At 68.8% G+C, this 55,263-nt stretch carries 51 protein-coding genes and 2 pseudogenes (1 of these 53 only partly in view); 34 read left to right on the top strand and 19 right to left on the bottom strand.

Translation table 11 applies throughout. From position 1 onward, the window contains the following. On the top strand, positions 1–425 hold the 3' portion of the coding sequence (locus AC16DP_RS11340) for a DUF3332 domain-containing protein (protein ID WP_329730021.1). 220 nt of this gene lie to the left of the window's left edge; only the last 425 of its 645 coding nucleotides appear in the window; its start codon lies beyond the left edge, outside the window; the stop codon is at positions 423–425. 65 nt (positions 426–490) lie between these two features. Beyond that, the gene (locus AC16DP_RS11335; RefSeq protein WP_329730020.1) at positions 491–1,636 is read left to right on the top strand and encodes an aminotransferase class V-fold PLP-dependent enzyme; all 1,146 of its coding nucleotides are present in this window, start codon (positions 491–493) and stop codon (positions 1,634–1,636) included. Between the two features lie 17 nt (positions 1,637–1,653). Here the strand turns inward: AC16DP_RS11335 and AC16DP_RS11330 are convergent, their stop codons facing one another. Together AC16DP_RS11330 and AC16DP_RS11325 are read right to left on the bottom strand one after the other, a co-directional pair. Then, positions 1,654–2,292: an LURP-one-related family protein gene (locus tag AC16DP_RS11330; protein ID WP_329730019.1), complete on the bottom strand. Its 639-nt coding sequence runs from the start codon at positions 2,290–2,292 to the stop codon at positions 1,654–1,656. Positions 2,293–2,336: 44 nt separating this feature from the next. After that, positions 2,337–3,029, bottom strand: a complete 693-nt coding sequence (locus tag AC16DP_RS11325) for a Crp/Fnr family transcriptional regulator (protein ID WP_329730018.1) — start codon at positions 3,027–3,029, stop codon at positions 2,337–2,339. Between the two features lie 172 nt (positions 3,030–3,201). Here AC16DP_RS11325 and AC16DP_RS11320 point away from each other — a divergent pair, with 172 nt between their 5' ends. Further along, on the top strand, positions 3,202–3,723 hold the full coding sequence (locus tag AC16DP_RS11320; protein ID WP_329730017.1) for a hypothetical protein: 522 nt from the start codon (positions 3,202–3,204) through the stop codon (positions 3,721–3,723). An 82-nt stretch (positions 3,724–3,805) separates the two neighbouring features. Here the strand turns inward: AC16DP_RS11320 and AC16DP_RS11315 are convergent, their stop codons facing one another. After that, a complete protein-coding gene (locus tag AC16DP_RS11315; RefSeq protein WP_329730016.1) occupies positions 3,806–4,246 on the bottom strand; it encodes a DUF1801 domain-containing protein in 441 nt (146 codons plus the stop codon). Between the two features lie 17 nt (positions 4,247–4,263). Further along, complete coding sequence (locus AC16DP_RS11310; protein ID WP_329730015.1) at positions 4,264–6,039, bottom strand: serine/threonine-protein kinase; 1,776 nt, start codon at positions 6,037–6,039, stop codon at positions 4,264–4,266. Positions 6,040–6,092: 53 nt separating this feature from the next. Between AC16DP_RS11310 and AC16DP_RS11305 the strand changes: the two genes are divergently transcribed. Next, complete coding sequence (locus AC16DP_RS11305; RefSeq protein WP_329730014.1) at positions 6,093–6,398, top strand: YciI family protein; 306 nt, start codon at positions 6,093–6,095, stop codon at positions 6,396–6,398. Between the two features lie 6 nt (positions 6,399–6,404). Here AC16DP_RS11305 and AC16DP_RS11300 read toward each other — a convergent pair whose 3' ends face one another. Genes AC16DP_RS11300 through AC16DP_RS11290 form a run of 3 tightly spaced genes read right to left on the bottom strand, consistent with a single transcriptional unit; the run spans position 6,405 to position 9,535 of the window. Then, positions 6,405–7,442: a hypothetical protein gene (locus AC16DP_RS11300; protein WP_329730013.1), complete on the bottom strand. Its 1,038-nt coding sequence runs from the start codon at positions 7,440–7,442 to the stop codon at positions 6,405–6,407. Further along, on the bottom strand, positions 7,439–8,848 hold the full coding sequence (locus AC16DP_RS11295; RefSeq protein ID WP_329730012.1) for an NADase-type glycan-binding domain-containing protein: 1,410 nt from the start codon (positions 8,846–8,848) through the stop codon (positions 7,439–7,441). The genes AC16DP_RS11300 and AC16DP_RS11295 overlap by 4 nt, the downstream gene beginning before the upstream one ends. Before the next feature lie 18 nt (positions 8,849–8,866). Next, a complete protein-coding gene (locus AC16DP_RS11290; RefSeq protein WP_483956700.1) occupies positions 8,867–9,535 on the bottom strand; it encodes a TFIIB-type zinc ribbon-containing protein in 669 nt (222 codons plus the stop codon). Between the two features lie 239 nt (positions 9,536–9,774). Here AC16DP_RS11290 and AC16DP_RS11285 point away from each other — a divergent pair, with 239 nt between their 5' ends. The 9 genes from AC16DP_RS11285 to AC16DP_RS11245 all read left to right on the top strand — a co-directional run bounded on the left by AC16DP_RS11285 (position 9,775) and on the right by AC16DP_RS11245 (position 20,073). Beyond that, positions 9,775–10,548, top strand: a complete 774-nt coding sequence (locus tag AC16DP_RS11285) for a TadE/TadG family type IV pilus assembly protein (RefSeq protein WP_329730010.1) — start codon at positions 9,775–9,777, stop codon at positions 10,546–10,548. Further along, positions 10,530–12,077 (top strand): hypothetical protein, encoded by a 1,548-nt coding sequence (locus tag AC16DP_RS11280; RefSeq protein WP_329730009.1) that lies wholly within the window; start codon positions 10,530–10,532, stop codon positions 12,075–12,077. The genes AC16DP_RS11285 and AC16DP_RS11280 overlap by 19 nt, the downstream gene beginning before the upstream one ends. Positions 12,078–12,136: 59 nt before the next feature. Further along, the gene (locus tag AC16DP_RS11275; protein WP_329730008.1) at positions 12,137–13,201 is read left to right on the top strand and encodes a hypothetical protein; all 1,065 of its coding nucleotides are present in this window, start codon (positions 12,137–12,139) and stop codon (positions 13,199–13,201) included. After that, entirely contained in the window at positions 13,198–14,070 is an 873-nt protein-coding gene (locus tag AC16DP_RS11270; RefSeq protein ID WP_329730007.1) for a hypothetical protein, read from the top strand. Before AC16DP_RS11275 ends, AC16DP_RS11270 begins: the two co-directional genes overlap by 4 nt. Next, positions 14,067–14,291, top strand: a complete 225-nt coding sequence (locus AC16DP_RS11265; protein WP_329730006.1) for a hypothetical protein — start codon at positions 14,067–14,069, stop codon at positions 14,289–14,291. Before AC16DP_RS11270 ends, AC16DP_RS11265 begins: the two co-directional genes overlap by 4 nt. Then, positions 14,281–14,460, top strand: a complete 180-nt coding sequence (locus tag AC16DP_RS11260; RefSeq protein WP_329730005.1) for a hypothetical protein — start codon at positions 14,281–14,283, stop codon at positions 14,458–14,460. Before AC16DP_RS11265 ends, AC16DP_RS11260 begins: the two co-directional genes overlap by 11 nt. A 314-nt stretch (positions 14,461–14,774) precedes the next feature. Further along, positions 14,775–17,669, top strand: a complete 2,895-nt coding sequence (locus tag AC16DP_RS11255; protein WP_329730004.1) for a serine/threonine-protein kinase — start codon at positions 14,775–14,777, stop codon at positions 17,667–17,669. 8 nt (positions 17,670–17,677) lie between these two features. Continuing rightward, on the top strand, positions 17,678–18,676 hold the full coding sequence (locus AC16DP_RS11250) for a carboxypeptidase-like regulatory domain-containing protein (RefSeq protein WP_329730028.1): 999 nt from the start codon (positions 17,678–17,680) through the stop codon (positions 18,674–18,676). 29 nt (positions 18,677–18,705) lie between these two features. Next, positions 18,706–20,073 carry a DUF4215 domain-containing protein gene (locus AC16DP_RS11245; protein WP_329730003.1) on the top strand — a complete coding sequence of 456 codons (1,368 nt, stop codon included), beginning with the start codon at positions 18,706–18,708 and terminating at the stop codon, positions 20,071–20,073. Positions 20,074–20,135: 62 nt separating this feature from the next. Here the strand turns inward: AC16DP_RS11245 and cysK are convergent, their stop codons facing one another. After that, positions 20,136–21,056 (bottom strand): cysteine synthase A, encoded by a 921-nt coding sequence (cysK, locus tag AC16DP_RS11240; protein WP_329730002.1) that lies wholly within the window; start codon positions 21,054–21,056, stop codon positions 20,136–20,138. 53 nt (positions 21,057–21,109) lie between these two features. Next, the gene (gene epsC / locus AC16DP_RS11235; protein ID WP_329730001.1) at positions 21,110–21,955 is read right to left on the bottom strand and encodes a serine O-acetyltransferase EpsC; all 846 of its coding nucleotides are present in this window, start codon (positions 21,953–21,955) and stop codon (positions 21,110–21,112) included. Between the two features lie 200 nt (positions 21,956–22,155). On the opposite strand from epsC, the gene AC16DP_RS11230 reads away from it, so the two are divergent. From AC16DP_RS11230 to AC16DP_RS11215, 4 genes and pseudogenes are all read left to right on the top strand, one after another. Next, positions 22,156–23,505 carry a DUF6986 family protein gene (locus AC16DP_RS11230; protein ID WP_329730000.1) on the top strand — a complete coding sequence of 450 codons (1,350 nt, stop codon included), beginning with the start codon at positions 22,156–22,158 and terminating at the stop codon, positions 23,503–23,505. A gap of 235 nt (positions 23,506–23,740) precedes the next feature. Continuing rightward, positions 23,741–24,904: pseudogene (locus AC16DP_RS11225) on the top strand (DNA methyltransferase); the annotation flags it as partial. A 12-nt stretch (positions 24,905–24,916) separates the two neighbouring features. After that, entirely contained in the window at positions 24,917–26,218 is a 1,302-nt protein-coding gene (locus AC16DP_RS11220; protein WP_329729999.1) for a DUF262 domain-containing protein, read from the top strand. Between the two features lie 30 nt (positions 26,219–26,248). Then, positions 26,249–27,340, top strand: coding sequence for a HEPN domain-containing protein (locus tag AC16DP_RS11215; protein WP_329729998.1), 1,092 nt, complete (start codon positions 26,249–26,251; stop codon positions 27,338–27,340). A 13-nt stretch (positions 27,341–27,353) separates the two neighbouring features. Here AC16DP_RS11215 and AC16DP_RS11210 read toward each other — a convergent pair whose 3' ends face one another. Continuing rightward, positions 27,354–27,512: a hypothetical protein gene (locus AC16DP_RS11210; protein ID WP_329729997.1), complete on the bottom strand. Its 159-nt coding sequence runs from the start codon at positions 27,510–27,512 to the stop codon at positions 27,354–27,356. 2 nt (positions 27,513–27,514) lie between these two features. Between AC16DP_RS11210 and AC16DP_RS11205 the strand changes: the two are divergent. The 3 genes and pseudogenes from AC16DP_RS11205 to AC16DP_RS11195 all read left to right on the top strand — a co-directional run. Then, positions 27,515–27,965 (top strand): annotated as a pseudogene (locus AC16DP_RS11205) (transposase); the annotation flags it as partial. Next, positions 27,946–28,140 (top strand): Imm52 family immunity protein, encoded by a 195-nt coding sequence (locus AC16DP_RS11200; protein ID WP_329730027.1) that lies wholly within the window; start codon positions 27,946–27,948, stop codon positions 28,138–28,140. The pseudogene AC16DP_RS11205 and the gene AC16DP_RS11200, both read left to right, overlap by 20 nt. After that, on the top strand, positions 28,137–28,853 hold the full coding sequence (locus AC16DP_RS11195) for a hypothetical protein (RefSeq protein ID WP_329730029.1): 717 nt from the start codon (positions 28,137–28,139) through the stop codon (positions 28,851–28,853). Before AC16DP_RS11200 ends, AC16DP_RS11195 begins: the two co-directional genes overlap by 4 nt. 16 nt (positions 28,854–28,869) lie before the next feature. Here AC16DP_RS11195 and AC16DP_RS11190 read toward each other — a convergent pair whose 3' ends face one another. Both AC16DP_RS11190 and AC16DP_RS11185 read right to left on the bottom strand, forming a co-directional pair. Next, positions 28,870–29,451 carry a hypothetical protein gene (locus AC16DP_RS11190; protein WP_329729996.1) on the bottom strand — a complete coding sequence of 194 codons (582 nt, stop codon included), beginning with the start codon at positions 29,449–29,451 and terminating at the stop codon, positions 28,870–28,872. Positions 29,452–29,482: 31 nt separating this feature from the next. Then, entirely contained in the window at positions 29,483–30,739 is a 1,257-nt protein-coding gene (locus AC16DP_RS11185; RefSeq protein WP_329729995.1) for a monooxygenase, read from the bottom strand. A 111-nt stretch (positions 30,740–30,850) separates the two neighbouring features. On the opposite strand from AC16DP_RS11185, the gene AC16DP_RS11180 reads away from it, so the two are divergent. Genes AC16DP_RS11180 through AC16DP_RS11170 form a run of 3 tightly spaced genes read left to right on the top strand, consistent with a single transcriptional unit; the run spans position 30,851 to position 32,406 of the window. After that, positions 30,851–31,558 carry a DUF6249 domain-containing protein gene (locus AC16DP_RS11180; protein WP_329729994.1) on the top strand — a complete coding sequence of 236 codons (708 nt, stop codon included), beginning with the start codon at positions 30,851–30,853 and terminating at the stop codon, positions 31,556–31,558. Positions 31,559–31,570: 12 nt separating this feature from the next. Beyond that, on the top strand, positions 31,571–32,119 hold the full coding sequence (locus tag AC16DP_RS11175) for an RNA polymerase sigma factor (protein WP_329729993.1): 549 nt from the start codon (positions 31,571–31,573) through the stop codon (positions 32,117–32,119). Further along, complete coding sequence (locus tag AC16DP_RS11170) at positions 32,116–32,406, top strand: hypothetical protein (RefSeq protein WP_329729992.1); 291 nt, start codon at positions 32,116–32,118, stop codon at positions 32,404–32,406. Before AC16DP_RS11175 ends, AC16DP_RS11170 begins: the two co-directional genes overlap by 4 nt. Before the next feature lie 16 nt (positions 32,407–32,422). Here the strand turns inward: AC16DP_RS11170 and AC16DP_RS11165 are convergent, their stop codons facing one another. Together AC16DP_RS11165 and AC16DP_RS11160 are read right to left on the bottom strand one after the other, a co-directional pair. Beyond that, on the bottom strand, positions 32,423–32,962 hold the full coding sequence (locus AC16DP_RS11165) for a peroxiredoxin family protein (RefSeq protein WP_329729991.1): 540 nt from the start codon (positions 32,960–32,962) through the stop codon (positions 32,423–32,425). Between the two features lie 90 nt (positions 32,963–33,052). After that, entirely contained in the window at positions 33,053–34,051 is a 999-nt protein-coding gene (locus AC16DP_RS11160) for a LysR family transcriptional regulator (RefSeq protein WP_329729990.1), read from the bottom strand. Between the two features lie 214 nt (positions 34,052–34,265). Between AC16DP_RS11160 and AC16DP_RS11155 the strand changes: the two genes are divergently transcribed. Then, positions 34,266–34,961, top strand: coding sequence for an isochorismatase family protein (locus AC16DP_RS11155; protein ID WP_329729989.1), 696 nt, complete (start codon positions 34,266–34,268; stop codon positions 34,959–34,961). A gap of 44 nt (positions 34,962–35,005) precedes the next feature. Further along, positions 35,006–36,007 carry a hypothetical protein gene (locus AC16DP_RS11150; RefSeq protein ID WP_329729988.1) on the top strand — a complete coding sequence of 334 codons (1,002 nt, stop codon included), beginning with the start codon at positions 35,006–35,008 and terminating at the stop codon, positions 36,005–36,007. A gap of 23 nt (positions 36,008–36,030) precedes the next feature. On the opposite strand, the gene AC16DP_RS11145 is transcribed toward AC16DP_RS11150, so the two are convergent. Beyond that, the gene (locus AC16DP_RS11145) at positions 36,031–37,569 is read right to left on the bottom strand and encodes a Ca2+-dependent phosphoinositide-specific phospholipase C (protein ID WP_329729987.1); all 1,539 of its coding nucleotides are present in this window, start codon (positions 37,567–37,569) and stop codon (positions 36,031–36,033) included. A 150-nt stretch (positions 37,570–37,719) separates the two neighbouring features. After that, on the bottom strand, positions 37,720–38,517 hold the full coding sequence (locus tag AC16DP_RS11140; protein ID WP_329729986.1) for a carbonic anhydrase: 798 nt from the start codon (positions 38,515–38,517) through the stop codon (positions 37,720–37,722). 138 nt (positions 38,518–38,655) lie between these two features. Between AC16DP_RS11140 and nhaR the strand changes: the two genes are divergently transcribed. Together nhaR and AC16DP_RS11130 are read left to right on the top strand one after the other, a co-directional pair. Then, positions 38,656–39,570, top strand: a complete 915-nt coding sequence (nhaR, locus tag AC16DP_RS11135) for a transcriptional activator NhaR (protein ID WP_329729985.1) — start codon at positions 38,656–38,658, stop codon at positions 39,568–39,570. Between the two features lie 560 nt (positions 39,571–40,130). Next, positions 40,131–40,589: an Imm26 family immunity protein gene (locus AC16DP_RS11130; RefSeq protein ID WP_329729984.1), complete on the top strand. Its 459-nt coding sequence runs from the start codon at positions 40,131–40,133 to the stop codon at positions 40,587–40,589. A gap of 30 nt (positions 40,590–40,619) precedes the next feature. Here the strand turns inward: AC16DP_RS11130 and AC16DP_RS11125 are convergent, their stop codons facing one another. Both AC16DP_RS11125 and AC16DP_RS11120 read right to left on the bottom strand, forming a co-directional pair. Next, positions 40,620–41,798: a heparin lyase I family protein gene (locus AC16DP_RS11125; protein ID WP_329729983.1), complete on the bottom strand. Its 1,179-nt coding sequence runs from the start codon at positions 41,796–41,798 to the stop codon at positions 40,620–40,622. Between the two features lie 432 nt (positions 41,799–42,230). Further along, positions 42,231–43,268, bottom strand: a complete 1,038-nt coding sequence (locus tag AC16DP_RS11120) for an acyl-CoA desaturase (RefSeq protein ID WP_329729982.1) — start codon at positions 43,266–43,268, stop codon at positions 42,231–42,233. A 313-nt stretch (positions 43,269–43,581) separates the two neighbouring features. Here AC16DP_RS11120 and AC16DP_RS11115 point away from each other — a divergent pair, with 313 nt between their 5' ends. The 3 genes from AC16DP_RS11115 (at position 43,582) to AC16DP_RS11105 (ending at position 48,649) form a co-directional block, all read left to right on the top strand. Beyond that, positions 43,582–45,642 (top strand): S46 family peptidase, encoded by a 2,061-nt coding sequence (locus AC16DP_RS11115; RefSeq protein WP_329729981.1) that lies wholly within the window; start codon positions 43,582–43,584, stop codon positions 45,640–45,642. Between the two features lie 212 nt (positions 45,643–45,854). Next, the gene (locus AC16DP_RS11110) at positions 45,855–47,270 is read left to right on the top strand and encodes a hypothetical protein (RefSeq protein WP_329729980.1); all 1,416 of its coding nucleotides are present in this window, start codon (positions 45,855–45,857) and stop codon (positions 47,268–47,270) included. Positions 47,271–47,335: 65 nt separating this feature from the next. Further along, on the top strand, positions 47,336–48,649 hold the full coding sequence (locus AC16DP_RS11105) for a M18 family aminopeptidase (RefSeq protein WP_329729979.1): 1,314 nt from the start codon (positions 47,336–47,338) through the stop codon (positions 48,647–48,649). A gap of 1 nt (position 48,650) precedes the next feature. Here the strand turns inward: AC16DP_RS11105 and AC16DP_RS11100 are convergent, their stop codons facing one another. After that, positions 48,651–49,331: a Crp/Fnr family transcriptional regulator gene (locus AC16DP_RS11100; RefSeq protein WP_329729978.1), complete on the bottom strand. Its 681-nt coding sequence runs from the start codon at positions 49,329–49,331 to the stop codon at positions 48,651–48,653. Between the two features lie 306 nt (positions 49,332–49,637). Between AC16DP_RS11100 and AC16DP_RS11095 the strand changes: the two genes are divergently transcribed. The 4 genes from AC16DP_RS11095 to AC16DP_RS11080 all read left to right on the top strand — a co-directional run. Beyond that, entirely contained in the window at positions 49,638–51,518 is a 1,881-nt protein-coding gene (locus tag AC16DP_RS11095) for a protein kinase domain-containing protein (RefSeq protein ID WP_329729977.1), read from the top strand. Positions 51,519–51,549: 31 nt separating this feature from the next. Then, positions 51,550–53,160: an adenylate/guanylate cyclase domain-containing protein gene (locus AC16DP_RS11090; RefSeq protein ID WP_329729976.1), complete on the top strand. Its 1,611-nt coding sequence runs from the start codon at positions 51,550–51,552 to the stop codon at positions 53,158–53,160. Positions 53,161–53,275: 115 nt separating this feature from the next. Continuing rightward, on the top strand, positions 53,276–54,517 hold the full coding sequence (locus tag AC16DP_RS11085; RefSeq protein ID WP_329729975.1) for a cyclic nucleotide-binding domain-containing protein: 1,242 nt from the start codon (positions 53,276–53,278) through the stop codon (positions 54,515–54,517). A 162-nt stretch (positions 54,518–54,679) separates the two neighbouring features. Continuing rightward, positions 54,680–55,263: protein kinase domain-containing protein (locus tag AC16DP_RS11080; protein WP_483956699.1), on the top strand; the 584-nt coding region annotated here is incomplete at its 3' end.

Here is a 55,263-nt window from a genome sequence, read left to right as displayed (position 1 = left end):
CGCTGGAGTTCTGGACGGGGAGCAACCCGCTGGCGAGCGCGGGGACGCAGGAGGACGGGACGCGGGTGGTGAAGCTGAGCCCCACGGACACGCTGAAGCTGTCGCGTGACGAGCAGGCCGGGGTGATGCGGGTGGAGCTGGAGCGCGCGGGGGAGAAGCCGGTGGTGCGCTACTTCGAGCCGCTCGAGGACGGCATGGCGGTGCGGGACGAGGCGGGCGTGCTGCTGGTGCATGCGCGCGAGCGCGTGGACGGAGGGGTGGAGGTGCTGGATGCCTCGGGTGCGGCGGTGACGGTGCACTCGCGCGAGGCGGTGGCCGAGGCCAACGCGGCCTTCGAGCAGGAAGGCGTGGCGGGGCTGGCGCGGCAGGTGACGCCCCAGATGTCCCTGCAGCAGGGGCTCGCGCTGGCCTGCCCGGGCCGCTGAGCCGGTGACGAGGGGGGCGCGTCCGTGGCCGCACGGGCGCGCCGTCCTGGCATGATGCGCGCGCCATGACCTCGTCCCCCGACTTCGACGCCTACCGCTCCGAGTTCCCCGTCGTGAAGGAGCAGCTGTACTTCAACCACGCGGGAGTCGCTCCCACGAGCCAGCGGGTGGCCACGGCCATGCGCGAGTGGGTGGAGGACGTGCTCCAGCACGGCGTGCGCTACGAGCGGGGCTGGGAGGCGCGGACGGAGGACACGCGCCGGCTGGCGGCGAGGATGGTGGGCGCGGCGCCGGAGGAGATCGCCTTCGTGCGCAACACGGGCCATGGCCTGGGCCTGGTCGCCGAGGGGCTCGACTGGAGGCCCGGGGACGAGGTGGCCGTGGCCTCGTCCATCGAGTACCCGTCCAACGTCTATCCCTGGCTGCATCTGCGCGACCGGGGCGTCTCCGTCCGGGAGATCGAGATGCGCGACGGGGGCGTGACTCCCGAGGCGGTGGCCGCGGCGATCACTCCGCGCACGCGGCTGGTGGCCGTCAGCTCCGTCCAGTTCGCCTCGGGCTACCGCACGGACCTGGAGGCGATTGGCGCGCTCTGCGAGCGCTCGGGCGTGCTCTTCTGCGTGGATGGCATCCAGAGCGTGGGCTGCCTGCCGGTGGACGTGAAGAAGAGCCGCATCCACTTCCTCAGCGCGGACAGCCACAAGTGGATGATCGGCGTGTCCGGCATCGGCTTCCTCTACGTGGACAAGGACGTGCTGCCGCGCGTGCGGCCGGTGCTCGTCGGCTGGCGCTCCACCACGGACGCGTGGAACTTCAACCGTGCCCACTTCGAGCTGCGTCCGGATGCGTTGAAGTTCGAGGAGGGGAGCCAGAACTACGCCGGCACCTATGCGCTGGGCGCCGCGCTGGGGCTGTTGTTGGAGGTGGGCCTGGAGAACGTCGAGGCCCGCATCCGGGAGCTGCTCACCCACCTGGACCGGGAGTTGCGCGCCATCGGGTGCGAGACGGGGCCCGTTCCCGCCCACCGCGCGGGAATCCTCACCTTCCTGCCGCCGCGTGGGGATGTGAAGGCGCTGGCCTCGTACCTCTCCGAGCGCCAGGTGAGCTTCTCGCTGCGGCGCGGGCGCATCCGCATCTCGCCGCACTTCTACAACCAGCCCGGGGAGCTGGATCGGCTGGTGGAGATGGTCCAGGCGTTCTCGGGGAAGTGAATGGACGGGGCGGCCGCTCAGCTGCTGCTCTCGCGCCGGTTCTCGAAGTGGACGAAGTCGATGAGGAACGTGGCCGCCATCACCAGGGTGCGCAGGCGCGCGTCACGGAGGCCCTCGAACTGGACGCCGAAGTTGTCCGCGTCCGTGAACAGCTCCTTGCCGAAGCCGCTCCACTTCTTGGCGATGGTGCCCACCTCGCGGCCTCCCTCCTCGATGACGAAGGTCCACGGGCGGAAGAAGGGCCCATTCAGGTGGGCCAGCTCCTCGCCATTGGGGCCGAGCACGTCATAGGCGCGGGTGAAGAAGCGGAAGCGCTGCTGGATGTGGCCCAGGAGCCGGCCGTCCCCATCCTCCACCTCCAGGGTGGAGAGCCAGAACCGCCACGGCCGCCGCAGCCGCAGCACCGGGGCGCCCGAGCGTGTCCTCAGCTCCATCGTGAAGGGCCGCTTCGCCTTGAGGAAGATGCGCAGCAGCCAGGTGCCCAGCCCGCCGCCCACCTCACCCGCATAGAAGAGCGTCTGCCCGTCGTCGCCCACCACCTCGTACGTGTTGCGCCCCTCGAAGCCGGTGAGGATCTCCCCCCACTCCTTCTTCTGGCGCACGCGCAGCGCGTTCTGGTGGAGCAGCGGGGCCAGGGCAGTGGAGTCAGCGGGCATGGGCACCTTCCGGGGCTTCGGTCCGGCCGGACTCTACCCGACGCTCAGCCCGGGGCGATCAACAAGGCGCGGAGCGCGTCGGGCGCGTGGAGCACCTGCCAGCCCTTGGGGGAGAGCGAGAGCAGCTTCCGGGAGGCCAGTGCCGCCAGGGCCCGGTCCACGCTGCGCCTCGCCGCTCCGATCTCCAGGGCCAGCCGCTGCCGGGAGAGCGGGTAGCGGATGACGAGCCCTTCCTCCCCCGGGCGCCCGAAGTGCTCCGCGTACTCCAGCAACACGCGGATGAGCCGCTGCTCGCACCCGTCGAAGCCCATGGCGCGGCTGATCCGGATGGTGCCCTCGAAGCTGGCCGCCAGGTCCGTCAGCACCGCCGTGGTGAAGCCATGGTCCCTCGCGAGCGCCTCGCGGAACACGGGCGCTGGAAGGACGTACCCCTCCAGCGGCGTGAGCGCCTCCGCCGAGGCCACCCACCGGCTGGCCTGCATCACCTCGAGCACGCCGAGGATGTGCGGCGCCCGGAGCAGCTTCACGGTGAACTGACAGTCCGGCGACAGGGCATGGAAGATCCGCACCACACCCTGTGACAGGAGCGTGAGTCCCTCGACGGATTCCCCGGCGGTGTGGAAGGTCGCTCCAGCGGGAAGCTCGAGCGGAAGGGCCGCGGCCTCCAATTGGATCCGTGTCGTCCGGGCGCATGAGCCCAGCGGGCTCCAGGCTGGCAGCGAGCGACACACGTCCATACCCGAGAGAGGGCCCGGGCCCGCCCGCATCCCAGAAATCGAATTTCCGCGGGATTTTCCCGCGCTCGCGCCGCGCCAGATGGCGTGGCCTGTTTTGGGGGGCTATTGGACCTGAAGGGCTAATCCAGTATTGCTGGTTCATCGCAACCGCAACCGACGGAGGCAATTCCCCATGTTTCGACTCCAGACGAAGATCGTGGCGCTGTCCCTTCTCTCCCTTTCTCTCGCAGTGACCGGCTGTGGTGGTGTCGAGGCGGAGGATCTGTCTCCCGAGGAGCAGGCGTCCTACGGCGCGAACCACGAGGCCCACGCCGACCACGCGGATGAGCACGACGTCGGCACCACGGAGTCGGCGGTGTGTGGCTACTGCGACAACTGTGTGTTGCACGCCCGGTGCTTGCAGCCCAACCTCCCGTACGGCCTGACCTACTGGAGCGACAAGGTGGCGATCATCAACAGCAACCACGCCCACAGGGGTTGCGTGGCGATGATCCCGACGTCGAGTGTGTACGGCCACGTCGCGTACGTCGCGGACGTGGACACGGCGCCGAGCCCGAACCGGATCACCCTGAAGGAGGCCAACTGGGTGGGTAACACCTGCAGCTCGCGCACGGGCACGAAGGATGGGTTGAACATCCGCAACTACTGGTGCCCCGCCGGCGCGCACACGGCGAACTGCGCGGGCCCGATGTAGAACCAGCCCCCGCTGGTGCTCCTTCGCCGTCCGCGTGGTCTCGCGGGCGGCGGTTTCGTTTCGGGTGGGTCAAGCCTCCGCGTTACACGTGCTGGATCCACTCGCGGAGGATGTTCGCGAAGGCGGCTTGCTTCGCGCGGATGTCCTTCGCGTCGCGGAATTTCACCGACGCCCGATCCCTGGCGAGCCACTCGAGCAAGGACTCGGGGTCGGCCACCTGGATGCCCGTGACCGCGGTGTCCCGCGTCTTCGCACCCAGGTGCAGGATGACCTGCACGCCGTCCTTCGCTCGGAGCTGGAAGGTCGCGAAGTACTCCGAGGTCCGGAAGCTCGGCGCGTTCCACTTGATGCCTTCGGCGATCTTCGGATCCGCACCGAGGATGATCCGCCGGAGGGCGGCGATCTCCTGCTTGAACGGGTGCTCGAGCGACGCGAGGAAGGCCTCGACGCTCTCGGGCTCGGACGCGCTGCGCTTCGCGGGTTTCTTGCTCGCGGGCTTCTTGCTGGCGGCTTTCGTGGCCACGTCGCACTCCCTGGGGTTCAGCGGGGACGCTGGATGAGTCGCGTTGTCTGTTCCTCGATGGGCGTCTCGGCCTTCGCACCGATGATCCGCGTGGTCCCCGAGTCCACTCCGGGGGCCGCGGCGATCTCACGCGTGAGCAACGCTTCCACCTCGGCGGGCGTGGGATCTCCCAGCTCGGAGAGATTCCGCTCGCGTGCCCACCGCTCCGCGAAGTTCTCTCGCAGCCAGCTCGTGAGCTCGACCGCCGGGAGCGCCTGCCGGACCGGTTCGAGCCCGCGCTGGAAGGCCCTCGCGTCGGCGTAACGCCGTGCCACGGCCGGGTGAAGCGCGGTCGCGAGGACGTTCCGGAGCAGCGCATACGCGGCGGGGGCGTCGGGCCGCTCCGCGTTCGGAAGTTGGAGGCGGCCCGAGGAGAGGTCGGGAAGCCTGCCGAAGAGCAGCTCATGGAGCACGCAGCCGAGCGCGAAGAGATCTCCGGAGATCGTCGCCTCGGCCCCTTCCATGCGCTCGGGGGGCATGTACGGGACCTTCCCGATGATGCCGCCCACCTGCGTGAGCCGTGTCGCGGGCAGCGAGGCGACGCTCGGGGTGACCTGCTCCTGCGCTTCGCCGGACCCATGCGCGATGCCGAAGTCGACGACCTTCACCACGCCATCGAAGGACACGACGAGGTTGTCCGCGCTGATGTCGCGATGAATCACGCCGCGCTCGTGCGCATAGGCGAGCCCCCGCAGGGCCTGCTGGCAGATCTCGACGATCACCTCGAGCGGCAACGGCTCTCCCTTGTGGACGCGCCGGACGAGCTCGAGCACGTTCACGCCGCTCAGGTACTCCATGACGATGAACCACCCGCCATCGACCTGGCCGAGATCGTAGACGGACACGATGTTGGGGTGGTGGAGGCGCGCGGCGGTGCGCGCCTCGCCGATGAAGCGGTGGAGCCGGACCTCGGGCTCCTCGTGCTCCTCATCCAGCATGCGCTTGAGGACGACAAGCCGGTGGAAGCCCGCGCGGCCGGTGCGCACCGCGAGCCACACCTCGCCCATGCCGCCGCGTCCGAGCCGGGTGAGCCGGCGGTAGCGGTGGATGCCGGTGCCCAGGTCCGCGCCGCGCAGCGAGCGGGCGGTGAGGATGGCGAGCGCGGAGGAGGCGAACAGCAGGAAGGGGAGTCCCACGAGCGCGAAGAGCGAAGGGCCCGGGAGCCAGCCCGCGTCGATGGCGAGCTCGCGGCCCAGGAGCACGAGCGCGCACAGGGCGGCGGCGAGCACGGCGATCGCCATCGCGCCCCGGCGTTTCAGGAGCCGCGCCGCTTCCACGGCCCAGGTCCCGGCCACGCTCGTCGCCAGCAGCCAGAAGAGGGGGAGGCTCAGGCCCGCGGTCGCATGCGTGAGCTGCTCCGAGGTCAACCCGGCCGTGGGCAGCGTGAGGACGGACCAGGTCACGTCGACCACGCGCACCGTCCCGAACGCGAGGGCCACGCCCAGCATCACCCGCCGCCAGAGGGTGAGCGGCTGATCCAACAGCGACCACAGGACGCGCAGGAGGGTGTAGGGGAGGGGAATCGACGGGAGGACGCCGAGGATGAGCCATGGCCGCGTGTCGGCGATCATCGCGCTGGCCTCGCGGCTGGTGAGACCGATGGTGAAGGTGAGCACCGCGAAGCCGAGGAAGCTCGAGGCGAGCCAGAGCTGGACCCGCTGGGTGCGCACGGCGGCCCAGGTCACGAAATGCACCAGCGCGAGGACGAGGAACGCGCCCGCGAGCGCGAGGTGCAGCATGGTATATGGCGTCACGCGCGGGAGCGTAGTGGATGGAGCCCGCGCCCTCCAAACCAAGGACCCGCCTCATGCCCTCCAGCTTCTTCTTCGCCCGGCTCGTGCCGAATCGTCCCGACTTCCCCATGTCCATGACCGCCGAGGAGCAGGCCACGATGGGCGCACATAGCGCGTTCCTCCAGAGCCAGCTCTCGGCCGGCTCCCTGGTGGTGGCGGGCCCGGTGATGGATCCCAAGGGCGTCTTCGGCCTGGCCGTGTTCGAGGCGGAGTCCATGGCCGCGCTCAGTGCCCTGCTCGAGAAGGATCCCGCCCGGGCCATCGGGCGCTATGAGATCTTCCCCATGGCCTCGGCCTTCGCCCGTCCGGCCGCGAAGTAGGGCCCGTCACCGGCGGACGGGAACGTCCTGGGCGGCCAGCTCGATGACGAGCTGGTCCCGGGGCACCGTGCCTCGCCGCTCGTGACGCTCCTCGGCGTAGTGGTACGTGACGCGCACGCGCCGGGTGTCAGTGGGTAGCACCACGCGCGTGGGCTCGAAGGGCTGGAGCGCCGTGTTGCCGGTGCGGCGCACGTGCAGGCCTCCCCCTTCCGAGGCGGTGAGCTCGAAGGTCTGCCCGAGCCGCGCCACGGGCCTGTCATCGGCCCACAGCGTCAGGTGGCGGAACACGTCCCCCGTGGGAAAGGCGTGCCCCACGCCGCGAGATTCGAGCACCGCGACGAGCTGCCCCCGTGTCCGTTCCACCCGGAGCGACAGCGCGCCCCGGAGGAAGTCCCGGTCATACGCTCCCCGGAACGCGTGCGAGCCGCCGGGCATGTGGCAGCTCTGGCACGTGCCCTGGCCGCCGCGGTCCCGCCAGTCGCGCCACTCGCTCCAGGTCGTCTGCATCTTCTCGTCCGTGAGCACGGATTTCCCGTCCACCACTTCGTGGCCGAGGAACTCGTGACAGCTCGCGCAGAAGGAGGGCTCGGCCAGTTTCGGCTCGGAGCGCAGGGGGTGATCGGCCTCCGGAGGTCGGGGATTCGCCGTCATCACCACGCCCTCGCGGACGTGGCACGTCACACAGGTGATGCCCTCGTGGGCCAGCGACTCCCGGGGGACCGAGGCGAGGGAGCGCTCGCGGACCAGGGCCGGACGCCGCCGCAGCGCCGCCTTCGCCTGCGCCTCGAGCGGGGCATGGCAGTACACGCAGCGGGGATGCGGTTCCGCCGCGAAGCCATCGAGGAACACGGCGTTGTCGAGGCTCCGCCGGTGGCGGGACCGCGTCCACGCTTCGTACACCTCCGGGTGGCACGACTCGCACGTCTCCGCCGAGGCGCCCGAGACGCGCACGGGCTCCAGGAAGCTCCCGAAGTCCCAGGGCGAGGGGGATTCGGCCCCCGCCGCCGTGGCCAGGAGCAGGGCGAGGAGTGCCACCTGCTTCATGTGCTCGACACGGCCTCGCTCGTCGCCTTCCGCACGGAGATTCCCGACTCGGGGTCCACTCCCTCGTACTCGGAATTGCTGTCCACCAGCTCGGTCCGCTCGAGCCGGGACACCTTTCCATTCGTGTACGTGGCGGTCGTCACGCCCACGGTCACGATGGGGCTCCCGAGGTCATCCTCGCTGGTCTCCAACGTCACCAGGCGCGTGAGCCTTCCGCCCTCCAGCAGCGCGATGGCATGCGTGGTGGTCGTGGAGGAGGTGCGCTCGACGACGACGTGCGTCTGGGTGAAGTACACCTTCTTCACGTCGGTGGCCGAGCCCTCGAGCACCAGCAGATTCGAGAGCACCGTGCCGTGCCGGTATCCCTCGTCGTCGCTCAGCCTCGGGGTGAGGGAGCCCCGCCCCTTGGCCTCGAAGAGGGTGGCCTCGGACAGGTTGAACAGGGGCACCATGAGTGGGGAGAGGGAGAAGTCCTCCGGGTAGGAGAAGTTCTCCGGCAGCACCACGCGGCCCCGCTGGGTGAGCGAGTACCACTTCCCCTCCTGGGGCGGAGCGGCGGCGAGCTTGCCGAGCTCCTGGATCAGCGCCTTGTCCGGCTCGGCCAGGGGGCCGGCGAGCTGTCCCTTCTCGACCTGGGTGAGCAGCGGAACGAAGTCCCTGGCGGGCACGCCCTTCTCGGCATGGCCGTCCTTGTCCTCGTCGAGCACCCGGGCGTAGCGCTTGGAGAGCAGCTTCTGCTCCACCTTCTGCTCGAAGCGCGAGGACGCGAACGGGTAGCTCTTGGGCAGACGGGCGAAGTACTTCGCGGCCTCCAGGCGCTCCTTCTTCCACTGGAGCAGGGCCTCGTGCTTTCCCTTCTCGACGGCGGCGTTGTACGGCACGTCGCTGTCCACGAAGACCTGGACGTCCGACACGCAGGTGTCCTTGTACTTGGAGCCCGGGTGCACGCTGTCGACGGTGAGCACCACGTCCGCCACGGCGCCCGTCACGGGGATGTCGAAGGACTGGGGCCCCATCTTCCGCTCGAGCGTGAGCTGCGTCTTCGCGGACTCCTGGCCTCCCGGGCCGCGCACGGTGACGGTGAGCTGCCGGGGCGCGGAATTGGCGCTCAGCAGCGCCTTGGATTTTTGATAGCCATTGAAGACGACGAGGCGGATGGCCCGCGCCGACTTGAGAGCCGAGACGGGAATCGTCAGCGACTCGCCGATTCCATCTCCCTCGGCGCCCTCCACCCAGGCTGTCTTCACATCGTCATCGAGCACGTAGCTGGGGTGGTAGTTCTCCTCGTACTTGTTCCAGTTGCTCTTGAGGAAGCTGGTGGCCGTGGCCTGCTCGGCGTGCAGGCGCTGGAAGCCGCCAGCGGCGGTGAGTGAGGGAAGCAGGACGGTCAGCAGGAGGGGTCGCATGATCTCCTTCTATACCGATCACCCCAGCAGCTTCGAGAAGAACCACACCAGCGCGGATTCCACCTCGGCGCGTGTTGGACCAGCGGGTTTGTCATTTCGCTCCCTCAGGGTGAGGACCTGAGGCGGGAGGAAGGAGTCATCCGTCTGAGGGTCGTACGGGGTGAGCGCCACCTCCACCGGGCTCGCCCCCTTTGGTGCGCAACTCCCGCACCAGTGCTTGTCCTCCCAGGCGAAGGCATGCGCTCGTTTCAGCTCGCGGTGGCAGCCGGCGCAGGAGTCCTCTGGAGGCGCTGGCTCCGGGGGGCCCTTGCCGCGCGCTGGCGGCCACGGGTCCGGTGCCGCCTTCGGCATGCGCAGCAGGAGCTCCAGCTCGCCCGCATCCAGGCCCACGCCCCGGCAGCTCGTGCAGACATCCACGGGCACTTCGGCCACCTTGGCCACCGCCAGTGGACCGCTGCCGCACTGGGGGCAGCGCGAGGCCTCCTCCCCGCAGGAGGGGCAGCTCGGGGCCTCCCGCAGCGTGGCCTGGCAGTGCTTGCATTCTCCGAGGCTTTTCAACGCCTTTCGCACCAGGACGACGAGCGCCGGAGCCCCCACCACCCTGGCGAGCGAGCCCTCCTCGAACCACACCGCGCGGCAGGTTCCGCACTCCTCCCGCAGGAAGCCCCCGAGGAGGGTGGGGCGCATGGTGCCGTGATGACAGAAGGGACAGGGGGTCACGGAGGTTCCGAGGGTGGGGAGATTCGCCGAGTATAGCCGCGTCCCCGGTGCCTGCTGAACGGCAGCGGATGTCCGCTCGCCCGGGCTGGGGGGAGTCGAGAGGGAGCATGGTCGAGGACGTCTGCTTTCACCCCGCGGGTGTGTCTGTGTAGCGTGTTGGATCAGGGCGTGGGTGAGGCGTGAGCCAGGGCCGGCCCTCCCGTCACATGAAAGCAAGAGCAGCCATTCAGCGTCCAGGCGGCGGACGCGAGTCAGGGCAGGCCGCGGTGGAGTCGGCCATCGTGCTGCCCATGTTCGTGTTCCTCCTGTTGGGCCTCCTGCAACTGTCCCTGATGCACCAGGCGCGGCTGATGACGAAGTACGCGGCCTACAAGGCCGCGCGGGCGGGCTCCCTGCACCACGCGGATGTGGACATGATGGAGCGTGCCGCCCTCGCCGTCCTGCTGCCGCTGGTGAGCCGGGATCTGGGGGGCGGTGAGTACATCAAGTCCGTCACCACGGCGGACGACTTCAACGCCAAGTGGAAGTGGAACAGCGTCCAGGTCAACGAGATGCCGGACGCCGATGGGCTCCCCCATGCCGCGGTGACCATCTGCGGGCCGGTGAGTGAAGATTTCCCCGGCAACCCGGCCGAGGTGGACTTCGATGACCCGGAGTGGTCCACCGGCAACGGCGGCGATTGGAAGGAGAGTGAGCGTACCAAGCTGCGCGTCCAGGTGACGTTCAACTACCGGATGCCCATTCCCTTCGCCAACCAGGTCATCCACGCGGCCAGCCGCCACCGGGACATCACCCCCGTGCTCCGGCTCAAGCGCCGCTCCGACCGGACCCCGGTGAAGGTCGACCTGTACAACGATCTCGCCAGCCGGGGCCTCTACATCCTTCCCATCCGCGCCACCTACACCATGCGGATGCAGTCCAACCTCTACCCGCAGAAGTACCCTCTGCCCGGGAAGAACGAATGCCGCTTCATGTTCTGAGGCCCTCGCGCCGCCGTGAGCGGGGCCAGACGATGGTGCTCGGTGCGCTCACCTTCCTGGTGCTGGCGCTGCTGGTGGCGCTCAGCTTCAACCTCGGCCATGCGCTGCGCAAGAAGGTCAGCCTCCAGCAGCACAGCGACGTGCTCGCCTACTCGATGGCGGTGCTGGAGGCGCGCGCGCTCAACTACTACGCGGTGAGCAACCGCTCCATTGCCGCTTCGTACGTGGCGATGAACAGCATCCACGCGTACATGGCCGCCTCCAGTGTCACCGGAGAGATGATGCGGGCCTCGCGTGGCAACTTCCAGCTCATCGCGGCGCAGGAGTTCGCGCAGTGCGGCTGCAAGAAGTGCTTCAAGCACTGCGTGCATGCCTTCAAGGCGTTGAGAATCGCCAGCAAGTACGGGAGCGCGGGCCGCAAGTACGACCGGAAGGTGCGGGGATTGGAAGGGAACTTCAACACCATCATGACGGGGCTGGATCGGATGGTGGACGACATCCACGCCTCGCAGAGCCAGGTGCACACGCGGACGCTGGAGGCGGTGCGCGACGGCCGGGCCCACGGGCTGGGCAGATTGGCGGACGCCAACGCCCCTGGTGTGGGGGAGCTTCCCGGGCAGGTGGGGCGCCTCAACGCGGACGAGCTCGAGTGCGCGGTGGACGGCAGGCCCTGCGAGAGCAGCGTGGCCAGCTCCCCTCTGAAGGCGCGCGCCCGGGTGATGACCGAGGTGGCCAATGCCTCCCGCCCCGGCTGGCCCGCCAACCGCGGTGTCTTCTTCAGCTATCCCTCCTATCTCCATGGAGACTTCCTCAAAGAGCTCCGCGACATCCCCGGCGAGGGGTCTCATTGGGTGCTTCCCAAACACAAGGGGACGGCGAAGACGGTGCAGTCGCCCGGTGCGCTGCATGGGCCCGGGCAGTCGGCGGGCAACGAAGGCCTCGCCGTCTCCGCGGACGAGTCGGGTGCCATGTTCAACCAGTGGAAACATGGCATCGCCCCCTCCGGCTCCTATTCCGTGCGCGTGTGGAGCGACAAGAACGGTGGCGGCCATCGTCCGGGGGGCGCCCACCAGGGCCGTCACCGCTTCGAGGGCGTCAATACCAAGGGGCTCACCGCCTGCGCGCGAGGCGGCAACTGCTTCATGAAGTTCCGCGCCAACGACGACGCGAGGCGGGACTGGGGCCAGCCTCGCGTCTACAGCTATCTGTCCCGGAAGCTGCGCTGGGGAGACAGTGGCAAGCCGCTTCCCTGGGAACTCAATGACTCGGCCACGGTGACGTTCCGGCAGGGGGCCTCCACCGGCAAGCTCACCCTGGCGGCGGACGAGGGCGCGGCCCTGTCCCAGGCGCTCGTCTACTACCACCGCTTCGGGGAGAACGGCTGGCGCGAGGCGCCCAACCTCTTCAGCCCGTACTGGCGGGCCAAGCTGCACCCGCTCACCCGGGAGCAGGCCGTGAAGGTGCTCGAGGCCGCCGGGGACGAGGACGCGGCCCGGCTCGTCCAGGGCGCCGGGAGGTTGGCGCTATGAGCTCCTCCGTATCCAGGTGTGCCGCTCGAGGCGCCGCCTCGGTGGAGATGGCCCTGTGCATGTTGGTCCTCATCCCCATCTTCCTCTACGCCCTCTTCCTGGATGATCTGCTGCGCTACTCGCTGGACGTGCAGGAGGCCGTCGTCTCCACGGTGTGGGACTACACGGTGCAGGACTACACGGGAACCGGAGACAAGAAGTTCAATCCCGTGACGGTGCAGCACTACGCCCGCCTGATGTACTGCGATCACGAGTCCGGCAAGAACCGCTACGACGAGAAGACCGAGAGCGGCGAGCTCAAGGATTGCGCCGAGGAGGACCACCATGACGGCACGGCGCTGGTGGCGCACGTGTGCTGGCTCAACAGCAGGGAGAAGGCGAAGGGTGACAGTGTCGACAAGCCTGGCGACACCAAGCAGGTGACGTGCGTGGGCCCGGACAAGTCGGTGGGGGACCTCGGGGCGGACGGGCTGTACGCGGGCTACCACTCGTCCGGCGAGTTCAACCAGGGCGGCTTCATCCACTGCTCGGCCCGGGCGGTGGTGGAGAACTATCTGCTGCCCCAGCGCTTCCTCCCCGAGTTCTCGGATGACAAGGAGCGGGTGGACCTGACGAAGAAGATGTGGCGCGCGAAGAAGGGCGGGAACGGCTACCATGACAACGCCAAGGACGGCGACAAGGGCTCCGCCTACTTCATCAAGGAGCAGGAGATGTCCATCCTCGTGGACACCTGGGCGCTGACGAAGCCGGCGCAGGCGCGGCCGGGGAAGAAGGAAGGGGAGCTGTACGAGCGGGTGAACAACGTCTACGCGAGCGCTCAGAGTCAGGGCTACGTCCAGATGAAGAAGGGCGCCGAAGACTTCTTCAAGAATGCGAGGCAGTCGTTGCTCGACGGCAAGTTCCTGCCGGACGAGGGGGGGGACGATCCGCGCAAGCCCAATCTCTCCATCAAGCCGCATACGGCGGGCATGGAGGCGCCGAGTGAGAAAATCAAACAGGCGAGCGGCTCCAGCAGCTACTTCAATACCGAGTGGAAGGATTGGGAGCAGAACCGGAACCAGAAGACCTACGAGAAGCGGGGCCCGTACTACATGGGCTGCCGCAAGCCGGGGACGTGCCGATGAGCAGGGTGCCACGGTTGGCGGTGCGAGTCCTGTCGCTGCTGTTCTCGGCGGTGGTGGTGGGCGGCCTCGTGGGCTTCGGCTGGGGGCGCCTGGCGGAGGAGGTGGCGCCAGCGCCGGTGGAGCGCGTGGTGCCGGACGAGGCACGCCCGGTGGCGCGGCGAGGGGCGCGGACGCCCGAGGAGGAGGCGGTGCTGGAGCGGGCGCTGTCTGCCTTTCCACCCTATCCCCGGGGCAGCCGCCCGGAGGTGTTGGCGGCGGACTACCTGGGGCCGGACGCGCCCGTGGCGGTCGCGTGGTTCTCCACGGAGGATGCGCCGGACCAGGTGTTGAGCCACTACCGGGACACGCTGCTGGAGGCGGGACTGCCGGTGCTGGGCGAGCGCCACGGCGAGTACGCCGGCTACGTGGGGTATTGGAGCCCGGCGGCGGAGGCGGTGCACCTGGTGTCGGTGCTGGCGCAGGGGGGCGAGACGCTGGTGTTCATTTCGTCGGGGCAGGTGGCGCCGTTGCTCGAGGGGGCGCCGGAGGTGCCTGGGTGGATTCCCCTGCCAGAGGAGACGGAGGAGCCCACGGTGCTCACCTTCCAGATGGAGGGAGCCACGCAGTACACGCTGTCCGGGCGGCTCGCGGGGATGTCCGTCCCCGGGGCGGCGGAGCTGCTCCAGCGGACGTTCGAGGGGCGGGGGTGGAGCGTGCAGCCGCTGCAAGAGCCGGGAGAGCTGGCGGCGGAGTTGGAGGTGCACCGAGGCGGCGTGCGCGGCCTGGTGATGGTGCGCCAGGCTCCTTCGCTGCTGGATGCGGAAGTCTACCTGTCATTGACCGAGCGCATGCGCGCTCCAGCGGGGCATGGCCCGGAGGCGGTTCGATGAAGAGCGCATGGACGTGGGGACTGGTAGGCGGGCTGCTGTGGGCGGGCGGGCTGGCGCGGGCCGAGAGCTGTGAGAAGTACTGCCGGGAGGAGACGAGGCAGTGCGTGGCCATCTGCGAGGAGCACGCGGGGGGAGGCACGGCGAAGTGTGTGAAGGCCTGCGAGCAGGAGGAGAAGACGTGTGTGAAGGAGTGCAAGGAGGATGAAGCGGATGCGCGGTAGCCGCCTGGAGAGGACGCCTCGGGGTCAGGCGATGGTGGAATACGCGATCGTCACTGCGGCCATCATGGGCTTCACGGTGATGGGCTGGCCGTTCCTCATCCAGCTTCTCAATGCATTGCACCGGTACTTCCAGTCCCTCTACTACGTCATCCAGTCACCGGCGATATGAGCGCCGCCCGGCCGGCTGCCACCTCGCTCCTCGACAAGCCAGACGCCTGATGGCTCACAGCCCGGTGTACGGCTTGTTCGGTCTCGGGGGACTGATAGAATTTTTGGATCTTCTGTAGCTGAGGTGGACGGACGTCTGCCCGTCTGGCCTGCTGGGAGTCGAGAAGGAGCACGGTCGAGGACGTCTGCTTCCAGTGCTCAAACACGTTCGTGTACTTTTCGACAGGGGCGTGGGCGAAGAGAGCGGCATGAAGTCTGCCGCCGCGTGTCGCACGGTGCCCCGATTCATCCAGCATCAGGGGGCTCGATCCAATCATGAACAGTAACGACGCCGGTGCCGCGCGCGGGGAGCATCCCGCGGGCATCGACATGAGGAACTTCGTACCCGGAGACCTGGGCCACCCGCGCCAGGGCCCTGACGTGAAGGCACGCCCTTCCGCCGGAGCGCGGCAAGCCCCGGAGCACTCCGCCGAGGCGCCTGTGCCGGGCGTGCCGGGCCCCGGCGCGCGCATCCACCACTACGAGCTCATCCGCGAGCTGGGCAGTGGCGGCATGGGCACCGTCTTCCTCGCCCGAGACACCCGGCTCGGCCGCCGCGTGGCCATCAAGTTCCTCCACACCCAGGAGCCCGCGCTCACCCAGCGATTCATCCTCGAGGCCCGCGCCACCGCCCGGTGCAGCCACGAGAACATCGTCATCATCTACGACGCTGGCGAGTTCAACGACAGCCCCTACATGGTGCTGGAGTTCCTCAAGGGCCAGCCCCTCAACAAGCTCCTCAAGGGCCAGCGCCTGCCGCCGTCCCGCGCCGTGGAGCTGATGGTGCCCGTGGTGCGCGCCCTGGCCTGTGCCCATGAGCAGGGCATCGTCCACCGCGACCTCAAGCCCGAGAACATCCTCGTCACCGACTCGGGCGCCATCAAGGTGCTCGACTTCGGCATCGCCAAGGTGCTCCGCCAGGAGGAGTCCTCGGTCATCGTGCAGGCCGCGGACGTGTCCGCGCTCCCGCCCAAGGACTCCAGCCTCACCCAACACGGCGCCATCCTGGGCACCATGTCCTATATGTCCCCCGAGCAGTGGGGCAACGGGGTGCCCGTGGACCACCGCACGGACATCTGGGCCGTGGGCATCATGCTCTTCCGGATGCTCGCGGGCCGCCACCCCCTGGAGCCCCTGCGCGGCTCGCAGCTTGCCGTCACCGCCTTCCTCGACGAGCCCATGCCCCGCCTGCGCGACGCGCTGCCGGATGCCCCCGCGGAGCTGGCCGCCATCGTCGACCGCTGTCTGCTCAAGCACAAGGAGGAGCGCTTCCCGGATGCGCTCGCGCTCCTGCGCGCGCTCGAGCCCTTCCTGCCCGGGCGCTACGCCCGCGAGCTGCGCATCGACGAGAGCCCCTATGCCGGGCTCAGCTCCTTCCAGGAGGCGGACGCGGACCGTTTCTTCGGCCGCTCCCGGGAGATCGCCGCCCTGATGAACCGGATGGGGGACCGGCCGCTGCTGGCCGTGGTGGGGCCCTCCGGCGCGGGCAAGTCCTCGTTCGTGCGCGCCGGCCTGGTGCCCGTCCTCAAGCGCTCCGGCGAGGAGTGGGAGGCGCTCGTCATCCGCCCCGGCCGTCATCCGCTCTCGGCGCTGGCGAGCATGGTGGCGCCCTTCGTGAGCTCCTCGGCCACCGTGGAGGAGGACCTCCAGACGCAGCAGCGGCTCGCCGAGCGCCTGCGCATCGAGCCCGGCTTCGTCGGCACCGTGCTGCGCAGCCGCGCCCGGCGCCAGGGCCGCAAGATCCTTCTCTTCGTGGACCAGTTCGAGGAGCTCTACACCCAGGTGCCCGATGCCGCGGAGCGCCTGGCCTTCACGGCGTGCCTGGCCGGCATCGCGGATGACGCGACCTCGCCCATGCGCGTGGTGGTGTCGCTGCGCTCGGACTTCCTGGACCGGGTGTCCGAGGACGAGCGCTTCATGGCCGAGCTGAGCCAGGGCCTCTTCTTCCTCGCGGCGCCGGACGGCGAGGGCCTGCGGGACGCGCTGGTGCAGCCCGCGGAGATGGCCGGCTACCGTTTCGAGTCCCCGGACATGGTGGACGACATGCTCGAGCACCTGGCGGCCACGCCGGGAGCGCTGCCGCTCCTGCAGTTCGCCGCCACCCAGCTCTGGGAGTCGAGAGACCCCGCGCGCAAGCTGCTCACGCGGGAGAGCTACGGCGCCATGGGGGGCATCGCCGGTGCGCTCGCCACGCACGCCGACAGCGTGCTGGCGGGGCTGTCCTCCGCGGAGCGCGTGCTGGCTCGCTCCGTCTTCCTGCGCCTGGTGACGCCCGAGCGCACGCGGGCGATTGTCTCGGTGGAGGAGCTGGGCGAGCTGTCGTCGGAGACGGCGGCGCTGCGGCGGCTGGTGGACCTGCTGGTGCAGGCGCGGCTGCTGGTGGTGCAGACGGGAGGAGGGACGGCCGGGGCGACGGTGGAGCTCGTCCACGAGTCGCTCCTGCACAGCTGGCCCACGCTGCGCCGCTGGCTGGACGAGGGCCAGGAGGACGCGGCCTTCCTGGAGCAGCTGCGCAACGCGGCCCGGCAGTGGCAGGTGAAGGGGCTCGACAGTGGGCTGCTGTGGCGCGGGGAGATGGTGGAGGAGGCCCACCGCTTCCAGCGGCGCTACCGGAGCGAGCTGCCGAAGCTGCAGCGCGACTTCCTGGAGGCCGTCTTCACGCAGGCGGCGCGGGCCGGGCGGCTCAAACGGGCGTTGGTGGTGGGCTCCACGGTCTTCCTGCTGCTGCTGCTGGCGGCCTCGGCGGTGGCCCTGGTGAGCATCCGCGATGCGCAGCGGGAAGCCGAGCGGCAGGCCGTGGCGGCGCGGGCGTCGGCGGTGGAGGTGAAGCAGCGCCTGGCGGAAGTGCAGGCCAAGGAGCTGGAGCGCCAGACGGCGCTGCGCCAGGAGGAGGAGGCCGTCCGCCAGGCGGAGAGCGCCAACGAAGCGCTGCTGGAGAAGAACGAGATGCTGGAGGACGCATTGGACAACGCCGAGCTGGCGACGCGGCGTGCCCGGTTCTTGAAGTGGATGGCCGTGAAGAGCGCGAAGTCGGAGCGCAAGGCCCGGAAGGACGCGGACTCGGCGGCCGAGGAGCTCAAGAAAGCGCTGGCTCGCGAGCAGGAGCGCCGCTTCCGTCTGGAGTCGGAGCTGGGGGGGTACATCAAGAATTTGAAGGGAGTGGAGCAGTGAGAGCGGTGATGAAGGCGGTTGCGCTGAGCCTGGCCGTGGGCTCACTGGCGCTGGGGGCCGGACCTGCGTCCGCGCAGGAGCGCGGCTCCACCCTGGAGTCAGCGGAAGTGAATCCCTGGGTCCGCGGTGTCCCGAAGAAGAATCGGCTGGAAGCGCTCGAGCTGTTCGAGATGGGCAACGCGCGGCTGGAAGAGAGCCTCTTCGTGCAGGCGCTCGAGAGCTACCAGAAGGCGCTCGCGCAGTGGAACCATCCCGCCATCCACTACAACATGGCGCTGGCGTTGATGAGCCTCGAAAGGCCTCTCGAGGTCCATCTCCACCTGACGGAGGCGATGCGCTACGGCCCGGACCCCCTGGGGAGCGAGAAGTACGAGAACGGCCGCCGCTACCTGGCGCTCGTCGAGAAGCAGCTCGCGCGCGTGGAGGTGAGCTGTGATGAGCCTGGCGCCAGCGTGTCGCTGGACGGGCAGTTCCTGTTCGTTGCCCCCAATCGTGTCGAGAAGCTGGTGCGTCCCGGGACGTACCATGTCTCCGCGACCAAGGGCGGTTACGAGCCCACGGAGCTGCGCCAGACGCTGATGCCCGGGGCGACGACACCCGTCGAGCTCAAGCTCTACACGGAGAAGGAACTCACCCGGTACAAGACGCGCTGGCCCGTCTGGATTCCCTGGACGGTGTTGGGGGCGGGAGCGGCCGTGGCCGCGGGAGGCGGTCTGCTCCACCTGGGGGTGCTCGGCAGCTATGACACCTTCGATAAAGGTGTCGAGGCGTGTGGCGGCTGTATGCCCGCGCCAGCGCTGACGGAGGCGCGTCAGCAGGGAGACCTGCTGCGCACCGTGTCCCTGGGCGCATATGCCGCTGGAGGGGCCGCGCTGGTCACGGGCGCGGTGCTCCTCTTCCTCAACAGACCCCAGCCCTATCGCATCGACCCGGGTGTGCGGACGCTGAGCGTCGCGCCCCTGGTGGGCGATGGGGTGGGTGGTGCGTCCATGTCCCTTCGCTTCTGAGCTGACCGATGAAAAGAGAGATTTTCGGATTGTCACTCCTCGTCCTGTCGCTCTGCGCCTGCATGGAGCCCAAGAGCGTGCTCTGCTCCTCGGGCCGTGCCTGCCCCTCGGGGCAGAAGTGCGCCGCCAGCCAGGACGTCTGCATCAAGACGGACTGTGGAGACGGCATCCTCCAGGCCGGTGAGGCGTGTGACGATGGCAACATCCTGGATGGGGATGGCTGCAGCCGCACCTGCGAGTCCGTGGAGGCTTGTGGCAATGGTGTGCTGGATTCCGCCTCCGGTGAGGTGTGCGATGACGGCAACACCCGGGATGGCGATGGCTGCAGTGCCAATTGCAAATCCAACGAGAAGTGTGGAAACGGTGTCGTCGACGTCTCCATGGGGGAGAAGTGCGATGACGGCAACACCCGGTCCGCGGATGGCTGCAGCGCGGACTGTCTATCGGATGAGACGTGTGGAAACCATTACACGGACTCCGTCATCGGCGAGGTCTGTGATGACGGCAACCGGGTAGCGGGAGATGGGTGCAGCGCCGATTGTCACTCCGGCGAGGTCTGTGGCAACAAGATCCTGGATCGCGGTGAGGCATGCGATGAGGGCAATACCGATAACACCGCGGACTGCCTCAGTGATTGTACCTTGGCCCGCTGTGGCGATGGACATGTGAATACACTGGGGGCGCCGGAGCATGTCGAGGCGTGCGATGACGGACGCGAGACCGCGGCTTGCAACTCGAACTGCACCCTTCCGGCGTGCGGTGATGGCATCGTGAACGTCAGCGCCGGAGAGGTGTGTGATGATGGCAACGGCAGCAATAACGACAGTTGTTTGAACAACTGCACCGCGGCCCGGTGTGGTGATGGCTACCTCAACGTGGGGACCGAGCAGTGTGACGACGGCAATGCCGGTGCTTGTGGTACCTGCAGTGCCTCGTGCATCAGACTACCGGCCACGGAGGCGAAGGGACTCATCACGGTGCCCGAGGGAAAACTGCTGGAGGATGGCGAGGTGTTCTCCATCAGCGATGGGCGCAAGCGGGTGTTCTTCGAGTTCGATCGTGATGGACAGGTCTCGCGCTCGCATGTGCCCATTGTATTGGGGAATGATTGGTCGGCCGAAGATGTCGCCCAAGAGGTCTTCAATTCCATCCTCTTCAGCCCCAAGAAGTTGAGCATGAACGTCGAGCACGAGAGCAAATCGATGAGCGTGAGCTTCACGCACAAGTCGAAAGGGGCGTTCGCGAACAATCCCATCATCCAGTCGGTTGAGAATGAGGGATTCGTCGTGGACGGGATGACAGGGGGGGTCGGCCGCGACTGCGAGAAGGATGCACGATGCTCGGTAGATGAGGATTGTGTGCAGGGGCTGGGTTGCCGGGGCGGGTTCTGCAAGTGATTCACACCCTCACCCCGGCCCTCTCCCAGAGGGAGAGGGAGGAGTGGGGGTGATGGGCGGGGCTACTGCGCCGGGAAGAGGTTCTCGATGGACAGGTAGCGCTCGCCCGTGTCGTAGCAGAAGCACAGCACCCGGCTCTTGTCGGGGATCTCCGCCAGCTTCTTGTTCACCGCCGCCAGCGCCGCGCCCGAGGAGATGCCCACGAAGATGCCCTCCTCGCGAGCGGACCGCTTCGCGAACTCGAACGCCTCCTCCTCGGCTACCTGGATGACGCCGTCCAGCGCCTCCTTGTGCAGGTTCTTCGGGATGAAGCCCGCGCCGATGCCCTGGATGGGGTGCGGCCCCGGCTGCCCGCCGCTGATCACCGGCGACTTGACCGGCTCCACCGCGAGTACCTTCAGCTTCGGCCACTTCTCCTTGAGCACCTCGGCGCACGCCGTGATGTGGCCGCCCGTGCCCACGCCCGTGATGATGTAGTCCAGGCCCTCGGGGAAGTCCTTGAGGATCTCCTGCGCCGTGGTGCGCTTGTGCACCTCGATGTTCGCCTCGTTCTCGAACTGCTGCGGCATCCACGCGTTGGGCGTCTGCGTCACCATCTCCTGCGCCCGGGCGATGGCGCCCTTCATGCCCTGCGCGCGCGGCGTCAGCTCGAACGTGGCCCCGTACGCCGCCATCAGCCGGCGGCGCTCGATGCTCATCGACTCGGGCATCACCAGGATGAGCTTGTAGCCCTTCACCGCCGCCACCATCGCCAGGCCGATGCCCGTGTTGCCCGACGTGGGCTCGATGATGACGCTGTCCTTCTTGAGCAGGCCCCGCTTCTCCGCGTCCTCGATCATCGCCAGGCCGATGCGGTCCTTGATGCTCCCGCCCGGGTTGGCCCGCTCGAGCTTCATGTACACCTCGACGCGCGAGGGAAAGAGCCGGTTGATGCGCACGTGCGGCGTGTTGCCGATCGTCTCCAGGATGTTGTTCACCTTCATGGGGATGCCCTCTTTGGGAAGCTGTCCGTTACAGAAGACGAATATCCGCTACATCAGATGTGGTATTCAAGCTCGTCGAACTCGGCATTGGGCTCCCGGTGGCGCACCTCGCTGCGGCGGGTGACCATGGACTCCGGGGGGATGCTGTGGGTGATGAAGGCGTTGCCGGCGATGATGCTGCCGCGGCCCACCACCGTGTTGCCGCCGAGGATGGTGGCGTTGGCGTACACCACCACCTCGTCCTCGATGGTGGGGTGGCGCTTCTTGTCGGCCAGGTCCTTCTGCACCTGGAGGGCGCCGAGCGTGACGCCCTGGTAGATCTTCACCCCGGTGCCGATGAGGGTGGTTTCTCCGATGACCACGCCGGTGCCGTGGTCGATGACGAAGCGCCGGCCGATGGTGGCGCCGGGGTGGATGTCCACGCCGGTGCGCTGGTGGGCCAGCTCGGTGAGGAGCCGGGGCAGGAGCGGGAAGCCCAACAGGTGCAGGGCGTGGGCGATGCGGTAGATGGCGATGGCGTAGAAGCCGGGGTAGGTGAGGATGACCTCGTCCACGTTGCGGGCGGCGGGGTCGGCTTGGTTGATGGCCTCGGCGTCCTGGCGCAGCCAGGCGTAGATTTCCGGGAGCTGCTCCATGAAGCGCTGGGGCATGTCCGCGGACAGGCCCGGGTAGCGCGGGGCGAGCGTGTCCAGGGCGCGCGTGAGGATGGCCTCGACCACGGCCACCTCGGAGCGGATGCCGACGGAGCTACAGTCCATCCGCTCGGCGAAGTGGGGGAAGAGCAGAGCCAGGACCTTCTCGATGAGCTCGGGCGCCGCGGCGCGCACGTCAGGCGGGAAGCAGTGGTGCCTGCGCGCCTCGATGAGGGTCTGGATGAGCCGGCCGTTGGGTTCGTCCATGGGCCGGGCACGTTACCCGTTAGTACCGGCCTCCGCCCAGTGCGCTGACGGCGGCGGACAGCACACGGTCCTCCACCCCCCCAGACGGCCTTGTCGAGGCCCTGGATGCCGGCGCCCCGGAGGCCGTCCGTGAAGCCGTGCGCCCGAGGGCCCCGTGAAGTTGCGTCCCGGGCCCGGGAGGGCGAGTCTCCGGCCGCGCCATGAAGACGACCCTGACCGCCCAGAGCCTCTCGGACACCCGGACCGCCCTCCAGGCGGCGAACAAGGCCTTCAACCACCGTTACCCGGGGGAGTCCTCCCGGCGGCAGCCCATCCACTCCGTCTATGGGGGGGCGCACCTCTTCAAGGCGGAGACGGCCTCGAAGCTGGCGGAGGTGGCGCTGCGCTCGTGGGAGGAGCATGCGCCGGATGGGCGCACCCTGGCCCGCGTGCTGGGGCTGCCGGAGGGCGGACTGGCGGAGACGGTCCACGCGCGCGTGGTGGCCAAGCTGCGGCGCGAGGCGGTGGAGGACTACCGCATCGACTTCGAGGACGGCTATGGCCATCGGCCGGACGCGGAGGAGGACGGGCACGCGCTGGCCGCGGCGGCGGAGATGGCGCGGGGCCTGGAGCAGGGCTCGCTGCCGCCCTTCATCGGCCTCCGCATCAAATCCTTCAGTGACGAGCTCTTCGGCCGCTCGGTGCGCACCCTGGATCTGTTCCTCTCCGCGCTGGTGGAGAAGACGGGGGGGCGCCTGCCGCCGGGATTCGTGGTCACCCTGCCCAAGGTCTCCATCCGCGAGCAGGTGGTCGCGCTCGACTCCGTGTTGATCGGCCTGGAGGAGGGCCTGTGCCTGGCGCGGGGCGTGGTGAAGGTGGAGCTGATGGTGGAGACGCCGCAAGCCCTCTTCGATCGGGAGGGACGGGTGGAACTGCCGCTGCTGGTGGGGGCCGCCCGGGGACGGTGCACCGGCGTGCACTTCGGCGCGTACGACTACACGGCGGCGTGTGGCATCACCGCGGCGCACCAGCACCTGTTCCATCCTTCTTGTGACTTCGCCCGGCACGTGATGCAGGTGTCACTGGCGGGTACGGGCATCCATCTGTCCGATGGTGCGACCACCACCATGCCCGTGGGGCCGCACAAGGCGCCCAAGGGAGGCGCGCTCACGCCGGAGCAGCAGGAGGAGAACCGCGCCGCCGTGCACCGCGCCTGGCGGCTCCACGCGGACAACGTGCGCCGGTCGCTGACGGATGGCTTCTACCAGGGGTGGGATCTGCACCCGGCGCAGGTGCCCGTGCGCTACGCCGCCGTGTATGCCTTCTTCCTGGAAGGGCTGGACGAGGCCTCGCGCCGGCTGAAGGCTTTCATGGACAAGGCGGCCCAGGCCACGCGGCTGGGGGATGTCTTCGACGACGCGGCCACGGGGCAGGGGTTGATCAACTTCTTCCTGCGCGGCATCGCCTGTGGCGCCCTCACGGAGGACGAGGCGCGCGCCGCCGGGCTCACCCTGGAGGAATTGCGCACCCGCTCGTTCCTGGAGATCCTCCAGGGGCGCCGGAAGGGCTGACGCACTCGAAAGCCTCCAAGCGTGAGGTGGCTCCGAAGCGGTGCGCCAGTGGGCCGAGCCGCGGACGGCGTTGGAGCAGGTCCGGCGGTAGGCCGTACCTGAACGGGCGCACCCCCTTCGTCATTGTGCGGAGGTGCCCTTTGCCGTACCTTGGCATCCGTTGGAAGCGGACCCCATCCAGCCCGGAGCGCCTACTGGATGAGCGACGAGATATTCACGGTTCAAGAGGTCGCGGCCTTGCTCAAGGTCATGGACAAGACCGTGTACACGATGGCGCAGCGGAGGGAGATGCCAGCGCCGGAGCCAGCCCATGAGCCTCGACGCACTCAATGCCATCTGCCCCTACTACACCATGTACCCGCTGGAGTTTCCGCTTCGGGTGCTCAAGGAGCACGGCAAGCGCGGCGAGTGGGTCATCGATCCCTTCTGCGGTCGTGGCACGACGAACTTCGCGGCCCGCCTACTTGAGATGCCCTCGGTCGGGGTGGATAGCAGCCCCGTCGCCGCCGCCCTCGCGCAGGCCAAGCTCGCGTACGCAGAGCCTGGCCGAGTAGTCGCGAGCGCTCGAGCGATTCTGAACGCGGCGAAGGAGCCGACTGCTGTGCCGAAGGGCGCATTCTGGAAGCTCGCGTACCACGAGGAGACCCTCATCCAGCTCTGCCGACTGAGGGACGCCCTACTCACCGACTGCTCGTCACCGACGCTTATTCTCCTGCGGGCGATCATCCTGGGCGCGCTGCACGGTCCGCGTCCAAAGGGCACGCCGTCGTACTTCTCGAACCAGTCGCCCAGGACGTTCGCGCCAAAGCCTAACTATGCCGTGAAGTTCTGGACTGAGCGCGGCATGCGCCCGGACGCCGTCGATGTCTTGGGTGTCATCAAGGCGCGCGCCGATCGTTACCTCTCCGAACCGCCGCCTGACGTCGAAGGCAAGGTGGAGCTCGGCGACAGCCGTGTGGCGGACACGTTCAAGGACATGCCCAAGGCGCGCTTCGTCGTGACGTCGCCTCCGTACTTCGGCATGCGCACCTACCTGCCGGACCAGTGGCTTCGGCTCTGGTTCCTCGGTGGCCCCGACTACGTCGAGTACCGGCAGCCTGAGGGGCAGCTCGAGCACTCGGGCGCCGACCACTTCGCGGCCGAAATGGGCCGCGTTTGGAAGAACGTCGCCGCCCACACGACGAAGGGCGCACGCCTCATCATTCGCTACGGCGGGATTCACGACCGCGACGCCGATCCGATGGACGTGCTGAAGAAGTCGCTGGTCGACTCCGGTTGGAAGATGAAGACGGCAAAGGCCGTCCCCGACTCCGATAGCGGGCGCCGACAGGTGCGGCAGTTCCAGGCCGAACCCAAGAAGGCCATCACCGAGCATGACGTGTACTGCCACCGTGCCTGAGGGAGAGAGCCAGTGACGAAGGGCAACCAGAAGAAACCGGCGGCAGGCGCGAAGACGCAAGCAGCGGCGAGCCATCTCCTCAAGGGGGAGAAGCTCTCGTTCGATGACGAAGCGACCAAGCCGAAGGCCAGTGACGAGGAGCTCAACAGCCGCTACGCGAAGGGCGAGATCCGCATCGTCACGGAGCAAGCGCGGTATCCGCTTGCGGGCATCCTGGGAATGCTGAAGGAGGAGATCGAAGGCGAAGGCGGCAAGAAGGAGCTCCGTTACAAGCGCGACCCCGAGTACCAGCGTCGGCATCGATGGAGCGTCGAGCGGAAGTCGCGGCTCATCGAGTCGTTCTTGATGAACGTGCCGGTGCCGCCCGTGTTTCTGTACGAGCGTGACCTCGCACGCTACGAGGTGATGGATGGACGCCAGCGCCTGACCGCGCTGAGTGACTTCTACGCCGGCAAGTTCAAGCTCACCGGGTTGCAGTACTGGTCGGACCTGGACGGGCGAAGCTACTCGACGCTTCCGTCGATGGTCCGGGACGGCATTGATCGCCGGTACATCTCGTCGATCATCCTCCTCAAGGAGACGGCGGTCAGTGAAGAGCAGGCCGCGATGCTCAAGAAGATGGTCTTCGAGCGCCTCAACTCTGGAGGCGTGAAGCTCGGCAGCCAGGAGACGCGCAACGCCGTCTACGGTGGACCACTCAACACGCTCTGCCTCGCGCTCTCCGAGAACGACAACTTCCGGCGGATGTGGGGCATCCCGCTCGACCCGTCGCCGGAGGAGAAGGAGGCCGACGAGGAGTCCGAGGAGACCGTCGACGAGCCGACCGCAGCGGGCACGCGCATGTTCGAGAAGATGGAGGACGTGGAACTCGTTCTGCGCTTCTTCGCCTATCGCCAGATCGACGAGTTCAAGGCTGGCCTGAACAAGATCTCCGAGTTCCTCGACCTGTTCATCGTCCGCGGCAACAACTTCGCGCCGGCGCTGCTGGCGGACTACCGCACTATGTTCGAGTCGACCGTCTCCTTCTTGTGGGAGGTGCTCGGGGCTGAGGCGTTCACGGTGCTCGGGTTCTCCAAGCGCCCCACCAAGATCGTCTACGACCCGCTGATGTTCGTGGCCAACAGTGCTGCGGTCGTCCCGCATCGAGCGAAGCTCATCGCGAAGAAGGCAGTCCTTCGGGGCGAGCTCGAGGCCATGTACAAGGCGAAGCACGATCTCTTCGCCGGGCGTCGCACCAACTTCGCGGACACCCAGAACCGGAACCATTGCGTGAGCGAGGCCTTCGCCGCCGCGATCGCCAAGACCCAGAAGTGATCGCGACGGAGCCTGCCTGTGCGTTCTACGTTGGATGAACTCATCACTGAGCTGGCCGATCTGAAGGCGCTCGTGGCGTCGATCGAGCCGGTCAACCTCGCACTGGCGGGCCACAAGGACACCGTGGTGCAGCAGTACGTCTCGATCCGGCGTCGCTTCGACTACGCTGCGTTCGCCGTTGCTCTATACGCGTCGTTCGAGAAGTTCGTCGAGAACCTCATCACGGCGTATGTTCGTCTCGAGTCTCGGCGCGTCGCCTATGCCGCGCTGCCGCAAAAGCTGACGGACAAGCATCTGGCAGGGACGGCAGAACTCCTGTGGCGCGGCCGACTCGGGGAGGGGCGCTACGTCGGCATGAGTGAGCTAGGCGTGGTCAAGAACCTGTTCGAGTGCTTGAGCGGCACTACGCCGTACGCCCTGAACGAGGCGGTGGTGATTGCGCACGACGCGAACCTGCGCGCGGGCGAAGTCGATGCTGCCTTCGGAGCGGTCGGCATCGAGAAGATCTGCGACCGCGCGTGTCGCGCCGACGCGATGGTGGCCTGGTACTGCGCCGCGCAGGGACTCGATACGGTGCCACAGGATCGTGTGAAGCGAACGGTGCTCGAGGAGCGCCTCAAGGACATCGTCGAACGCAGGAATCAGGTCGCTCACCGTGGAGGAAATCCCGTTGACCTCCTCGGAAGCGCGGCGATGAGCGACGCGGTGGCTTTCATCGAGAGTTTCTCGAGGTCGATCTTCGGGCTGGTGGTCGGGCGCTATCTCGAGGCCCACCACAACGCGTCAGCGAACCGCATCGAGCTGGCGCTGCATGCGGGGGACGGGCCCTTCAAGAACCAGACGATCGTTGTTGTCGACAAGCCTGCCCAGAGGCTCTTCGTCGGGCAGCCGGTGTTTGTCGTCCTTGAATCCACTGGTGCCCGCTGGGGCCGCATCCAGAGCCTGCGGATCGACGATGCCGATGTGGAGGAGGTGGAACCGAGTGCAAACGCTCCCAAGGGCATCGGTGTTGGATTGGACTTCAAGTATCCGAAGAACCCCGATGTGAAGCTCGTTGCCCTCACGTCTGACGACGACGTGGTATGGAGCCCGCTGAACGTTGCTGCAGCGCCAGCGGCATAGACGCTGGCCAGCGTCAACGGCGGATGATGTAGAGCATCGACTTGCCGCTCTTCCCATCGCGCCGTTCGGTCGCCCACGCCTTGTGCTGTTGCCCGCCGACGATCTTCGAGACGGCACTCGCGACGAGGTGGTTGATGCGGTTCTTGTCCTGGCGAAGGCTCTCGGGGAGCATTGAGCCTGCCCCAAGTGGCCAAGGACCTGGACTTGACCGAGTCAGCCCTGCGCAACTGGGTGCGCGAGACCGACGGTGACAAGGGCAAGGAGCCAACGGGCGTGCTCTCCACGGCCGAGCGGGAGGAGTTGGTCCGGCTGCGCAAGGAGAACCGCCAGCTGCAGATGGAGCGCGACTTCCTGAAAAAGCAGCGGCCTTCGTCGCGAAGGAGGGCGCGACGTGAAGTGCGAGTGCTGCGGTGCGCAGAAGGCCCATTTCCCAGTGGAATTCATGTGCGAGCAGCTGGGCGTTTCCCGCTCGGGCTACTACGCCTGGAAGGAGCGCCCGGAGTTCGAGCGGCACAAGGTGGACCGGGCCCTGGCCGAGGTGGTGACGCAGATACATCGGGACAGCCGCGGCACGTACGGCAGTCCTCGCGTCCACGCGGAACTGCGTGCCCGAGGGCAGCGCGTCCCCTGTCCGAACGGAGCCGGTAGAGGACAAGGGTACACTCCTGGTCCTGGCTCCAGAGCCGCTGAGCGCGTCCAACCCACAGCACCTGTCTCTCGGGCGCAGCGTCCAGGAGATGTTGGACGCGAAGGGTCTCCTTCGCCCCGTGCTCGAGGGCGGCTACGATGCGCGCACATGAAAACCCACGAGTGGGCCCTCATGGGCCTGATGGTGTTGAGCACGGGTTGCTTCCAGGTGGTTCGCTCGAGCAGCCAGACCCAGCTCCCGGAGAAGCGGTCCCACCTCGTCCTCACGGGGACGACGGACGATGCGGCACGCCGGTTCTCGGAGCTGTTCTCCAAGCGTGGCTTCCAGGTGACGGATCGCCAGAAGCGCAAGAACGGCGCCACGCTCTACGTCTTCAAGGGCCAGCGCGCGGCGTTGACGACCGTGACGGGCAACTCCACCGTCGTGTCCGGCTCCACGAGCACGGTGGGGTCCACGTTCTATGTCCTGCTGACACCCCAGGGAGACACCACGAAGGCGCAGCTGTTTGGCAAGCCCACCCTGAATGGCAGCGAGGTATGCAGCGATGAGGCCCCGGCCTGGGTGCCGGCGTGCGTGGAGGATGTCTACGCCGGGGTCGCTTGGGATGGCCTCGATCAGATGACGGGCCGCGAGGAGGCGGAGACCCTCCGCGGCATGATGCTGGAGTTGGAACTGGCGGCCTCCAGCGGGCCCGGCTCGCCGGTCGTCACGGCCGAGCCGCAGACCTCCGAGCCCGCGCCGCCCGCCTGCGTCGCCTCGCAACTGCCCGAGTGGAAGACGGCCAGCGCCGTCGAGAAGAAGAAGCTCCTGGAGCGGTGCCGCGAGGAGTCCAAGGACGGCGCCCAGGCGGCGGACTCCAGGTAGCCGGGGCAGGTCCAGCTCAGAAGGACAGGCCCAGGGAGAAGCGGGCGTCGGGCGTCAGGGGTCCCAGCAGCACCTGTACGGGCCGTCGCAGGGGGAAGTAGGTGGTGCCTCCGGCGACGAGCTGCGCGCTGACGCCGAAGGAGCGTGCCAGCCAGTACGTCCCCTCGAGCGTCGCCACGGCGTTGAGCCCCCACTGCCCGCCATAGCCTCCCTGGCCCACCACGTAGGTGGTGGTGCCGCGAGCGCCCGCGAGCGCCGACATCCGCAGTGACAGGCCCCGTCCCGCGTCGTTCCGGCCCTCGTACAGGCTCCAGCGGGGGCCCGCCCGGAGATACAGGGAGCTGATGAGGGGATTGACGAGCGTGGCGCCCAGCTCCACGTCCACCAGGGGAATGGCATTCACCGTCAGCGAGCCGCCCATGTAGTCCGGCACGCCCGTCCCCCAGGAGGCCCGCAGCGTGAGGATGCCGCGCCGCTGGGCGCTGATCGCCACCGGAGTCCCCGCGTCCGGCTCCTCGGCCCGGGCTTCCGGCAGGCCGGTGCACAGCAGTGCGCCCACGAGCGCCGCCCGCCCCATCTTCGTTCCTTGCCGCTTCATCGCTGTCCCTCGCCGTGCGCGCGCGAGCGCGTCAATCCGTCAGATACAGGTAGGCCAGACACATCTCGTCGCCGGTGCCCTCGCCCCACTCCACGGTGCGGGACGTGGGGTTGTCCCAGGTACACGAGAGCTTCATCGGGCTGAAGAGCGGCACGCGCAGGGGCTGCTTGTAGAAGTACATCTGCTGCCAGTGGAAGTCCCACGCGGGAATCTCGATGAGGCGCTCGCCGCCCAGCTCCACCTGGATGCGCCTGCCCTGGGTGTGCATGTGCGGCAGCACGCCCCAGAGGGTGCCCGCGGGCACGTACTGCACGGTGTGGTGGGCGTACCCGGTGGCTCCCGGGGGAATGGAGAACCCGGCATCCACCAGGGGGTAGAGCGAGGCGAGCTTCGAGACGGGCTCGCGCGCGAACTGCAACGCCATGCGCGTGAGGTCCGGCTGGGCCTCGCCATGCATCGCGGTGACGGTGCCGGCCTGCCGCTGGGAGATGTTGTAGTGCACCTGCATGACGAAGACGGCGTCCGCGGCCACGCGCACGCCCGTGCCTTCCGGGTACCGCGTGGGCGGCGAGCCCGGAGCCCAGGCCCCGAGCAGCGAGGCCCCCCCGATGCCCGAGTCCCCGAAGCACGTCCAGCCGGGCTCCGCGTCACGCGCATCCCGCTCGAGCGCCGTCTGGCGGGGCGCGGCGAAGAGGAGCACGTGGTGCACCTGCTGCGTCACCCCCGGCATCACCTCGAAGCCGATCAGCTCCTTGCGCTGCGTGAGGTGGGGATCCAACAGGAAGCAGTGGTAGTCGTCCGAGGCCGTGTCCTTGGGCAGGTAGGGCTCCTCGGGGCCGATCGTCAGATCGGTCCAGGCCAGGGGCGGCGCGGGCTCGCGGGGCGGTGGCGCATCCAGCGGGTCCCCCTCGGGCGCGCTCTGCGCGGACCAGGCCGAGAGGATGTCCACCTCGCCCTGCGTCAGCCGCCGCGAGTCGCGGAAGCGGTGGGGGCCCTCCGCGGGCATCCACGGCGGCATCCGGCGCGCCTGCACCGAGCTGGCCAGCGCCGCGTGCATCGCGGACGCCGCGCCGTACGTCTCCAGGGCGAAGGGGGCGACCCCGTTCTGGGTATGGCACCCCTGGCAGCGCTCCTGGACGATGGGCAACACGTCCCGGTGCCAGGAGACGGGTCCTCCGTCGTAGCGAGGGCCTTCCTCGGGAGGGTCCACGGGGGTGGAGGAGCAGCCCGGAAGCCCGAGCCAGACGGTTCCCAGCATCAGCAGGAGCAGGCGGTCTCGCGTTCTCATGTTGGTGACGCACCTTGCCACAGGCCGGCACCCGGAAAAAAACACGGGGTGAATCCAAGAAATCGGATCCGGGAGTCCTAACGCCCGTAAAACCGACGGAAGGACTCCCTCATGAAGACCTCGTTGCTCACCGTGTGCCTCCTGGCCACCCTCGCGGGCGGGCGGGCCCTGTCCGCCCCCATGCCCGGGACGCCTGCTGCCCCGCCCGCTCCTCCCACGGGTTCCACCGTGAAGGCCCCGCTGCCTCCGGAGCTGCAGGCCCAGCGCGAGCAGCTGGAGGCCCGCCAGCGCGAGCTCGATGCCGAGCGGCAGGCGCTGGAGTCCGACATCCAGCAGATCGAGGCGGAAGCGAAGCGGCTCGACCCGGATGGGCGGCTCTCCTCCCAGCAGCTCTATGATCTCCTCCAGGAGCGCGAGGCGCGGCGGCGGAACGACTTCGATCCCACCACCGCCATCGTCAGCATGTCCTTCTTCGGCAGCATGCTGACGGGCTTCCTGGCGTTCCTGGTGGCCGGCTACCGCAGGGCGCGCCAGCTCCACGAGACGGTGCGGCTGATGGTGGAGAAGGGGGCGGAGATTCCCCAGGGGCTGCTCGCGCCGGTTCCGCGCCGCAAGCCCTCGGACTTGCGCCGGGGCATCATCCTGTCCACCTCCGGGCTGGGACTGGCCATCTTCCTGGGCGCCCTGCCGGACATGCCGGGGGCCTGGGGGGCGGGGGTGACGCTCCTGCTCATCGGCGTGGGACACATGATTGTCTGGCGTCTGCAGCAGGGACGGGGTGCGGTGGCGGCCGCGCTCTCGACGGAGCCCCAGCACTAGTCCTCCTGCCCCATGGCCTCCCTTCCCGAAGCCCCCTCGGACGCCGAGCTCATCACCCGGGTGCTCGTGCGTGACGACCGGCGCGCCTTTGGCGAGCTGGTGGCACGGCACCAGTCCGCGGTGCGCGGGCTGCTGCGCCGGCTGACGGGGGGAGACGTGGCGCAGGCGGATGATCTGGCGCAGGAGACCTTCCTGCGCGCCTACCGGGGGCTGCGGGGGTACCGGGGCGGAGCGAAGTTCTCCTCCTGGCTCTACCGCATCGCCTGCAACGTCTTCTTCAGCCGGGACCGGGGCAGCCGCGATGCGCCCCTGGAGCCTCCCGCCCTGGAGGCCGGGAGCACGGAGCTGGCCCTGCCGGACCGGGTCCTGGAGCGGCACGATCTGGAGAAGGCGCTCGCCCTGCTCAAGCCCCGCGAGCGGGCCGCGCTCGTCCTCACCTACGCCAACGAGCTGACCCACGAGGAGGCGGCGGTCGTCCTCGACTGCCCCGTGGGGACGCTGAAGACCCATGTCGCGCGCGCGAAGGAGAAGCTGCGCCGGCAACTCGAGGAGGTCCCATGAACGTCCGCGATGACGAGGCCTGGCTGGACACGCTGCTCCAGCGGCAACTGCCCTCGGGCTCCTCCGACGACGGCTTCCGGGCACGGCTCCTCGAGCGCCTGCCCCCGCCCCCGCGGCCCGCGCGGCGCGTGTTCGGCCTCGGCCTCACGTGGCTGGTGGGCGCCCTCGTCCTGCTGCTGCCCTCGGGAGAAGGCACGGGGGTGTTCGCCTCGGACGCGGGCAGCCTGCTCGTCCCATGCTGTCTGGGGACGGCATTGCTCTGGTACCTCGTGGACAGCCTGAGGTGAGCGGAGCGGGAAGGGCCTACAGCCACATCCGCCAGAGCAGTCCGAGCCGGGTGGTGTAGCCGACGGCCGCCCGCTCGAGCCGGCCCTCGGGGGAGACGAAGAAGGTGGTGGGGAACTGCTCGACGCCGTAGGCCCGCCGCAGCTCCTCGCTTCCCAGCAGCACGGGGTAGTCCACCGCGTGCTCACGGGTGAAGCGGCGCACGTCCTCCTCGTCCTCGTAGGCCACCGCGACGGACAGCACGTGCGCGGAGCCGCCCACCAGGCCCTGGAGCGCGGAGAGGGTGGAGGACTCGGCCTCGCACACCCCGCACCAGGGAGCCCAGAAGGCGAGCACCACCGGCTTGCCCTGGAGCTCGGACAGGCGCACCCGCGAGCCGGAGAGGGTGCGCAGGGTGAAGTCCGGCGCGGGGGCGCCCGTGGGGAGATGGCGCGTCTGCCAGGCCATCACCGCCACGAAGACGAGCCCCACCAGCGCGACGTCCATCACCTGGCGCACCCACCAGCGCTCGCGCGCCCGGTGCCAGAGGTCCTTCACCTGTTCCCACGTCCTTCTCATGGGGCGCATCTTACGAGGTACGCGGCGAGGAGCGGCGGGTCACGGGTTGCTCCCTCCTCCTGGCTTGGACGAACCGCCGGCCCGAGGCGGTCACGTGGGCTTCCCCGCCATGGCAACCAGAGGGGAGGAGACCTCCGCCACCTTGCGCCCCGGACCCGGGAGCAGCGGGGCGTGCAGCGTCCCGGGGTGTGACTGGAGGTGCTCCGTGAGCAGCTGGAGGAAGGCCCGCACCTTGGGCGGGGGCCGCCGGTTGCTCGGGTAGAGCGCGTGGACGTTGAAGCTGGGAGGGAGGTAGCCGGTGAGGAGCTCGACGAGCCGGCCGGCGGCCACGTCCCGGGCCACCACGGGCTGCGGGAAGCGGCCCAGGCCCAGGCCGTCGAGCACGGCGCGGTACGCCAGGGGGAAGTGGTTGACGCGCAGGCGCGTGGTCACCGGAACCTGGAGCAGCCGCCCCTTCGGTCCGGCGAAGGGCCAGAGCACCGGCGAGCCCGCCTCGGTGATGCCGACACAGACGTGCTCGCGCAGCTCGCGAGGCGTGCGGGGCGTGCCGTGCTCACGCAGATAGGACGGGCTCGCGCAGTACGCCACGCGCGCGGAGCCGAGGGTCCGGACGCGCAGGGAGGAGTCGGCGAGCGGCCCCGCGCGCAGGCTGAGGTCGAAGCCCCCGGTCATCACGTCGGTGCGTGCCCAGGAGGTGAGGACCTCCACCTCCACCTCCGGGTAGCGCGACAGGTAGGGGCTCAGCAGCGCCGGCAACAGGAGCTCGGCCAGCAGCGGCTCCGTGCTCACGCGCAACGTTCCCCGGGGGACGTCGCGCTCGTTGCGCAGCTCCTCCTCCGCGGCATGCGCCTCGGCGGCGATCCGGGTGCAGCGGGCATGGTAGCGCTCGCCCGCGTCGGTGAGGCGCAGGTGCCGGGTGGTGCGCTGCAGCAGCTCCAGCCCGAGCCGTTCCTCCAGGGCGCTCACCCGGCGGCTCACCGTGGACTTGCGCACGCCCAGCTGCCGGGCGGCGATGGTGAAGCTGCCGGTCTCCACCACGGCCAGGAACACCATCATGTCGTCCAGCCCGAGTGTGGATGAGCGGTCCATGGGGCTCCCCTTCGCGTGTACGCCGGGTTGTGCCACAGGTGTCCGCCTTCGTTCCACGCGGGGCGCGGCGCACGGGCGATTCGGCACATGCGCGTAACAGACTGTTCCGCCACTGGTGGTTTCGTCGTTGTCCGCTTCCCTGCATCTTGGGCGGGCCTTCAACGGGGGCGCCTCTCCGGGGCGCTCCTCCCATTGCCCCACGAGGAATAACACGATGCGTCATCTGTCCTTGCTCGCGCTCACGGCCCTGGTGCTCGTCAGCGTCCCCACCCAGGCCCAGAGCCGCAACGCCAACCTGGAGTCGCTCACCGCGGACAACTCCGTCATCCTCTACGTCGACTACCTGAGCGGATTGGACGACTACCTCACCACGGTGCCCGGCAAGCAGTTCCGCAACAACGTCACCGCCTTCCTCAAGCTGCACTCCATCTACAAGAAGGTGCCCGTGGCGGTGCTCGGCGACGAGAGCGCGTATGCCGGCAGGTTCTACCCCGAGGTGCGTCAGTACGCCGGGGACGCGAAGTACTTCAACCGCACCACCCCCACCGGCCTCACCCCCGAGGTGGCCGCGTGGCTGAAGAAGACCGGCCGCAAGAAGGTCATCATCGGCGGCATCTCCATCGACAACTGCACCCTGCACACCACGTTGGATCTGCTGCGCGCCGGCTATGACGTGCACGTGGTGGCGGATGTCTCCAGCACCAACAACACGCTGTCCGAGGAGACGGCCCTCACCCGGCTGTCCAGGGCTGGCGCTGTCCTCACCTCCTGGGTGACGGTCTCCACCGAGCTGCTCAAGGACTGGAACTCCCCCGAGGGCAAGGAGCTGATGAAGCTCATGGGCGCCCACCTGAAGTCCAGCACCGTGGGCGAGCCGTCCGATCCCAGCGCCGACATGAGCGTGCAGTAGAACCCTGGCACCTCGCGCGGTGCCCCATGCGGGAGGAATCGACGATGAAGCGCCATGTGCCCGGGGCGAGGCTCGCCTCCCTCCTCACCCTGACCGTGTCGTGTCTGGCCACACCGGCCCTCGCGCAGCAGCCGTCCGCCACGGGCGAGGAGCCGCGAGGCTGGCGGGGAGGGGTGACGTGGGGGGCCACCCTCAACCTCATCCAGAGTGGCGACGTGGTGGGCCAGGCGGATGCCTTCACGGTGCTGGTGGGCACGTCCCTGGCCGGCCAGGCCACCTACGTGCGAGGCCCGCACGCGCTGAGCAACTCGCTCCAGCTCGAGCTGGCGTGGGCGCGGACGCCCGCGGCCGCCGAGCTCGTCAAGAGCAACGACGTGCTGCGCGCCGAGAGCCTCTACGCGTACCGCGTGCTGGACTGGACGGGGCCGTACGCGCAGTGGGGGCTGCTCACCCACCTGCTGCCCGCGGAGGACGTGCGCCCCGTCGAGCTGCCCTACCGGATAGAGCGGCGGGACGGCACCGTCGAGCGGCTCGTCCAGAGCCGGCTGCGCCTGTCGCCGGGGCTGAGCCCGCTGACGCTGGAGGAGTCCGCGGGGTGGTCCGTCCGGCCCGTGGGCTCGCCCGGGCTCACGTGGGACGTGCGGCTGGGCGCGGGGGCGCGCCAGACGCTGCTGCGCGAGGGGACCCTCGTCATGCTCGAGCGCGAGGACACCCCCGAGGTGGATGCCCTCGAGGTGGGCCCCGTGTTCCAGGCGGGCCTGGCGCTGGCCACCCGGATGAGGGGAGGGCTGGAGGAGGGGCGCCTCGGCTACGAGCTGGGCGCCTCGGCGTTGCTGCCGCTCGTCAGCAACGGGGCGGCCGGGCTCACGCCCCTGGAGCGGGTGCGGCTCGTGCTCGATGCCCGGGCGAACGTGGGCATCCTGAGCTGGCTGACGTTGAGCTACCAGCTGCTCGTGGTCCACGACCGCGAGTTCGTCCGCGCCGTGCAGACCCAGAACAACCTGCTGCTGCGCTTCCAGTACTCCCTCGGCAACCAGGAGCGGTAGGGCTCGGCGTCCTCCGCACGTGCTCAGAACACCCCGTCGAAGAGCCGCCAGCCGCTCACGCCGCCGCCCACGGCCACCTTGGAGGGGAAGGACGCCTGGCGGTAGAGCGTCGAGCCCCGCTTCACGTTGCCGAAGAGCAGTTTCACCGGGCCGCTGCCGTGCGAGCTGGCCGCCAGCCCCTGGTGGCCCAGCAGCCCGGAGTAGCACCTGCTGCCGATCAACTTCCACGTCGAGGCGTTCTGCGAGCCGTACCCCCACGCGCACGTCTGCGTCCCGTCGTACTGCACCGTGAGACGCAGGAACGTGACGCTCTCCTGGTCCACGGTGTCCGCCGCGACGATGTCCACCTCGGCCGAGGACGTGGAGCCTCCCGTGCTCGTGCGGTACTGGAGACGCGGCTTCTGGCTGTCCGCCGGGCGGCACACCGCGAAGTAGCGCGCATTGGCCGCGGTGCTCTCGCGCACCATGAGGCACCCCTTGGCCCACTCGTCCACGTGGCTGTTGGGCGTGTCCACCGCCGCCGTCCAGGTGGTCGTCGTCACCGCGCCGTTGTACTCGGAGGCGAACAGGAAGCTGTCGCTGCTCCCCCAGATGTCCCCGGAGCTCACCTCGGCGCCGATGACGTCCACGGCCTCCTGGTAACCGCCGCACGGCCAGGACGCGATGCACCCGAAGGGCCACCCCAGGCCGTTGTGCGTCACCGCCCACGTGTCCTGGTGGTAGTTCACCTTGTCCGTGGCGATGTGGTTCGCGCTCGCCGACACCGCCCGGCTCCAGGACGCCGAGTCGTTCACGCCCCACACGCGGCTGATGAAGCCCGCCGGGTACACGCTGGAGGCCAGGGTGGCGTTGGCGTTCTCCAGGTTGAAGAACACCGCGTAGCTCCTCGAGCCGATGGCCGGCGCGCTGGTGAGGTCGGGCGCGATGAAGGCCACGCGGCTGGTGGCGGTGGAGCCGTTGGACACGTAGGTGTTGAGCTTGCTGGTGGACGAGGACACGTCTCCGCCAGTGAGGGCGATGATGAAGCGGCCCTCGAGCGCCGAGGTGGAGGGCCAGCCACAGCCCCCCGTCACGGCGGCTTGCAGGCTGGTGGCACCCGGGCAGGCCGCCATCACGTCCGAGGGCTTGAAGAGCCAGGACGCGGGCAGGTGCGCGGTGATGCGGTTGTCCAGGTCCTGGGGCATGCGGCCGGACTCGAAGCCGTCCTTGAGGTCCACCCAGAGCGTCACCACCTCATGGTTGGGATTGGCGAGGTGGAAGGCGCGCAGCTCGTCCAGGCAGTCGGAGAGCCGGTGGCAGGTGGTGCCGTTGTCGATGATGTCCGTATGGTAGACGAACCAGTTGCCCGTCACCTTGGACCAGCCGCTCTTGCCATTGTGGATGTCGAGCTCGAGCGAGCGGACGCGGTGGTACACGAGTTGATCGAGCAGGGCCTCGGCGCGCTGATAGGAGTTGTGCGAGGACTTCTGGCGCACCTCGTTGTAGGCGGGCTGGGCCACCGCGGCTGGCGCGAGCGCGAGCAGCAGCAGCGCGGGGAGGACGAAGGGGGTGGGGGTCTTCATGGGGAGGCACTTCCAGAACGAGAGAGTTGCTTCCCGGTTCAGTCACAGGGCCGGGAGCGTGCATACTACCCGCCCTGTGACTTCCACCCAGAGAGAGGTGGGTGGAACGAGCCCGGATTCCAACGCCGGGCTCGAGGCCCACGCCGCTGCCTACAGCAGATCCAGGTGCTTGAGGATGACGCGCCCGTTGACCGGCTGCAGGGGCCGGGCGGAGGGGTTGAGCTGCGGCAGTTGCTGGTAGGCGGCGATCTGCGCGTCCGACATCTCGATGGGCGTGCGCATCACGTACCAACGGATGCCCTCGGTGCACGGGGGCGTGGTGAGCGAGCCCGGGTACATGAAGTGCGTGCGGTTGCGGGGCAGCAGGTTCTCGGCGTTGATGACCGCGCCGAGCGGCTGGCTCACGTCACCCTTGTTCTGCGGCAGGTTGCGGAAGGCGGTGGCCAGCGCCTGGTTCTCCGCGCCCCGCTTGATGAACATGCCCACCACCACCGCCGGCGCGCCGCTGGCATCCACATGCACCAGGTGCAGCTCCAGCGGGTAGCTCACCGCGTCCAGCGTGTGCTCGCTGGGGGTGTGGAAGTGGAACTGCGCGAGCCGGTAGTTCGTGCCCAGCGAGCGGATGGTGCTGCCCGGCTCGTAGGTGAACTCCACCGTGGAGCCCGTGTTGCGCATGTTCACCGGGGTGAATTGGTAGGAGAAGGACGGGGCGGAGAGATCCAACGGCAGGGTGGTCAGGCTCCACAGGGGGATGGGGGTCTGCTGTTGTCCCGTCGAGCACAGCCCGTTGCCGGGCAGCTCCCCCCACCGCTCCGGGCCGAAGGTGCCCGTGTAGCTCCAGCCCTCGCTCTCGAGCGCCTGCGCGGACGCCGTCGTGGCCCACAACGCCAGCAGCAGGGGAGAGATGCCAGACAAAGACATGCGCGCGCCTTGACGATGGGTGTTCATGATGAGCCCTCCAGGCCCGAATGTGGGATGCGTTGGATTCCCCGGTTTGTGGGGTGCTCTTGATTAATCAGACGCGGCGCGCGGCCGCCACGAGGTAATCCATGGTTCTCCCATAGGGAAAACCGATATCCTCCGGCCATGCTCCGGCTGAACTACCACCACCTGCTGTACTTCTGGACCGTGGTCCGCGAGGGCAGTGTCTCCGCGGCCTCGCGCAAGCTGCGTGTCGCCCAGCCCACGGTGAGCGAGCAGCTCAAGGCGCTGGAGGAGATGCTGGAGCTGGAGCTCTTCAGGCGGGTGGGCGGCAAGCTCGTGCTCACCGAGGGCGGCGCCCACGTCTACCGGTACGCGGATGAGATCTTCATCCTGGGCCATGAACTGCAGGAGTCGTTGCGAGGGCGCTCCTCACAACGCAGGACCCGCTTGATGGTGGGCATCACGGATGCGGTGCCGAAGCTGGTGGCCTCCCGGATCCTGGCGCCGGTGTTGGGGATGAAGGAGGAGGTGCGGATGGTCTGCCACGAGAACACGCAGGAGCGGCTCCTGGCGGAGCTCGCTGCCCATTCCCTGGACGTGGTGGTGTCGGACGCGCCGGTGGCCGCGGACTCGAACGTGCGGGCCTACGATCATCTCCTGGGGGAGAGCGGGGTGACGTTGTTCGCGCGCAAGGAGCTGGCGGAGCGGCTGCGGCGGCACTTTCCCAGGTCCCTGGACGGGGTGCCCCTGCTGCTGCCCGCGGAGAACAACGGCCTGCGGCGGGCGTTGACGCAGTGGATGGCCGACGCCGGGCTCCATCCGAGGATCCGGGGAGAGTTCCAGGACAGCGCGCTGCTGAAGGCGTTCGGCCAGCTGGGCGCGGGCGTGTTTCCGGGGCCCACCTTCATCGAGCAGGAGATCCAGACGCAGTATGGCGTCGAGGTGGTGGGGCGGCTGGACGAGGTGCGCGAGCGCTTCTACGCGATCACCGTGGAGCGCAGACTGCACCACCCCGCGGTGCAGATCATCTATCGCGCGGCCCGGGAGTCGCTCTTCCCCCGCCCCGAGGGCGGCTAGCCCCCGGACATCTTGTCGTGAGCGGCTTGCTCCGGAATCGGCGATCGGCTTGCTACGGAACCGGTGATCGGCTTGGCCCGGAATCACTGATCGGCTTGCTCCGGAATCGGTGATCGCGATGGTCCGGTGCACGCAGGAGGGGCTGCAAGTCATTGGGGTGGACGAGCTGGGCTGGAGAGCCGGGCACCAGTACGTTGAACCCCAAGTCCTCCCCATGCGCACGGCTTCGGGTCCGCGCTCCTGCCCACTCGACGTACCGAAGACCCGAAAACGATGAACCCATAAGCCCTGCGTTCCAGGAGGCCCTGCTTGACAAGTTCGATGTCGGAGCGGCGGTCGAGTACGCGAGTAGATACAGTGATATTGCTTATTGGCGGATTCGTGGAAGAGAGCAGCAGTTGATGGACTCCTTTGGCGGCGCTCAGTCCGATACACAAGAGCCGTATCGGACCGAGAACATCCAGCGCGGTGTGGCGAAGGACAATCCATTGGGCTGGCTGTTCCACGACTCAGCCGTGAAGCACTGGGGTCAACTCCACCCCTACACCGGAGATTGAGAGATGGGCAGGAAGAAGCATATCCCGGGCGCATTCGTCAGGATGACGCTCGCCGACGGCTCCTTTGGTTACGGCAGACTGCTCGAATCGCCCTATGCGGCCTTCTACGATTACAGAACCACGAGCCCGGATTCCGACCTGGACAGGATTGCGTCCAGACCCCTCCTCTTCAGGATTGCTGTCCGCCACCTGGCTCTCGATGCGTGGGAGTTCATTGGGGAGAGGGCGCTCGAGGAGCACTTGACCGAACCTGTCGTTCAGTTCATGCAGGATCTGGGAGACTTCCGCCGCTGCACCATCTTCGACACCGCCGGGAAGGAGCGAGAGGCCGAGCCCGAGGAATGTGTGGGGCTCGAGCGGGCGGCGGTCTGGGAACAGGAGGGAATCGAGGAGCGCTTGCTCGATTCCCTCCTGGGGCGGCCCAATGCCGCTGAGGAGCGCCTGAAAGTACGACTGCAATAGGGCGCCTGGCTTGCTCCAGCGCCCGGTGGCTCAGAGCACGTCCGAGAGGGTGCGGCCCATGACCCACCCGTCGTGGTAGACGACGCCCGTCTGCGTGACGGTGTCGCTGCGGTACAGGCCCACCTTCAGGTAGTTGAGCATCCCGGAGAACTGGGTGGCGATGGAGCGCCTGGGCAGGACGAGCTGGCCGTTGTGGTACAGCTCGACGAAGCCGGCGGTGGCATCCGGCGACCACTTCACGTGGAAGATGAAGTCCTGCCACTGCCCGCGCACCAGCGGGGCCTTCCACACGATGACGCCGGGGTCTCCGCCGATGTTCAGGCGCATCTCCTCGCCATACACGTAGAACTCCACCGGCGGCGAGCCGCTGTTGCCCTCGTGGTGCCACTGGGCGAAGAGCTGCCACGTCTTCACGCTGGGGAAGTCCGGGGCGAACATCGTGTTGAAGCGATAGTAGTATTCCGAGCCCACCGGCTCGCGCGTCATCTTCACCAGCTCGTTGCGGTTGCCGCTGGAGTTGATGGGATCATCGCCCTGGCGCACGGTTGCCTTGAGGGCGTAGCTGCCCTGCCGCACCGGCGAGGGCACCACCTGCAGCCGGTCCGAGCTGACCATCTGCGTGCTGCTCCACTGGGTCCGGTCTCCCGTCTCGAAGTCGCCGCGCCACACCACGGTGGAGGCGGCGGGCGCCGCGCACGCGCGGGCCTCGGAGATGCTGGCCCAGTCGTTCACGCTGTTGCCGTTGACGTAGATGCGCAGGCGGCGCGCGGTGCGCGCGGCGAAGGTGTACGTCTCCGCCGCCGCCGTCGTGCCGCTGCTCGTGCCGCTGTACACCTGCGTGTAGTTCACCCCATCCGAGGACACCATCAGGGTGAAGGTGTTGGTTCGCAGGTTGCCCGAGTGCCACGCGATGGCCGCCCCCGAGATGGCCTTGTCGGAGCCCAGGTCGTAGTCGATCCACGAGCCCTTGCCGAGGTTGCTCCAGCGCGTGTCGAGCCGGTCATCCCGCGTGTTGTCCGGCACGTTGCCGTCATGGCCGGAGGCAATCGCTGACGTCGCGGTGAGGGGGACGCAGTTCTGCACGGTCAGCCCGTCGGCCGCTGTAGTGAGGGTCTCGAGTGCTTCCCCGGTGGCGGAGGTATCGGGGGCGCCGCAACCAGCACCGGCGATGAGGAACAGGGTTTCAGCCAACACGAGGAGTTTCTTCACGGATGGGTTCTCTCGATGAATGAAGACAGACAGCGGCAGGAAGAAATGACAGACCAGACTTCGGGACGCGGCCCTCCCGTCGCGCCAGACGAGGCTCATCGGCCCCGGCGCCCGGAGAGGCATGGGATGGATCGTGGCTCGGCAACTCCTGCTCGACGGCCGCCCGATGGGGCTGTCATTCGAGCGGAATCAGCATCCATCACTTTTATTTGCTGCTCAACACTGTGTCCCGATGCCTGCTCGCTGGGCAGCCAGGCGCCGCAATGGATGTCAATCCATGGGGCTGTAATTCTTCACAACGCCTCTCGGACGACAGACCGGGGACGCGTGGCGTGGAGCGCGAATCCCGCGCACTGCCGTCAGGGATTGGCGGGGAGGGGTCTCACCCCAGGGCGCGGATGAACTCCGTCGGCCGGGTGGCCATGCTGTCGTTCAGCGCTCCATCCGGGCGGCCAGGAGGGCGTCCGGAGAGGGCGCGCGCAGGTCCCAGACGAGCCCGAAGCGAGCGAGCAGGCGGAGGAGCAGGCCGCCGAGGTCCACCTGCCACCACCGGAAGTCGACACGGGCCGAGCCGGGGAAGGCGTGGTGGTTGTTGTGCCAGCCCGCGCCGAGTGTCAGCAGCGCCATCACCACGTTGTTGCGGCTGGTGTCGCGGCTGTTCAGCGAGCGGACACCCACCGTGTGGCCCACCGAGTTGATGGCGAAGGTCACCTGCTGGACGATGTAGTAGCGGACGAGGCCGCCCCAGACGAGCCCGCGCAGCGCTCCGGCCCACGAGCCGGTGACGAGGCCTCCGGCGAGGGTGGGCAGCGCGAAGCCGAGCAGCACCCAGGTGCCATAGCGCTGGTTGAGGCGCACGAGCGGCTCGTCGCGCAGCAGATCGGGGAGGGTGCGCGCGATGCGGTGGGCCTGGTCCTCCTCTCGCGAGGCCAGGAGGTCGGCGGGCGAGGCGCGGTAGCGGTCCAGGAGGCGGCCGAAGCGGCCGATGGCGGGCACCTCGAGGTACCAGAGGAACTGGGCCCAGAAGAAGCCGCGGAGCCCGCCCCAGAAGCCTCGCCGTCCGAGCAGCGGCGAGTGCAGGTCTCCCGGTTGGTCGGTATGGGCGTGGTGCGTGCGGTGCACGGCGCTCCACAGCAGGGCCGAGCCCTGTCCCGCCATGGAGCCGAGGATGAGGAAGAGGGCACTCAGGGAGCGGGTCGTCTCGAAGGTGCGGTGCGCGAAGTAGCGGTGGAAGCCGACCTCGATGCCCACCATGGTGAGCAGGTACATCCCTCCCAGCAGGCCGAGGTCCCAGGTGCTGACGCCCTCGCGCAGGAAGAGCCACACCCCCGCGCAGAAGCCGAGCAGGGGGAGTCCCTGGACGACGAAGAGGACCAGGGCCCGGCGGGCTCCACTCAGGTGCTCGGGCGTCTGGGAGGGCTCGGAGGCGGTGGGGGCGGATGCTGGGGTGAAGGAGGGCAGGGCGGACAACGGGAGTCTCCGGGGGGCTGTGCCTTCATCATCGTCCAGCCCGCCCGGTGAATCCATGCGCCCTCCGTGTGGGATCACCGGCCACCACGCGACGACTTCGCACGAGCGGGCGGAGTGTTCCCGAGAACCGCCAGCTGGAGCCGCCGTTGTCGCTGTCGTTGCGTGAGCCCGGCTCCGTCCGCTGGACGTCACCTTCCCGGCGCGAGCGTATCCGGGCGGACGGATGCGGCCGGTTCCTGTACACGAGTCTTTGACCCGGCTCCCCGGGTGGGTGAGCAATCCGGTGCGAGCCGCGCTCAAAGGAGACTCCGACATGACACGGTTGCTCCCCGTCCTCTTCCTGCTCACCGCCGGGCTCGCCCGGGCCGATGAGGGGATGTGGACCTTCAACAACTTCCCCTCCGACCTCGTGAAGGCCCGCTACGGCTTCTCCCCGAGCCAGGAATGGCTCACCCGGGTCCAGCTCTCCGTGGCGAGGATCGCCGGAGGCTGCTCGGCCAGCTTCGTGTCTCCCAACGGGCTGGTGATGACCAACCACCACTGTGTCCGCGAGTGCGTTCAGCAGCTCTCCACGCCCCAGAACGACTTCATCGTGAAGGGCTTCTCCGCCGCCTCCGCGGCCCAGGAGCGCCAGTGCCCGGCCATGGAGGTCAACACGCTGCTGAAGATCACCGACGTCACCAGCGAGTTGACGAAGGCCACCCAGGGCAAGGAGGGCGCGGCCTTCCGCGACGCGCAGCGGGCGGAGATCGCCCGCCTGGAGAAGGCATGCGCCACCGCTCCGGACGTCCGCTGTGACGTGGTGACGCTCTACCAGGGCGGCATGTACAACCTCTACCAGTACCAGCGCTTCCAGGACGTGCGGCTGGTATTCGCCCCCGAGGAGGCCATCGCCTTCTTCGGCGGGGACCCGGACAACTTCGAGTTCCCCCGCTACGACTACGACGTGTCCTTCGTGCGCGTGTACCAGGACGGCAAGCCGGCGAAGGTGGACCACTGGCTCCGCTGGTCCGCGAAGGGCGCGCAGCCGGGCGAGCTGACCTTCGTGGCCGGCAACCCCGGGGGCACCTCGCGCCTGCTGACGGTGGAGCAGCTCCTCTACCAGCGCGACTACGCCCTGCCCGAGCGCCTCTTCCAGATCGCCCAGCTGCGCGGACTGCTCGACGAGTTCCAGCAGCGCGGCCCCGAGTACTCCCGCATCTCCAGCAACCTCAAGCTCGGCCTCGAGAACGCCTACAAGTCGCTGGTGGGCCGGCGCGAGGCGCTCGTGGACCGGGACTTCTTCGGCAAGAAGGCCGCCGAGGAGCAGAAGCTGCGCGAGTGGGTGAAGGCGGACCCCGAGCGGCAGAAGCGCTATGGCCAGGCGTGGGACCCCATTGCCCGGGCCACGGACACGCTGCGCTCCATGCGCATCCGGCTGCGGCTGCTGGAGCAGGGCGCTGGCTCGGGCTCGGAGCTCTTCGCCTTCGCGCGCCTGCTCGCCCGCTCGGCCGACGAGCTGCCCAGACCCAACGAGCAGCGGCTGGAGGAGTTCGCCGAGGCGCGCAAGCCGGAGCTGGAGCAGCAGCTCTTCAGCCCCGCTCCCGTCTACCCCAAGCTGGAGGAGGCGCTGCTCACCTTCTACCTGACGAAGCTGCGCGAGCAGCTCGGGCCGGATGAGCCGGTGGTGAAACAGGTGCTGGGCAAGCAGTCCCCCCAGGCCCTCGCGCGCAAGGTGGTCTCCGGCTCCCGGCTCGCCAGTCCCCAGGTGCGCCGCCAGCTCTACCAGGGCGGCCCGGAGGCCATCCGTGCCTCCAAGGATCCCATGCTGGAGCTCGTCCGCGCCCTGGATGGCGAGGCCCGCGCCGTCCGCGAGCGCTTCGAGGAGGAGGTGGAGTCCGTCATCGATCAGAACGGGGAGCTCATCGCCCGGGCCCGCTTCGAGGCCTACGGCACCGGCACCTACCCGGATGCCACCTTCACGCTCCGTCTGTCCTTCGGGCAGGTGAAGGGATACTCGGCGGAGGGGAAGACGGTGGAGCCGCTCACCCGGCTCGCCGGCCTCTACGAGCGCGCCACGGGCGAGGATCCCTTCCGCCTGCCCCCCAGCTGGCTCCAGGCGAAGCCCCGCGTGGACCTCCAGACGCCGTTCAACTTCGTGAGCAGCAACGACATCATCGGGGGCAACTCGGGCTCGCCCATCTTCAACAAGGACGCGGAGATCGTCGGCGTCGTCTTCGACGGCAACCGGCAGTCCCTGGGCGGCGAGTACGGCTTCGACGAGGCCACCAACCGCACCGTGTCCGTCCACGGCGAGGGCATCCTCGAGGGGCTGCGCAAGGTCTACAACGCCCGCCGGCTGCTGGAGGAATTGGGGCAGGGTGGGGGCGGGTAGGACAGGCCATGGGAGGAATGGATGCGAGCGGCCCACGAAGGGGCAGGACAACGGGAACCGGTATTTCGTGTCATTCTTCGACCAGCCGAGCGAGGCCGGCTTCCACGGCGTCTTCTCCGTGGGGGCTGTCTCAGCCTCGCCTCCGGCGGTGCGTCCGGGCAGTGCGCGGGCCATCGATTCCAAGTGAGCGGGAACCCAGGAGGAAGTACTGAATGAGAAGGATGGCCTTCGGTTGTCTGCTGTTGCTGGCCGCGCTGGCGGGCTGTTCCGGGCGCTTCGTGGATTTCGCCCCGGAGGAGGAGGCCATCTACGAGTATCCGCTCGACGAGGTGTGGCCGCAGGTCCGCACGTACTTCTCGTCCCGGGGCTTCGTCTACCGTGAGGTCCCGGGCGGGGCCCAGCTGGAGACGGAGTGGCGCGAGGAGTTCATGAGCTCGCGGATCGCCGGCTACTGGCACCGCTACATGGTCATCGCGAAGCCCGAGGGCTCCAACCGCTGCAAGCTGATCATCACCCGCGAGTCGCGCAGCATGAACAAGGCGCTGCAGGCCCCGGGCGCCGAGCTGGTGTGGGGCGTGGACTCGCGCTCCGAGGACAACCCGCTGGGCGTGGGCAGCGATGTGGCGCGGCAGATGGCGATGCAGACCGTCAATGGCGACAACGCCGTCCTCGGCGAGTCCCAGCAGACCGCGCGCGACATGGTGCTGGAGTGGAAGGTGTTCAAGAGCATCGCCCCGGCGCTCCAGAAGGACGCGAAGAAGTCCAGCGAGAGCCCCGACGTGGTGGTGACGAAGGAGGCCGACATCGAGTGCGGCGTGCCCGTGCTGGGGCTGGGCAAGCTGGCGCGGGCCGGCAACGTGGTGCTGCTGGGCGAGCTGCATGGCACGCAGCAGGTGCCGCACTTCCTCGCGCAGAGCGCCTGCCAGGTGGCCACCCAGGGCATCCCCGTGACGGTGGGCCTGGAGATTCCGGCCGTGTACCAGGAGCGGCTGGAGACCTTCGTGGCCAGCGCCGGCACTGAGCAGGACTGGGCGAAGCTGATGGAGATCCCCTTCTGGCGCAGCCCCTACCCGGACGGCCGCAACAGCGAGGGCGTGGTCTACCTCATCGAGGCCCTGCGCAAGCTGCGCCGCCAGGGGCTGGACGTGAGGGTCTTCTCCTTCGATCATCCCGCGCTGCAGGGTGACGCGCGCGAGGAGGCCATGGCGGCGACGGTGCAGGACGTGGCCGGCAGGTCGAAGAAGCGGGCGCTGCTGGTGCTGAGCGCCAACCTCCACCCGCGCCAGGTCAAGGGCCTGCCCGGGGCTCCGGACTACCGCCCCATGGGCCTGCGCCTGGCGGAGCAGTTCCCCCACGTCTACTCCCTGGACATCGCCTACGACAGCGGCACGGCGTGGATCTGCGCCATGACCCGGCAGCAGCAGCTGGACTGCGGGGTGACGCGCACCAAGGGCGAGGACAACGGCGACCGCTACTTCGTGCAGCTCTTCGGCGGCAAGAACCGCCATGGCTACCACGGCTTCTACTACGTGGGCGCGGTGTCGGCCTCGTTGCCGGCCGTGTACCAGGGCGCGGAGCCCGCGGGCAGCCAGCAGGCCACCGTACCCGGCTCGGCGGCCCCCCACTAACCGCTACCCGGCAGGGCCTCGCCTTTCCTGTGGCGGGGCCCGGCGGCGGCGCTAGCCTGGAGGGGATGACTCCCTCCGATACCGACGCCGCCGCCCATGACCTGTTGGCCTTCATCGACGCCTCGCCCACGCCCTACCACGCGGTGCGCGAGACGATCCGCCGCCTGACCGCCCAGGGGTACCGCGCCCTCGATGAGCGCGAGCCCTGGGACCTGAAACCCGGGGAGAAGGTGTACGTCACCCGGGGTGACACCAGCATCGCCGCCTTCCACCTCGGCACCGTGCCGGTGGACCGCGCCGGCTTCCGCCTGGTGGGTGCCCATACCGACTCGCCCAACCTGCGCCTCAAGCCCAATGCCCTCGTGCAGCGCTCCGGCTTCCACCAGCTGGGCGTGGAGGTGTACGGCGGCGTCCTCTTCAGCACCTGGATGGACCGGGACCTGTCGCTCGCCGGCCGCGTGGTGAGCGCGAAGGACGGCCGCCTCACGCACCACCTGGTGGACTTCCGCCGCCCCCTGCTGCGCATCCCCAACCTCGCCATCCACCTCAACCGCTCCGTCAACACCGACGGCCTCAAGCTCAACGCCCAGGAGCACCTGGTGCCGGTGCTCGCCCTGGAGCGCTCGGGCACGGTGGACCTCAAGGGCATGCTCTCCGCGGAGCTGGCCCGGAGCGGCGCCCAGGTGGAGCCGGCGGACATCCTCGGCTTCGACCTGTGCCTCTATGATCTGCAGCCCTCCACCCGCTCCGGCGCCTTTGGCGAGTTCCTCCACGCGCCGCGCCTGGACAACCTGGCCAGCAGCCACGCCGGCCTGTCCGCGCTGCTCTCCATGAGCGGGCCGCGCGAGGCCACCTGCGGCGTCATCCTGTACGACCACGAGGAGTGCGGCAGCGTCAGTGCCCAGGGCGCCGCGTCTCCCTTCCTGAAGGACCTGCTCGAGCGCATCACCCTGGCGCACTCGGACGGGCGGGGGGACTCGCTGCACCGCGCCATCCAGCGCTCCTACCTGGTGTCCGCGGACATGGCGCACGCGCTGCACCCCAACTACGCCTCCATGCACGAGCCCAGACACGCGCCCGTGCTGGGCGGCGGCCCCGTCATCAAGTCCAACGTCAACCAGTCCTACGCCACCGACGGAGAGACAGCGGCCTGGTTCGCCCTCTGCTGCCGCGAGGCGGGCGTGACGCCGCAGAACTTCGTCACCCGCACGGACCTGGGCTGTGGCAGCACCATCGGCCCCATCTCCGCCGGCGAGCTGGGCATGCGCACCGTGGACGTGGGCAACCCCATGATGTCCATGCACTCCATCCGCGAGCTGGCCGCCGCGGCGGACGTGGCGGCGATGATCTCCGTGCTGCGCCAGTGCTACGTGCGCTGACTCACTCCACGTTCAGCCGCAGGTTGTCGGGCTCCAACAGGGTGATGCGCCCCTCCTCGTAGGACAGCAGTCCCTCGCGAGCGTAGAAGCGCAGCCACCGGTTGGTGCTCTCCCGGGTGAGCCCGGCCAGGTTGGCCAGCTCCGTCTGGGTGAGCCGGGGGGTGATGGACACCCCCTCGCTCCCGGGCTCTCCCCGCCGCTGCGCCAGGTCCAACAGCACGCGCGCCAGCCGGGCGCGTGCATCCAGGAAGCTGGCGTCGTGGACCGTCTGCGTGACGCGCCGCACCAGCCGGCTCAGCTCGGCCAGCAGCGTGGGCACCACCTGGGGGCGCTCTTCCAGGAATTTCTGGAAGTCCTTGCGGTTCAAGGCCAGCAGCGCCGTCTCCTCGCGCGCCACCGCGTCCGTCGAGCGGGGCGCCTCGTCCAGCAGCGCCAGCTCGCCAAAGGCATCTCCCCGCCGCAGCAGGGCCAGGGCGACCTCCCGCCCATCCGCCGAGCTGAGGCGGATGGTCACCTCGCCCTTGCGGATGATGTAGAGGTCCGTCCCCACATCGCCCTGGTGGAAGATGATCTCCCCCCGCTCGTAGCGGCGTGGCTGAAGGCTGGCGGAGAGCCGCTCCAGGTCGTCGGACCCGAGCGACGAGAAGAGAGGAACCTGGGAGAGGAGCTCCGAATAGGACATGGCTCGCTGCTTTCCTGGTGGAACCTGCCCACCCGGAAGTCATCTTGCACGGAGCCACGCGGCCGGGCCAGGGTCGAGCGACGCCCTGCACGCTTCCTTGTCCAGACCCGCTCATCTTCGCGCGGGATTCGCGCCAGGGGTGCATCCCGGGCCGCACGACGCATCCCCGGTCCTTGTGCGATGATGCTTCTCGAATGTGGAGAATGGGGACTGGCACTCCCGGCCCCCCGAGGTGGATCGAGGATTATGTCGGGACGCAGGATTGGCGGCAGGTATGTCTTGGAGCGCAGGGTCGCTGGCGGTGGCATGGGTGCCATCTGGGTGGCGCTCGACGCCCAGCTGCAGCGGCGGGTGGCGCTCAAGTTGATGGCGCCCGAGCGCATCACCTCCTCCTCGGCGCGCCACCAGTTCGAGCAGGAAGCCAAGGCGGTCGCGCAGCTGCGCAACCCGCATGTGGTGCAGATCCACGACTACGGCGTGGACGGGGACACGCCCTTCATCGTGATGGAGCTGCTCGAGGGGGAGGATCTCGAGACGAGCCTGGAGCGGCAGGGCCGGCTGTCGCCCGCCGTGGTCTCCTCGCTGCTCAATCAGATTGCCCGGGCGCTGTCTTCCGCGCATGCCTGTGGCGTCATCCACAGGGATCTCAAGCCGGCGAACCTCTTCCTGGCCCGCGTGGACAGCGCCGAGGTGGTGAAGGTGCTCGACTTCGGGCTGGCGCGGTGGGACGCCGGCGGCGCGGCCGTCTCGGAGCAGCCGGGCCGGGTGATGGGCACCCCGCGCTACATGAGCCCCGAGCAGATGCGGGGCGAGGCCGGGGTGGACTCCCGCACGGATGTCTGGTCGCTGGGCGTGGTGGCCTACCGGGCGCTCACCGGCCGCTTCCCCTTCGCCGCGGATGCGCTCGGAGAGCTGGGCCGCGGCGGCACCCTCCCGTTCTCCGAGCCGCCGTCCACCCTGGTGCCCGAGCTGGGCCAGGGCGTGGATGTCTTCTTCTCGCGCGCCCTGGACGCGGACCCCACGCGCCGCTTCCAGTCCGCGCGGGAGCTGGCCGCGGCCTTCGCCTCGCTGGTGGAGGCCAGCCGCCCCTCGCGCGCCTCGAAGATATTGGTCATCGATGACGAGCCGGACGTGGAGCTGCTGATGCGGCAGCGCTTCCGCAAGCTCATCCGGGACAAGGTCTACGAGTTCATCTTCGCCAGCGATGGCGAGGACGCGCTGGAGAAGCTGCGCCAGCACCCGGATACGGATGTCGTGCTGTCCGACATCAACATGCCGAGGATGGACGGGCTCACCTTCCTGGCCCGGGTGGGCGAGGTGAATCCGCTCGTCAAGGTCATCATGGTCTCCGCCTACAGCGACATGAGCAACATCCGCGTGGCGATGAACCGCGGGGCCTTCGACTTCCTCGTCAAGCCCATCGACTTCCAGGACCTGGAGGCCACGCTCGTCAAGGCGCTGAAGCACGTGAAGGAGTTCCGCCAGATGGTGCGCTCGGCGGAGGAGAACCAGCTGCTGCGGATGTTCGTGCACGGCGGCGTGCTCGAGCGGGCCACCCCGCTGATGCGCGGCCCGGACATGCTGGAAGGCGAGCGGGTGGAGGCCACGGTGGCCTTCCTGGACCTGGAGGACTTCACGCCGGTGGTGCGCCAGGAGCAGCCCGAGGCGGCCGTGCGCCGGTTGAACGCGAACTTCGAGGTCATCGTCCCGGAGCTGCTCTCGCGGGGCGGGGTGGTGGACAAGTTCGTCGGGGACTCGGTGATGGCGGTGTTCCGGGGCCAGGGGCACCTGGGCCGGGCCCTGGAGGCCTGTCTGGCGGCCCGCCAGCAGCTGCGCGCCATGGCCTTCCGTTCCGGGGACGCCTCTCCGTATGCCCATGGCCTGTGCATCGGCCTGGACTCGGGCGAGCTGCTCTGCGGCAGCATCGGCGCCAGGGGCCTGGGCCGGCTGGACTACACGGTGCTCGGGGAGCCGGTGAATACCGCGGCCTGGCTGGCCCAGCAGGCCGGAAAGGATCAGCTCCTCATCGGGGCCCATCTCCTGCCGCGGGTGGAGACGGGCTTCGATTGCCTGGGCGTGGGAACGAGGAACCTGCCCGGCCGCGGCTCGGAGCTGGGTGTCCATGAGGTCGTGGCCCGCAGGGAGCAGCGGGTCTCCAGCGCGGATCGGACCGTCTCCATCGGCTAGCCCCCGCCTCGGGCTCGGGTGTTAACGTCCCATGTCTATGCAGCTCATCATGAATCCGGGCCTGCTGGATGAGCAGGTGTTCGAGCTCCCCGAAGGCTCCGTGACGATCGGCCGTACGGAGGAGAGCACCATCTGCGTGCTCCACAAGAGCCTGTCGCGGCGGCATGCGCGGCTCGAGCGGGAGGGCGAGCGGATCCTCCTCGTCGACCTGAACAGCAAGAACGGGACGTTCGTCAACGAGGCCCGTGTCGAGCGCCACGAGCTGCGCAGCGGCGAGGCCTTCCGGTGTGGCGAGGTCCGCTTCAAGCTGGTGTCCTCCGCGCTCCCGCTGCCGGCGGACCTGTCACCCACGCAGGTGCAGCCGCTCCTCACGCGCTTCTCTCCCGGCTCCATGGACGAGCTGCTGGAGCGGCACTCGGAGCCCGGCGAGGGCTCGGCCCTGAAGGTGCGGCACGCCAACCGGGAGAACCGCGCCACCGACAAGCTGCAGGTGTTGCTCAAGGTGAGCCAGCTGCTGTCCTCGCCCGGCTCCATCGACGCGCTGCTGGAGCGCATCCTGGACCTCGTCTTCCAAATCATGGAGGTGGACCGGGCGGCCATCCTGCTGGTGGATGCGGCCAGTGGGCGCCTGGTTCCCCGGGTGGCCCGGACCGCGGCCGGCGAGGCCCCCTCGGGCCCGTTCTTCAGCCAGCGCATCGTCGACTACGTGCGCTCGCACAGCGTGGCGGCGCTCTTCTCCGACGCCCGGTTGGATCCCCGCCTGGATGACGCCGCCTCGGTGGTGCTGCAGTCCATCCAGGCCTCCATGTGCGCGCCGCTCAAGCCCCGGGACGAGGTGCTCGGCGTGTTGTACGTGGACAACCTCTCGCGGCCCAACGGCTTCAGCGAGGAGGACCTGGAGTTCCTCACCGCCTTCGCCAACCAGGCGGCCATCGCGCTCGACAACTCGCTCCTCTCCAAGCGGCTCGAGGAGGAGGCGGTGCTGCGCAACGTCTACCTGCGCTTCTTCCCCCCGGCCACCCTCAAGAAGCTGCAGATGGCCCGGGGCGGCCCGCTGGAGACCATCGAGACGGAGGTGACGGTCCTCTTCTCGGACATCAGTGGCTTCACCGCGCTGTCCTCCACTCTGGAGCCCCGGCAGGTGGTGGATCTGCTCAACGACTACTTCCCGGTGATGGCGGACATCGTCTTCCGGCACGAGGGGACGTTGGAGAAGTACATCGGCGACGCGCTGATGGCGGTGTGGGGCGCGCCGTTCTCCCACCCGGACGACGCGGACCGGGCGGTGCGCGCCGCGGTGGAGATGCAGCGGGCACTGGCCGAGCTCAACGCGCGCTGGCGGGCCCAGGGCCGGCCCGAGCTGAACATCCACGTGGGCCTGAACACGGGCCGGGTGGCGGCCGGGAACATCGGCTCCGAGCAGTACGTGCAGTACGCCACCATTGGAGACGCCACCAACGTGGCCAGCCGGGTGTGCTCCGCCGCCAAGGACGGGGAGATCTGCATGAACGAGACGACCTTCGAGCGCTGGCTCGCGAGGGAGTGGCCCGTGCAGCAGCTGCCTCCCGTCCAGGTGAAGGGCAAGGAGAAGGCGCTGACGCTCTACCGGTTGGAGTGGCGCGATTTCTCGATGACGTTGTGACGGACCTCACTCCCGGCGTGTTGACCGCGTCACTTCCGGGTCAGGGGCTCCGTGAGAGAAGGGAGATGTTCGCGGGCCTGGAAGGAGCCGCGGAGTTCATCCAGGGAGTCACGCCATGGTCGAGAATCTTCGGGAGCACAAGGACAAGGCCGCCCAACTCTTCGCGGAGGGGAGGCTGGAGGAGGCGCTCGCCGAGTACCGGTTCGTGGCGGGGGTGGCTCCGGAGGACCTGGCGAGCCGCCAGAAGGTGGCGGAGGTGCTGCAGCGGCTGAACCGCAAGCAGGAGGCCATCGAGGCCTACGCGGGGGTGGCCGGTGAGTGGGCGAAGCAGGGCTGGCTGCTGCGCGCCATCGCGCTGTGCAAGGTCATCCTGCAGATCGACCCGAGGCATGGGCGGACGCAGCGGATGCTGGCGGAGCTGTACGCGCGGCGCATGGAGCAGCCGGCGCGGATGATCCACACGGTGCCGGTGGCGGTGGCGCCCGAGCCGTCCAAGGCGGCGCAACCCGAGGCGCTGGCGGCGCTGCCGCGCATTCCGATCTTCTCGCAGCTGGGCCAGGAGTCCTTCGTGGCGCTGCTGGAGGGGTTGGAGCTGAAGACCTTCGAGGCGGGGGTGGCCATCGTCACGGAGGGGGAGGCGGGCACGTCCATGTTCGCCATCGTGGAAGGGCGGGTGGACGTGGTGCGGCAGTTGGAGGGGGGCCAGCGGCGCAAGGTGGCCGCCATGGGGGAGGGGGACTTCTTCGGGGAGATGGCGCTGCTGTCCAAGAGTCCCCGGCTGGCGAGCGTGGTGGCGGCCGAGCGCACGGTGGTGTTGGAGCTGACGCGGGCGATGGTGGCGCGGCTGGTGCAGCGGGACGCGTCGGTGGGGCGGGTGCTGCGCTCCTTCCACCAGGAGCGGCTGCTGGCCAACGTGCTGCGCGGCAACAAGCTCTTCGCCACGCTCACGCCCAAGCAGCGCGAGGCCGCGGCCCAGTCCTTCCAGATGGAGACGCAGCCGGCGGGCAGGACGCTGCTCAACCAGGGCCAGCGGGGCGAGGCCCTGTACCTGGTCCTCCGGGGCCGGTGCCGGGTGACGCACCGCCACCCGGATGGGAAGGACAGCCCGTACCCGATGCTGCGCGAGGGCGACGTGTTCGGCGAGCTGTCCATGATGCTGGGCCTGCCGGCCACCGCCAGCGTGCGCACGGACTCGCCCTGCACGCTGCTGCGGCTGGACCGGGAGTCCTTCGAGAAGCACATCCTCGTGCAGCCCGGGGTGCGCGAGGCGCTCTCGCGGCTGAGCACCGAGCGCCTCCAGCGCACCGCGCTGCTCGTCTCCGGACAGGAGCCGCTCGAGGGCGACTCGCGCGTCTGAGTGCTGTCAGCCGTACACCACTCGTTGACGTCAATGAGTGGTGTGGGTGGGTGTGTGATGATCGTTGACGTCAACGAGTGAAGCGAGGCGAGGCGCGCCAGGCGTCCCGTGCCTTGGGGGCCGCTCAACCTGCTACGTTGAGTCCTCCGAGGTAGGCCCCGCGTGTCCACACATCCGCCATCCCCCAGCCCCGAGCACCCCATTCTCCGCGGCGCAGTGGCCGCCCTGCTTCCGCCCGATGACACGCCGCCGCTGCCGGTGGGCACCCGGATTGGTGGGGACGTGGTGGAGGGGGTGCTGGGGCGTGGCGGCTTCGCCACGGTGTACCGGGTGCGCAGCCAGAGCGGCTACGTGTCCGCCCTCAAGGTGCTGCCCCTGGACCAGGGCCCCGAGCGGGCCGAGCGCGCCTGGCGGGAGATGGCGCTGGGCGCGCGCCTGAACCACCCCAACCTCGTGCGTCAGCTGGGCGCGGGGCAGTGGCCCCTGGAGAACCCGCGCTACCTGTGGGTGAAGCTGGAGCTGGTGGAGGGCCCCACCCTGGACACGTGGGGACTGGCGCCCGGGCGCACGCTGGGCGAGGTGATGGACCGGGCGCTGGAGGTGGCGCGTGGCCTGGCGGTGTCGCACGAGGCGGGCGTCATCCACCGCGACGTGAAGGAGGCCAACATCCTGGTGAGCCAGGAGACGGGCGAGGCGGTGCTGGTGGACTTCGGGGTGGGCTGGCACCCGGCCTGCCCCACGCTGAC

The organism is Archangium sp. (assembly GCF_057119385.1).
This window is presented reverse-complemented; position numbering and strand designations above follow the sequence as displayed.

Excerpts from the sequence above, each read along its gene's own strand:
- AC16DP_RS11160 (WP_329729990.1), bottom strand. The coding sequence starts at position 34,051 with ATGGACCGCTCATCCACACTCGGGCTGGACGACATGATGGTGTTCCTG.
- AC16DP_RS11100 (WP_329729978.1), bottom strand. The coding sequence starts at position 49,331 with ATGTCCTATTCGGAGCTCCTCTCCCAGGTTCCTCTCTTCTCGTCGCTC.
- cysK (WP_329730002.1), bottom strand. The coding sequence starts at position 21,056 with ATGAAGGTGAACAACATCCTGGAGACGATCGGCAACACGCCGCACGTG.
- AC16DP_RS11270 (WP_329730007.1), top strand. The coding sequence starts at position 13,198 with ATGAGCAGGGTGCCACGGTTGGCGGTGCGAGTCCTGTCGCTGCTGTTC.
- AC16DP_RS11115 (WP_329729981.1), top strand. The coding sequence starts at position 43,582 with ATGACACGGTTGCTCCCCGTCCTCTTCCTGCTCACCGCCGGGCTCGCC.
- AC16DP_RS11140 (WP_329729986.1), bottom strand. The coding sequence starts at position 38,517 with ATGAACACCCATCGTCAAGGCGCGCGCATGTCTTTGTCTGGCATCTCT.
- AC16DP_RS11265 (WP_329730006.1), top strand. The coding sequence starts at position 14,067 with ATGAAGAGCGCATGGACGTGGGGACTGGTAGGCGGGCTGCTGTGGGCG.
- AC16DP_RS11255 (WP_329730004.1), top strand. The coding sequence starts at position 14,775 with ATGAACAGTAACGACGCCGGTGCCGCGCGCGGGGAGCATCCCGCGGGC.
- AC16DP_RS11085 (WP_329729975.1), top strand. The coding sequence starts at position 53,276 with ATGGTCGAGAATCTTCGGGAGCACAAGGACAAGGCCGCCCAACTCTTC.
- AC16DP_RS11145 (WP_329729987.1), bottom strand. The coding sequence starts at position 37,569 with ATGAAGACCCCCACCCCCTTCGTCCTCCCCGCGCTGCTGCTGCTCGCG.
- AC16DP_RS11150 (WP_329729988.1), top strand. The coding sequence starts at position 35,006 with ATGAAGCGCCATGTGCCCGGGGCGAGGCTCGCCTCCCTCCTCACCCTG.
- AC16DP_RS11305 (WP_329730014.1), top strand. The coding sequence starts at position 6,093 with ATGCCCTCCAGCTTCTTCTTCGCCCGGCTCGTGCCGAATCGTCCCGAC.
- AC16DP_RS11290 (WP_483956700.1), bottom strand. The coding sequence starts at position 9,535 with ATGCGCCCCACCCTCCTCGGGGGCTTCCTGCGGGAGGAGTGCGGAACC.
- AC16DP_RS11285 (WP_329730010.1), top strand. The coding sequence starts at position 9,775 with ATGAAAGCAAGAGCAGCCATTCAGCGTCCAGGCGGCGGACGCGAGTCA.
- AC16DP_RS11165 (WP_329729991.1), bottom strand. The coding sequence starts at position 32,962 with ATGAGAAGGACGTGGGAACAGGTGAAGGACCTCTGGCACCGGGCGCGC.
- AC16DP_RS11180 (WP_329729994.1), top strand. The coding sequence starts at position 30,851 with ATGAAGACCTCGTTGCTCACCGTGTGCCTCCTGGCCACCCTCGCGGGC.
- AC16DP_RS11105 (WP_329729979.1), top strand. The coding sequence starts at position 47,336 with ATGACTCCCTCCGATACCGACGCCGCCGCCCATGACCTGTTGGCCTTC.
- AC16DP_RS11110 (WP_329729980.1), top strand. The coding sequence starts at position 45,855 with ATGAGAAGGATGGCCTTCGGTTGTCTGCTGTTGCTGGCCGCGCTGGCG.
- AC16DP_RS11300 (WP_329730013.1), bottom strand. The coding sequence starts at position 7,442 with ATGAAGCAGGTGGCACTCCTCGCCCTGCTCCTGGCCACGGCGGCGGGG.
- AC16DP_RS11320 (WP_329730017.1), top strand. The coding sequence starts at position 3,202 with ATGTTTCGACTCCAGACGAAGATCGTGGCGCTGTCCCTTCTCTCCCTT.
- AC16DP_RS11170 (WP_329729992.1), top strand. The coding sequence starts at position 32,116 with ATGAACGTCCGCGATGACGAGGCCTGGCTGGACACGCTGCTCCAGCGG.
- AC16DP_RS11295 (WP_329730012.1), bottom strand. The coding sequence starts at position 8,848 with ATGCGACCCCTCCTGCTGACCGTCCTGCTTCCCTCACTCACCGCCGCT.
- AC16DP_RS11190 (WP_329729996.1), bottom strand. The coding sequence starts at position 29,451 with ATGAAGCGGCAAGGAACGAAGATGGGGCGGGCGGCGCTCGTGGGCGCA.
- AC16DP_RS11335 (WP_329730020.1), top strand. The coding sequence starts at position 491 with ATGACCTCGTCCCCCGACTTCGACGCCTACCGCTCCGAGTTCCCCGTC.
- AC16DP_RS11185 (WP_329729995.1), bottom strand. The coding sequence starts at position 30,739 with ATGAGAACGCGAGACCGCCTGCTCCTGCTGATGCTGGGAACCGTCTGG.
- AC16DP_RS11325 (WP_329730018.1), bottom strand. The coding sequence starts at position 3,029 with ATGGACGTGTGTCGCTCGCTGCCAGCCTGGAGCCCGCTGGGCTCATGC.
- AC16DP_RS11280 (WP_329730009.1), top strand. The coding sequence starts at position 10,530 with ATGCCGCTTCATGTTCTGAGGCCCTCGCGCCGCCGTGAGCGGGGCCAG.
- AC16DP_RS11095 (WP_329729977.1), top strand. The coding sequence starts at position 49,638 with ATGGGTGCCATCTGGGTGGCGCTCGACGCCCAGCTGCAGCGGCGGGTG.
- epsC (WP_329730001.1), bottom strand. The coding sequence starts at position 21,955 with ATGGACGAACCCAACGGCCGGCTCATCCAGACCCTCATCGAGGCGCGC.
- AC16DP_RS11195 (WP_329730029.1), top strand. The coding sequence starts at position 28,137 with ATGAAAACCCACGAGTGGGCCCTCATGGGCCTGATGGTGTTGAGCACG.
- AC16DP_RS11230 (WP_329730000.1), top strand. The coding sequence starts at position 22,156 with ATGAAGACGACCCTGACCGCCCAGAGCCTCTCGGACACCCGGACCGCC.
- AC16DP_RS11155 (WP_329729989.1), top strand. The coding sequence starts at position 34,266 with ATGCGTCATCTGTCCTTGCTCGCGCTCACGGCCCTGGTGCTCGTCAGC.
- nhaR (WP_329729985.1), top strand. The coding sequence starts at position 38,656 with ATGCTCCGGCTGAACTACCACCACCTGCTGTACTTCTGGACCGTGGTC.
- AC16DP_RS11090 (WP_329729976.1), top strand. The coding sequence starts at position 51,550 with ATGTCTATGCAGCTCATCATGAATCCGGGCCTGCTGGATGAGCAGGTG.
- AC16DP_RS11275 (WP_329730008.1), top strand. The coding sequence starts at position 12,137 with ATGTTGGTCCTCATCCCCATCTTCCTCTACGCCCTCTTCCTGGATGAT.
- AC16DP_RS11330 (WP_329730019.1), bottom strand. The coding sequence starts at position 2,292 with ATGCCCGCTGACTCCACTGCCCTGGCCCCGCTGCTCCACCAGAACGCG.
- AC16DP_RS11210 (WP_329729997.1), bottom strand. The coding sequence starts at position 27,512 with ATGCTCCCCGAGAGCCTTCGCCAGGACAAGAACCGCATCAACCACCTC.
- AC16DP_RS11130 (WP_329729984.1), top strand. The coding sequence starts at position 40,131 with ATGGGCAGGAAGAAGCATATCCCGGGCGCATTCGTCAGGATGACGCTC.
- AC16DP_RS11175 (WP_329729993.1), top strand. The coding sequence starts at position 31,571 with ATGGCCTCCCTTCCCGAAGCCCCCTCGGACGCCGAGCTCATCACCCGG.
- AC16DP_RS11250 (WP_329730028.1), top strand. The coding sequence starts at position 17,678 with ATGAAGGCGGTTGCGCTGAGCCTGGCCGTGGGCTCACTGGCGCTGGGG.
- AC16DP_RS11260 (WP_329730005.1), top strand. The coding sequence starts at position 14,281 with ATGCGCGGTAGCCGCCTGGAGAGGACGCCTCGGGGTCAGGCGATGGTG.